Origin of the sequence: Pseudomonas rhizophila (genome assembly GCF_003033885.1) — a bacterium.
Classification (GTDB): Bacteria; Pseudomonadota; Gammaproteobacteria; order Pseudomonadales; family Pseudomonadaceae; genus Aquipseudomonas; species Aquipseudomonas rhizophila.
Window position 1 is genome coordinate 3,674,811 of record NZ_CP024081.1, and the last position, 55,914, is coordinate 3,730,724.

55 protein-coding genes (2 of these 55 running past the window's edge) are annotated in these 55,914 nt (G+C 62.1%); 35 read left to right on the plus strand and 20 right to left on the minus strand.

What is annotated here, in order from left to right; genetic code table 11:
- The 5 genes from CRX69_RS17100 to CRX69_RS17120 form a co-directional block, all read left to right on the plus strand.
- Nucleotides 1-310: the 3' portion of a cytochrome c oxidase subunit 3 family protein gene (locus CRX69_RS17100; RefSeq protein WP_107322422.1), read on the plus strand. The gene continues 278 nt to the left of window position 1, outside the view; only the last 310 of its 588 coding nucleotides appear in the window; its start codon lies off the left edge, out of view; it ends in the stop codon at nt 308-310.
- A gap of 12 nt (nt 311-322) precedes the next feature.
- Nucleotides 323-580, plus strand: coding sequence for a cytochrome C oxidase subunit IV family protein (locus CRX69_RS17105; protein ID WP_107322423.1), 258 nt, complete (start codon nt 323-325; stop codon nt 578-580).
- Nucleotides 581-819: 239 nt separating this feature from the next.
- Nucleotides 820-1,260: a c-type cytochrome gene (locus CRX69_RS17110; RefSeq protein WP_047225837.1), complete on the plus strand. Its 441-nt coding sequence runs from the start codon at nt 820-822 to the stop codon at nt 1,258-1,260.
- Between the two features lie 3 nt (nt 1,261-1,263).
- The gene (locus tag CRX69_RS17115) at nt 1,264-2,691 is read left to right on the plus strand and encodes a cbb3-type cytochrome c oxidase subunit I (RefSeq protein ID WP_047225838.1); all 1,428 of its coding nucleotides are present in this window, start codon (nt 1,264-1,266) and stop codon (nt 2,689-2,691) included.
- A gap of 161 nt (nt 2,692-2,852) precedes the next feature.
- Nucleotides 2,853-4,691: a nitric oxide reductase activation protein NorD gene (locus CRX69_RS17120; RefSeq protein ID WP_047225839.1), complete on the plus strand. Its 1,839-nt coding sequence runs from the start codon at nt 2,853-2,855 to the stop codon at nt 4,689-4,691.
- Between the two features lie 4 nt (nt 4,692-4,695).
- Here CRX69_RS17120 and CRX69_RS17125 read toward each other — a convergent pair whose 3' ends face one another.
- The 3 genes from CRX69_RS17125 to CRX69_RS27700 are packed head-to-tail and all read right to left on the minus strand — an operon-like array spanning nt 4,696 to nt 5,757.
- Complete coding sequence (locus tag CRX69_RS17125) at nt 4,696-4,896, minus strand: protein DnrP (protein ID WP_107322424.1); 201 nt, start codon at nt 4,894-4,896, stop codon at nt 4,696-4,698.
- Complete coding sequence (locus tag CRX69_RS17130) at nt 4,893-5,576, minus strand: Crp/Fnr family transcriptional regulator (protein ID WP_047225841.1); 684 nt, start codon at nt 5,574-5,576, stop codon at nt 4,893-4,895. Before CRX69_RS17130 ends, CRX69_RS17125 begins: the two co-directional genes overlap by 4 nt.
- 37 nt (nt 5,577-5,613) lie before the next feature.
- The gene (locus CRX69_RS27700; protein WP_177513912.1) at nt 5,614-5,757 is read right to left on the minus strand and encodes a hypothetical protein; all 144 of its coding nucleotides are present in this window, start codon (nt 5,755-5,757) and stop codon (nt 5,614-5,616) included.
- A gap of 397 nt (nt 5,758-6,154) precedes the next feature.
- On the opposite strand from CRX69_RS27700, the gene CRX69_RS17135 reads away from it, so the two are divergent.
- Together CRX69_RS17135 and CRX69_RS17140 are read left to right on the plus strand one after the other, a co-directional pair.
- Complete coding sequence (locus CRX69_RS17135; RefSeq protein WP_107322425.1) at nt 6,155-7,345, plus strand: NnrS family protein; 1,191 nt, start codon at nt 6,155-6,157, stop codon at nt 7,343-7,345.
- A gap of 13 nt (nt 7,346-7,358) precedes the next feature.
- Complete coding sequence (locus CRX69_RS17140; protein WP_107322426.1) at nt 7,359-7,799, plus strand: hypothetical protein; 441 nt, start codon at nt 7,359-7,361, stop codon at nt 7,797-7,799.
- Between the two features lie 139 nt (nt 7,800-7,938).
- On the opposite strand, the gene ytfE is transcribed toward CRX69_RS17140, so the two are convergent.
- A complete protein-coding gene (gene ytfE / locus CRX69_RS17145) occupies nt 7,939-8,613 on the minus strand; it encodes an iron-sulfur cluster repair protein YtfE (protein ID WP_047225844.1) in 675 nt (224 codons plus the stop codon).
- A gap of 159 nt (nt 8,614-8,772) precedes the next feature.
- On the opposite strand from ytfE, the gene norR reads away from it, so the two are divergent.
- The 8 genes from norR to CRX69_RS17185 all read left to right on the plus strand — a co-directional run bounded on the left by norR (nt 8,773) and on the right by CRX69_RS17185 (nt 15,870).
- Nucleotides 8,773-10,305: a nitric oxide reductase transcriptional regulator NorR gene (gene norR, locus CRX69_RS17150; protein ID WP_047225845.1), complete on the plus strand. Its 1,533-nt coding sequence runs from the start codon at nt 8,773-8,775 to the stop codon at nt 10,303-10,305.
- A gap of 198 nt (nt 10,306-10,503) precedes the next feature.
- On the plus strand, nt 10,504-11,151 hold the full coding sequence (gene pdxH, locus CRX69_RS17155) for a pyridoxamine 5'-phosphate oxidase (RefSeq protein ID WP_047225881.1): 648 nt from the start codon (nt 10,504-10,506) through the stop codon (nt 11,149-11,151).
- An 89-nt stretch (nt 11,152-11,240) separates the two neighbouring features.
- Nucleotides 11,241-11,795 (plus strand): molybdenum cofactor biosynthesis protein B, encoded by a 555-nt coding sequence (gene moaB / locus CRX69_RS17160; protein ID WP_107322427.1) that lies wholly within the window; start codon nt 11,241-11,243, stop codon nt 11,793-11,795.
- Nucleotides 11,792-13,039, plus strand: coding sequence for a molybdopterin molybdotransferase MoeA (locus tag CRX69_RS17165; RefSeq protein ID WP_047225847.1), 1,248 nt, complete (start codon nt 11,792-11,794; stop codon nt 13,037-13,039). Before moaB ends, CRX69_RS17165 begins: the two co-directional genes overlap by 4 nt.
- 81 nt (nt 13,040-13,120) lie before the next feature.
- Nucleotides 13,121-14,116, plus strand: coding sequence for a ubiquinone anaerobic biosynthesis protein UbiU (ubiU, locus tag CRX69_RS17170; protein ID WP_047225848.1), 996 nt, complete (start codon nt 13,121-13,123; stop codon nt 14,114-14,116).
- Nucleotides 14,117-14,126: 10 nt separating this feature from the next.
- The gene (locus CRX69_RS17175) at nt 14,127-15,017 is read left to right on the plus strand and encodes a U32 family peptidase (protein WP_047225849.1); all 891 of its coding nucleotides are present in this window, start codon (nt 14,127-14,129) and stop codon (nt 15,015-15,017) included.
- On the plus strand, nt 15,011-15,481 hold the full coding sequence (gene ubiT / locus CRX69_RS17180; protein ID WP_047225850.1) for a ubiquinone anaerobic biosynthesis accessory factor UbiT: 471 nt from the start codon (nt 15,011-15,013) through the stop codon (nt 15,479-15,481). Before CRX69_RS17175 ends, ubiT begins: the two co-directional genes overlap by 7 nt.
- Nucleotides 15,481-15,870: a putative zinc-binding protein gene (locus CRX69_RS17185; protein WP_076384509.1), complete on the plus strand. Its 390-nt coding sequence runs from the start codon at nt 15,481-15,483 to the stop codon at nt 15,868-15,870. Before ubiT ends, CRX69_RS17185 begins: the two co-directional genes overlap by 1 nt.
- Nucleotides 15,871-16,007: 137 nt before the next feature.
- On the opposite strand, the gene CRX69_RS17190 is transcribed toward CRX69_RS17185, so the two are convergent.
- The 3 genes from CRX69_RS17190 to CRX69_RS17205 form a co-directional block, all read right to left on the minus strand.
- Nucleotides 16,008-16,685, minus strand: coding sequence for a Crp/Fnr family transcriptional regulator (locus CRX69_RS17190; protein ID WP_047225852.1), 678 nt, complete (start codon nt 16,683-16,685; stop codon nt 16,008-16,010).
- A 353-nt stretch (nt 16,686-17,038) separates the two neighbouring features.
- On the minus strand, nt 17,039-17,686 hold the full coding sequence (gene narL, locus CRX69_RS17200; protein ID WP_047229176.1) for a two-component system response regulator NarL: 648 nt from the start codon (nt 17,684-17,686) through the stop codon (nt 17,039-17,041).
- Entirely contained in the window at nt 17,683-19,482 is a 1,800-nt protein-coding gene (locus CRX69_RS17205) for a HAMP domain-containing protein (RefSeq protein WP_076384511.1), read from the minus strand. Before CRX69_RS17205 ends, narL begins: the two co-directional genes overlap by 4 nt.
- A gap of 310 nt (nt 19,483-19,792) precedes the next feature.
- On the opposite strand from CRX69_RS17205, the gene CRX69_RS17210 reads away from it, so the two are divergent.
- From CRX69_RS17210 to CRX69_RS17265, 12 genes are all read left to right on the plus strand, one after another.
- Nucleotides 19,793-21,094: an MFS transporter gene (locus CRX69_RS17210; protein WP_047229174.1), complete on the plus strand. Its 1,302-nt coding sequence runs from the start codon at nt 19,793-19,795 to the stop codon at nt 21,092-21,094.
- Entirely contained in the window at nt 21,072-22,469 is a 1,398-nt protein-coding gene (locus CRX69_RS17215) for a NarK family nitrate/nitrite MFS transporter (RefSeq protein WP_047229173.1), read from the plus strand. The genes CRX69_RS17210 and CRX69_RS17215 overlap by 23 nt, the downstream gene beginning before the upstream one ends.
- Before the next feature lie 64 nt (nt 22,470-22,533).
- The gene (locus CRX69_RS17220; protein WP_047229172.1) at nt 22,534-26,307 is read left to right on the plus strand and encodes a nitrate reductase subunit alpha; all 3,774 of its coding nucleotides are present in this window, start codon (nt 22,534-22,536) and stop codon (nt 26,305-26,307) included.
- A 1-nt stretch (nt 26,308) separates the two neighbouring features.
- Nucleotides 26,309-27,847, plus strand: coding sequence for a nitrate reductase subunit beta (gene narH, locus CRX69_RS17225; protein WP_047229171.1), 1,539 nt, complete (start codon nt 26,309-26,311; stop codon nt 27,845-27,847).
- A 2-nt stretch (nt 27,848-27,849) separates the two neighbouring features.
- Nucleotides 27,850-28,605: a nitrate reductase molybdenum cofactor assembly chaperone gene (gene narJ, locus CRX69_RS17230; protein ID WP_047229170.1), complete on the plus strand. Its 756-nt coding sequence runs from the start codon at nt 27,850-27,852 to the stop codon at nt 28,603-28,605.
- On the plus strand, nt 28,598-29,278 hold the full coding sequence (narI, locus tag CRX69_RS17235; RefSeq protein ID WP_107322429.1) for a respiratory nitrate reductase subunit gamma: 681 nt from the start codon (nt 28,598-28,600) through the stop codon (nt 29,276-29,278). The genes narJ and narI overlap by 8 nt, the downstream gene beginning before the upstream one ends.
- A 10-nt stretch (nt 29,279-29,288) precedes the next feature.
- Nucleotides 29,289-30,260: a peptidylprolyl isomerase gene (locus CRX69_RS17240; protein WP_076384519.1), complete on the plus strand. Its 972-nt coding sequence runs from the start codon at nt 29,289-29,291 to the stop codon at nt 30,258-30,260.
- 25 nt (nt 30,261-30,285) lie between these two features.
- Complete coding sequence (gene moaA, locus CRX69_RS17245) at nt 30,286-31,278, plus strand: GTP 3',8-cyclase MoaA (protein ID WP_107322430.1); 993 nt, start codon at nt 30,286-30,288, stop codon at nt 31,276-31,278.
- Between the two features lie 270 nt (nt 31,279-31,548).
- Entirely contained in the window at nt 31,549-33,564 is a 2,016-nt protein-coding gene (locus CRX69_RS17250) for a ribonucleoside triphosphate reductase (protein ID WP_047229166.1), read from the plus strand.
- Between the two features lie 31 nt (nt 33,565-33,595).
- Complete coding sequence (nrdD, locus tag CRX69_RS17255; protein WP_003182303.1) at nt 33,596-33,757, plus strand: anaerobic ribonucleoside-triphosphate reductase; 162 nt, start codon at nt 33,596-33,598, stop codon at nt 33,755-33,757.
- On the plus strand, nt 33,754-34,449 hold the full coding sequence (locus tag CRX69_RS17260) for an anaerobic ribonucleoside-triphosphate reductase activating protein (protein ID WP_047229165.1): 696 nt from the start codon (nt 33,754-33,756) through the stop codon (nt 34,447-34,449). The genes nrdD and CRX69_RS17260 overlap by 4 nt, the downstream gene beginning before the upstream one ends.
- A gap of 123 nt (nt 34,450-34,572) precedes the next feature.
- Complete coding sequence (locus tag CRX69_RS17265; RefSeq protein ID WP_107322431.1) at nt 34,573-36,195, plus strand: methyl-accepting chemotaxis protein; 1,623 nt, start codon at nt 34,573-34,575, stop codon at nt 36,193-36,195.
- 201 nt (nt 36,196-36,396) lie between these two features.
- Here the strand turns inward: CRX69_RS17265 and CRX69_RS17270 are convergent, their stop codons facing one another.
- From CRX69_RS17270 to CRX69_RS17285, 4 genes are read right to left on the minus strand one after another with little or no spacing between them, the layout of a single operon-like run.
- Nucleotides 36,397-37,752: a 4Fe-4S binding protein gene (locus CRX69_RS17270; protein ID WP_107322432.1), complete on the minus strand. Its 1,356-nt coding sequence runs from the start codon at nt 37,750-37,752 to the stop codon at nt 36,397-36,399.
- Nucleotides 37,740-38,594 (minus strand): FTR1 family iron permease, encoded by an 855-nt coding sequence (locus tag CRX69_RS17275; protein ID WP_107322433.1) that lies wholly within the window; start codon nt 38,592-38,594, stop codon nt 37,740-37,742. Before CRX69_RS17275 ends, CRX69_RS17270 begins: the two co-directional genes overlap by 13 nt.
- A 22-nt stretch (nt 38,595-38,616) precedes the next feature.
- Complete coding sequence (locus tag CRX69_RS17280) at nt 38,617-38,967, minus strand: cupredoxin domain-containing protein (protein WP_107322434.1); 351 nt, start codon at nt 38,965-38,967, stop codon at nt 38,617-38,619.
- Nucleotides 38,968-38,969: 2 nt separating this feature from the next.
- On the minus strand, nt 38,970-39,500 hold the full coding sequence (locus CRX69_RS17285) for an iron transporter (protein ID WP_076384531.1): 531 nt from the start codon (nt 39,498-39,500) through the stop codon (nt 38,970-38,972).
- Nucleotides 39,501-39,701: 201 nt separating this feature from the next.
- On the opposite strand from CRX69_RS17285, the gene CRX69_RS17290 reads away from it, so the two are divergent.
- The gene (locus CRX69_RS17290; protein WP_076384533.1) at nt 39,702-39,929 is read left to right on the plus strand and encodes a DUF3079 domain-containing protein; all 228 of its coding nucleotides are present in this window, start codon (nt 39,702-39,704) and stop codon (nt 39,927-39,929) included.
- A 128-nt stretch (nt 39,930-40,057) separates the two neighbouring features.
- Here CRX69_RS17290 and CRX69_RS17300 read toward each other — a convergent pair whose 3' ends face one another.
- From CRX69_RS17300 to CRX69_RS17310, 3 genes are all read right to left on the minus strand, one after another.
- Entirely contained in the window at nt 40,058-41,797 is a 1,740-nt protein-coding gene (locus CRX69_RS17300; protein ID WP_107322435.1) for a dipeptidase, read from the minus strand.
- A gap of 228 nt (nt 41,798-42,025) precedes the next feature.
- Nucleotides 42,026-44,026 (minus strand): peptidase U32 family protein, encoded by a 2,001-nt coding sequence (locus tag CRX69_RS17305; protein WP_076384537.1) that lies wholly within the window; start codon nt 44,024-44,026, stop codon nt 42,026-42,028.
- Nucleotides 44,027-44,143: 117 nt separating this feature from the next.
- A complete protein-coding gene (locus tag CRX69_RS17310; protein WP_107322436.1) occupies nt 44,144-45,712 on the minus strand; it encodes a sensor domain-containing diguanylate cyclase in 1,569 nt (522 codons plus the stop codon).
- A 221-nt stretch (nt 45,713-45,933) separates the two neighbouring features.
- On the opposite strand from CRX69_RS17310, the gene CRX69_RS17315 reads away from it, so the two are divergent.
- From CRX69_RS17315 to CRX69_RS17325, 3 genes are read left to right on the plus strand one after another with little or no spacing between them, the layout of a single operon-like run.
- Nucleotides 45,934-46,500 carry a chalcone isomerase family protein gene (locus CRX69_RS17315; protein WP_047229156.1) on the plus strand — a complete coding sequence of 189 codons (567 nt, stop codon included), beginning with the start codon at nt 45,934-45,936 and terminating at the stop codon, nt 46,498-46,500.
- Nucleotides 46,497-47,036, plus strand: a complete 540-nt coding sequence (locus tag CRX69_RS17320; RefSeq protein WP_107322437.1) for a DUF3833 domain-containing protein — start codon at nt 46,497-46,499, stop codon at nt 47,034-47,036. Before CRX69_RS17315 ends, CRX69_RS17320 begins: the two co-directional genes overlap by 4 nt.
- Nucleotides 47,033-47,338, plus strand: a complete 306-nt coding sequence (locus CRX69_RS17325; RefSeq protein WP_047229154.1) for a DUF6482 family protein — start codon at nt 47,033-47,035, stop codon at nt 47,336-47,338. Before CRX69_RS17320 ends, CRX69_RS17325 begins: the two co-directional genes overlap by 4 nt.
- A gap of 28 nt (nt 47,339-47,366) precedes the next feature.
- Here CRX69_RS17325 and CRX69_RS17330 read toward each other — a convergent pair whose 3' ends face one another.
- From CRX69_RS17330 to CRX69_RS17355, 6 genes are read right to left on the minus strand one after another with little or no spacing between them, the layout of a single operon-like run.
- A complete protein-coding gene (locus tag CRX69_RS17330) occupies nt 47,367-47,855 on the minus strand; it encodes a DUF2878 domain-containing protein (protein ID WP_047229153.1) in 489 nt (162 codons plus the stop codon).
- On the minus strand, nt 47,855-49,123 hold the full coding sequence (locus CRX69_RS17335; RefSeq protein WP_047229152.1) for an SAM-dependent methyltransferase: 1,269 nt from the start codon (nt 49,121-49,123) through the stop codon (nt 47,855-47,857). The genes CRX69_RS17330 and CRX69_RS17335 overlap by 1 nt, the downstream gene beginning before the upstream one ends.
- Entirely contained in the window at nt 49,095-49,910 is an 816-nt protein-coding gene (locus CRX69_RS17340) for a DUF1365 domain-containing protein (protein ID WP_047229186.1), read from the minus strand. The genes CRX69_RS17335 and CRX69_RS17340 overlap by 29 nt, the downstream gene beginning before the upstream one ends.
- On the minus strand, nt 49,907-51,154 hold the full coding sequence (locus CRX69_RS17345) for an NAD(P)/FAD-dependent oxidoreductase (RefSeq protein ID WP_107322438.1): 1,248 nt from the start codon (nt 51,152-51,154) through the stop codon (nt 49,907-49,909). The genes CRX69_RS17340 and CRX69_RS17345 overlap by 4 nt, the downstream gene beginning before the upstream one ends.
- Before the next feature lie 3 nt (nt 51,155-51,157).
- Nucleotides 51,158-51,913, minus strand: a complete 756-nt coding sequence (locus tag CRX69_RS17350; RefSeq protein WP_047229150.1) for an SDR family NAD(P)-dependent oxidoreductase — start codon at nt 51,911-51,913, stop codon at nt 51,158-51,160.
- Nucleotides 51,910-52,332: a nuclear transport factor 2 family protein gene (locus CRX69_RS17355; protein WP_047229149.1), complete on the minus strand. Its 423-nt coding sequence runs from the start codon at nt 52,330-52,332 to the stop codon at nt 51,910-51,912. The genes CRX69_RS17350 and CRX69_RS17355 overlap by 4 nt, the downstream gene beginning before the upstream one ends.
- A gap of 429 nt (nt 52,333-52,761) precedes the next feature.
- Here CRX69_RS17355 and CRX69_RS17360 point away from each other — a divergent pair, with 429 nt between their 5' ends.
- The 4 genes in view from CRX69_RS17360 to argE are tightly spaced (at most 12 nt apart) and all read left to right on the plus strand, a layout consistent with a single transcriptional unit that may run on beyond the window.
- Entirely contained in the window at nt 52,762-54,102 is a 1,341-nt protein-coding gene (locus CRX69_RS17360) for a flavin-containing monooxygenase (protein WP_107322439.1), read from the plus strand.
- The gene (locus CRX69_RS17365; RefSeq protein ID WP_003201555.1) at nt 54,102-54,512 is read left to right on the plus strand and encodes a RidA family protein; all 411 of its coding nucleotides are present in this window, start codon (nt 54,102-54,104) and stop codon (nt 54,510-54,512) included. The genes CRX69_RS17360 and CRX69_RS17365 overlap by 1 nt, the downstream gene beginning before the upstream one ends.
- Before the next feature lie 12 nt (nt 54,513-54,524).
- Nucleotides 54,525-55,199: a DUF1028 domain-containing protein gene (locus CRX69_RS17370; RefSeq protein ID WP_107322440.1), complete on the plus strand. Its 675-nt coding sequence runs from the start codon at nt 54,525-54,527 to the stop codon at nt 55,197-55,199.
- Nucleotides 55,192-55,914, plus strand: partial view of an acetylornithine deacetylase gene (argE, locus tag CRX69_RS17375; protein ID WP_107322441.1) — the 5' portion only. It continues 447 nt past the right edge of the window; only the first 723 of its 1,170 coding nucleotides appear in the window; its start codon is at nt 55,192-55,194; its stop codon lies off the right edge, out of view. Before CRX69_RS17370 ends, argE begins: the two co-directional genes overlap by 8 nt.

A 55,914-nucleotide genomic window follows, 5' to 3' on the forward strand; every position in this document is an offset into this window, starting at 1 on the left:
GCTGTTGTGGCTGGCCTTGTTGGTTGCCGGCGGCTACGTGGCGCTCAAGCTCATCGAGTACGCCCACTTGTTGGCCAACGGTCTCGGCCTGGAGCACAACACCTTCTTCACCTTGTACTGGATCCTCACGGCGTTTCACTTTCTCCATGTGTTGCTGGGCATGGTGATCCTTGCCTGGCTGGCCGAGGGTTGCCGGCGGCGGCGTTACGGGGCGCAGCAGTGCAGCGGGCTGGAATCCGGCGTGCTGTATTGGCACATGGTGGACCTGGTCTGGGTGTTGCTGTTTCCGGTTGTCTACATTCTCGGTTGAGCGGAGGTGCTCATGTCGGTTTCCCGTGTCTTGATCGTCTGCTGGATGACACTGGCCGTGCTGAGCATCGGCACCGTTGCCCTGGGCCAGGTCGCTGCCACCGGACTGGTGTCCATCGCCATCCTCGCGGTGGCGGTGACCAAGGCTTGGTTGATCGCCGACGGCTTCATGGAGCTGCGCCATGCGCCGCGATTGTGGCGCTGGCTGGTGTTGAGCTGGGCGGCGCTGCTCGCGATTGTGATTGGGGTCGTGATTTCATTCGCGATCTGAGCCGGAATCACAAAACACCTGTGGCGAGGGGATAAATCCCCTCGCCACAGGACCGGGTTCACTGCGCGACAGCGCAGCGTCGCAGACGCGGCGGCCACTCCCTCGCCACAACAGCTCATCTGCCTTCCTGGCTGTGCTGGAACAACCCACTAAAACCATCGGAGATTCTTGATCGCCATCAAGCGGGTTCTGGACCCTCGCTTCCTAGAATGGACACGCCAAGCAATGAGGAAGTGACCATGTCAGATACCTTTACCAAAGGCATGGCCAGGAATATTTATTTCGGGGGAAGCGTGTTCTTTTTCCTGATATTCCTGGCCCTGACCTACCACTCGGAACAGACCTTTCCAGAACGCAGCAACCAGGCGCAATTGAGCGAATCGGTGATACGCGGCAAGGGCGTCTGGGAGCGCAACAACTGCATCGGCTGCCATACGCTGCTGGGCGAGGGCGCGTATTTCGCGCCGGAGCTGGGCAATGTGGTCAACCGGCGCGGTGGCGAGGAAGCCTTCACGCCGTTCCTGCAGGCCTGGATGAAAATGCAGCCGCTGAACGTTCCCGGCCGTCGCGCCATGCCGCAGTTCAACCTCAGCGAACAGGAAGTCGACGACATCGCCGAGTTCCTCAAGTGGAGTTCGAAAATCAATACCAATGGCTGGCCGCCAAACAAGGAGGGCTGAGAGATGAGCATGGCTAATCCGCATCTGAAATTCGCCTCGCAGGCCGTCGCCAAACCTTACTTCGTGTTTGCCCTGATGTTGTTCCTGGGGCAGGTACTGTTCGGTTTGATCATGGGGCTGCAATACGTGGTCGGCGACTTCCTGTTCCCGCTGATTCCCTTCAACGTGGCCCGCATGGTCCACACCAACCTGCTGATCGTCTGGCTGCTGTTTGGCTTCATGGGCGCGGCGTACTACCTGATACCCGAGGAAGCCGATCGGGAGCTGCACAGTCCGAAGCTGGCGATCGTGCTGTTCTGGGTGTTCGCCGCCGCCGGGGTACTGACGATCCTGGGCTACCTCTCGGTGCCCTATGCCACGCTGGCGAAAGTTACCGGCAACGATTTGCTGCCGACCATGGGCCGTGAGTTCCTGGAGCAACCGACGATCACCAAGATGGGCATCGTGGTGGTCTGCCTGGGCTTCCTCTACAACATCGGCATGACCATGCTCAAGGGCCGCAAGACCACGGTCAGCATGGTGATGATGACCGGCCTGATCGGCCTGGCGGTGTTCTTCCTGTTCTCCTTCTACAACCCGGAAAACCTCGTCCGCGACAAGTATTACTGGTGGTGGGTGGTGCATCTTTGGGTTGAAGGCGTCTGGGAACTGATCATGGGTTCGATGCTCGCCTTTGTGCTGATCAAGGTCACTGGCGTGGACCGCGAGGTGGTCGAGAAGTGGCTCTACGTGATCATCGCCATGGCCCTGATTACCGGGATCATCGGCACCGGTCACCACTTCTTCTGGATCGGCGCACCCGAAGTCTGGTTGTGGGTCGGATCGATCTTCTCCGCGCTGGAACCGCTGCCGTTCCTGGCGATGGTGATCTTCGCTTTCAGCATGGTGAAGAACCGTCGCCGGCAACACCCCAACCGCGCCGCCACCTTGTGGGCCAAAGGCACCACGGTCACCGCGTTCTTCGGCGCCGGCGTCTGGGGGTTCCTGCACACCTTGGCACCGGTGAACTTCTACACCCACGGTTCGCAACTGACTGCGGCCCATGGTCACCTGGCTTTCTACGGTGCCTACGCGATGATCGTCATGACGCTGATCAGCTACGCCATGCCGCGTCTGCGCGGGTTGGGTGAAGCGGCGGATGAGCGCTCGCAGCGCCTGGAGATCTGGGGCTTCTGGCTGATGACGCTGTCGATGGTGATGATCACCTTGTTCCTCACCGCCGCCGGTGTCGTCCAGGTGTGGCTGCAACGCTGGATGGCGGACGGCAGTGCCTTGCCGTTCATGGCGACGATGGACCATTTGAAGCCGCTGTTCTGGGCGCGTCTGGTCAGCGGCGTCGGGTTCCTGGCTGGTTTGCTCTGCTACCTGTTCAGCTTCCGCCAACGTGGCCGCGCCGCTTTGCGCGCACCGGCGGCGGTGGTGCCGTCTTGAAAGGCCACCACTGAGGCCGTGGCGAGGGAGCTTGCTCCCGCTGGGCTGCGCAGCAGACCCTTTTTGATGGGCGCTTCGCACCCAAGCGGGAGCAAGCTCCCTCGCCACAAAAGCGATGCGAGCCAGTCCCTCCACCGCAACGCGTCGATAGGAGAATAACCATGGCATTCACCCTTGAACTGGAAGAGTGGGTCGGCAGCGTCTGGCACCGTTTCATCACCCGCCGCGCCAGTGTGGATTTTCCCGAAGCGCGGGTGGAGTTGATCCCCCGGCAACGGGCTTTGCATGTGTTGTTACGCGCCACCGGTGGTGCTTCTCACCTGGGTGTGGAGGCGGTCAGCGACCGCGACCTGCTGCTGCGCCGCAACCTGTTGCAGCAGATCGCCGGCACCTGCAAGCAAGTGCCATTGGCCTGGTGCGATGGCGACAACCTGCGTTTGCCGGCGAGCCTGGCGGCGTTTCCCGATACCGGGTTGAACGAAGAACTGTACCGCTGGCTGGCGTTGCTGGCCGCGCAAGCGGGGCCGATGAAACATTGGGGACGTGACAACCAACGCTGGACCCAAGCACTGCTGGGGCGTTACCCGGCGCTGCGTGGCCGATATCGGCGGCTGGTGGATGCGCATCTGTCGTTGCGTCCCGACCCACAATCATTGCCCCCGGCCGAGGCGGCCCTGGAGCGCGCGCTGTGTCAGGCCTTGCGCGAACCGGGCAGCGTCGAGCATTTTCCGCGCAGTGAGCGGGCCGCCTGGCCGCTGCCGCTGTGGCTGTATCCGCCCCAGCATCTAGGCAATCCCCAGGCGGCCAACCTCGAGGAGTCCGAGCAATACCTGGCGACGCCGCCGGGTGAGCAGCAGGGCGGTCGCAAGCGCGCCGAGCGCATCGACGACACCACCCGGGACGGTGGGTTGCTGATCGTGCGCCTGGAGAACCTGTTCAGTTGGACCGAGCACGTGGACCTGGATCGCTGGGCGGACGACAGCGAAGACCCGGACGCGGCGCGCGTCGCCGAGGACCTGGACCAATTGACCCTGTCGCGCACCCGCTTGCGCAAGGGCGGCGGTTTGAAGTTGCACCTGGACTTGCCGCCGGCCGATGTGGATGACATTCCCCTGGGCGCGGGCATCCTGTTGCCGGAATGGGACTACCGCAAGCAACGCCTCCAGGATGATTTCGTCAGTGTGCAGACTTTCACTCCCCGGGACTGCGAACCTCAGCCGCTGCCGAACCGCCTGCGCGCCTCGGCCCAGCGTTTGCGACGCCAGTTCGAGCACCTGCGCAACGATCGACAATGGCTGCGCCAGCAAACCCAGGGTTCGGAGCTGGACCTGCAAGCCTGGCTGGACTTCCACGTCGAGCGTCAGCACGGCCAATGCAGCGAACGCGGCTTGTTCATGGAACAACGCCAGACCCGCCGCGACCTGGCTTGCCTGCTGTTGGCCGATCTGTCGATGTCCACCGATGCCCACCTCAACGACGAACACCGGGTGATCGACGTGATCCGCGACAGCCTGCTGCTGTTCGGTGAAACCCTGTCGGTGCTGGGGGATGATTTTGCCTTGTACGGGTTCTCTTCACTGCGCCGACAACAGGTGCGGATGCACGAGATTAAGGCGTTCAACCAAGGCTATGACGACCACACCCGCGGTCGGATCCAGGGCCTCAGGCCCGGTTACTACACGCGCATGGGCGCCGCCATTCGCCAGGCCACCCAACGGCTGGAAGGGTGCAAGCGGCGACGCAAGTTGCTGTTGCTGGTGAGCGATGGCAAACCTAACGACCTGGATCTCTATGAAGGGCGCTATGGCGTGGAGGACACCCGCCAGGCGGTGCTGGAGGCTCGGCGTCAGGGGCTGACGCCGTTTTGCATCACCATCGATCGTGAAGCCGGGGATTACCTGCCGTACATGTTCGGCGCCAATGGCTACACCTTGATCCGTCAGCCGGAGCAACTGCCGCTGCGTTTGCCGCAGTTGTACCGGCAGTTGACTCAGGATTGAGGGTTCAGGCGATGTCGCGGGGTAACCAGAAAAACATGACGACGCAGAATATCGTCAGGCCGACACAGAACCAGGTGAAGCGTCGCAGGCGGCGCTCGCCAGCCAGCCCTGCCTCGGCCGGTAGCGGCATGCCGCACTGGCGACATTCGCTTTGATTGGCGGGGTTGGCGTGTTGGCAATACAGGCAGGTGGGTTGCGCGCTCATTCGAAATGTTCCAGGCGCAGGCGGTCGAGAATGGCGATCTGGCGACCGTCCTGGGTGATGATTTTTTCATCGATCAGCCGGCGGATGATCCGCGAGAAGGTTTCTGGCTGGATCGACAGGTGTCCGGCGATCAGTTGCTTGGCCATGGGCAGCTCGAACTGGCTGTCCACGGTTTGCAAGCGTACCAGTTGTGTCAGCAGGTAGCGCACCACGCGGTGGGTGGCGTTTTTCAGCGACAGGGTTTCAATCTCGTTGACCCGTTGGTGCAGGCGCACACAGAGCTTGCCGAGCAGGGCGAAGGTCAACCGGCTGTTACTTTGCAAAAGACGCATGTACGTGGCATTGGACAGGCGATACAGCTGGGTTGGCCCAACGGCCTCTGCGCAAGCGACGTAGTTCGGCGTGTCCATCAGCATCATGGCTTCAGCGAAGGTCTGGCGCTCGCCGATCACCTCGAAGACTTTTTCCTGGCCGTCCGGCGTCAACCGGTAGATTTTCACCGCGCCGGAGATCACGAAGTAAAACGCCTGCGCCGGTTCGCCCTGGCGGAACAGCGGTTCGCCCCTGTCGACATTCAGCAATTGGCTGGTACTCATCAGTTCGTCGAGCTGTTCTTCGTTCAACGGTTCGAACAGGTGATGACTGCGCAGAATCTGGTGATGAACACGGTGAAGCACCATGGCATGAGTCCTTGTATGGCAGGGAAATGAATCGGATTCAGACGAGGCTCAGGGACAGGCCGCTGGCCAGCCCCACGACGCAAGAGAGCAGGACGAACCAGGCGAGCGGCAGCGCGACGTATTTCATGGGTAACCCCGGCAAAAAAAAGTCTGTGCCCTGCCAGAGCAAGAGACGGGCCATGCCCGCAACCGTTGATTTGCGGGGCCGTACGGTGAGATGGGTATAAATGACCCTGTACTGCTAGGGTGATAATCACCATGACAGGGTTATATTTACCCGGTTGATGGCCATTTGTGGGAGCGAGCCTGCTCACGATGGCGGCTTGACAGTCAGCGGAGATATCGAGCTGACCGGCCTCATCGCCAGCAGGCTCGCCCCTTCAGGGGATAAACAGACGGTTTATTGAGTGGGGCGGTGCACCCTCGAACAGTTTCGGCAAGCCCCTTGCAAGTACCTGGGTGAGGCAGGCTGGCTTGATCTGAGACAAGGCCCGCCGGTGCCGATAGCTGATCATTCGAACCCTGATTGTTGACCCCTCACCGCTGGCCCGTCCCGCGCTGAGGTAAAGGAGTGGTGTATGCAAGTGCTTGACCGTCGCAAGGCCATGGCCATCCTGCCGTTGTGGCGGCTGGCGTTTCGGCCGTTCTTCCTGGCCGGGTGTGTGCTTGCATTGTTGGCCATACCGTTGTGGCTGGCGGCGTTTACTGGAAGGCTGTCGGCCTGGCAACCGGCCGGCGGCTGGTTGGCCTGGCACCGTCATGAACTGCTGTTCGGCTTCGGCCTGGCAATCATCGCCGGGTTCTTGTTGACGGCGGTGCAGACCTGGACAGGTACTCCGGGGCTCAGTGGCAAACGTCTGACGGCGCTGGCGCTGTTATGGCTGGGCGCGCGACTGGCCTGGCTGGCAGATGCGCCCTGGCCATTGCTGACGGTGCTGGAGCTGGGTTTCGCCCTGGCGGTTGCGGCGTTGATGGGCATTACGTTGTGGCGCGTACGGCAGAAGCGCAATTACCCGATTGTGCTGGTCTTGCTGCTGTTGGCCGCCGCTGATGGGTTATCCGTGTACGGTCTGGTGCAACATGACGAGGGCTTGCAGCGCCAAAGCGTGCTCACGGGCCTGTGGCTGGTAGCGGCGATGATGGGCCTGATCGGCGGGCGGGTGATTCCTTTCTTTACCCAGCGCGGTCTGGGCCGGGTAGAGGGCGTTGCCCCCTGGCAGTGGCTCGATCGTCTGTTACTGGCGGGGTCGGCACTGGTGGCGCTGCTGTATGCCTTCGGCCCGGCGCTGTCGACCAGCCTCTGGGTCGGCCTGTTGTTCGCCGCGCTGGCGGTGGGGCACGGGGTGCGACTGGTGCGTTGGCATGATCGGGATTTGTGGCGAGTGCCGCTGCTGTGGTCGCTGCACCTGGCCTACGCCTGGCTGGCGCTGGCTTGCCTGGGCATGGCGCTGTGGCATTTCGGCGTCGCGCTGAACCCGAGCCTGGCGGTGCACAGCTTGTCCATCGGCGCCATGGCCGGGTTGATCCTGGCGATGATCGCCCGCGTCAGCCTGGGCCATACCGGGCGAGCCTTGGAACCGCCGGCCGGCATGACCCTGGCGTTCGTCCTGCTGAACCTGGCATGCCTGAGCCGAGTGCTGCTGGTGCTGCTGTTCCCGTTGGCCGCGCTGTGGCTGGCGGGGCTGTGCTGGACCCTGGCATTTGGACTCTACGCCTGGCGTTATGGGCCGATGCTGTTGCAGGCCCGCGTGGATGGGCATCCAGGATGAGCCGAGGGGATCGATGATGTATGGGGTTTTGCTAGTCATTCATCTATTGGCGGCTATCGCTTTTATCGGCACGTTGTTTTTCGAGGTTTTTATCTGGCATGCCGCCCGCAGGCCTTTGGCCCAAGGCGTCAAGGACGCCGCCGACCCGGCTATCGCCAAGCGTTCGCGGCAGGTGTTGCACGGGGTGGTGCTGGTGCTTTACAGCGCCGGCATCGCGCTGGCCTGGCAGCATCGCGGTGCATTGAGCCAACCTTTGAGCAACAGCTTCGGCCTGTTGCTGAGCCTGAAGATCCTCCTGGCCTTGAGCATCATCGGCCATTATTTGTGGCTGGCGTACTGGCTCAAGAGCGGGCGGCTGACCCCGGACCGCGCCTGCTGGCTGCGTCGCAGTATCCTGGGACACATGGTGCTGATTGTGGTGTTGGCCAAGGCGATGTTCTATTGGCAGTTTTGAGCAGGAATGAGAGCCACAAACGGCTGTGGGAGCAAAGCTTGCTCGTGATGGCGCAATGTCAGTCGGTATCAATGTTGACTGATCCAGCGCTATCGCGAGCAAGCTTTGCTCCCACAGGGGTAATGGCAATGTTTGAGAGTCAGCGAACGGGTTTCATCGCATTGACGAACAACACATTGTTTTCCAGATGGATGTGCTGCATCAGGTCATCACGAAACTCCACCAGCCCGCGATACAGGGCGCGCCAGGTGTTGCAGGCATCGGAGGGCGGGGTGATCTGGTCGGTCAGGGCAAGCATGGTTTCCAGCGCTTCACCGTGCTGGTCGTGTTCGTAGCGCAGTACCTGGATGGGGGCCGAGGCCCGATCACCCAGGCCCTGTTGCAGCATTGGGAACAGCACCTGCTCCTCCTTGAGCATGTGGCCTTCGAGTTCCTGATACATGTCCTGCAAGTGATCGGCCAGGCCGACGGGGCAACTGGCCCGGGCGCCATGGACCATCTCGACGCGGCGGGCCAGACGGATCAATTCCGGCAGCTGTTCGCGGTGACGGGCGTGGTAGCGTTCCAGGATGTGGGCGATCAACAGCGCCTGGGGTTCGTCGCGCCAGTCATGGCCCAGTTCCCCAGCGGCTTGCAGGGTGCGCAGGGCATCGGCGATCAGCAGTGGGTTCAGGCCCTTGCCCAGCGCTGCTTCGCGCAAGGATTTTTGCCCGCCACAACAGAAGTCGAGGTTGTAGTGATGGAAGGTACGGGTGGCACCGGGAATGTCGCAGGCCAATTGGCCGAGGCTTTGTTCCAGCAGATCGAGGCTCATCATGTTTCCTTGGGTTGAATCCCGGGAGGGACAGATGAGCGAACTTTGCAGCCGACGTGCCAGAATTAACTGTCTGAAAATTAACGGATAAATATTTACCAGGGTGATTCTCACCCTGGCTGCAAGGGGTCAAACGAACCCTGGAGGGTAATCACTACCATGCTGCGTGAAAGCCTGGCCGCCGACCTGATCGTCGAGTTGCCCAATGCCGTTCGATTGCAACGCCTGGTACAGACCCTGCGCGAATACTTCAACAGTGGCGCCGTAGGCTTGTTGCGCCTGGACGATGACAGCCTCAGGCCCGTCGCCACTGTAGGCCTGGTGCATGAAGCGCTCGGCCGTCGGTTCGTGATCGCCCAGCATCCGCGTCTGGCGGCGATCATGGCGTCGCGCGAACCTACCTGGTTCGAGCCCGACAGCCGCTTGCCCGACCCTTATGACGGCTTGCTCGATAACCACGTCGGCGAGCCGCTGCCGGTGCACGACTGCATGGGCGTGAGCCTGTACGTGGAAGGGCGGCTCTGGGGCGCGATCACCCTGGATGCCTTGCACGCCGGCACCTTCGACAGCCGCGCAAGGGAAGAACTCAAACGGTGCACCTTGCAGATCGAAGCGGCGGTGCGGGTGACCCGGCTCGAGCAGGAAAACCGCAGCCTGCGCGCCTCGCGCAGTGATCTGCCGGATGTCCGTCGGCCGGCCGAGGAGGGCGAGATCCTTGGGCGCAGCGAGGTGCTGGATCAACTGCTCAACGAGCTGGACGTATTGGCCGACTCCGAACTGCCGGTGCTGTTGCTGGGAGAAACCGGTGTCGGCAAGGAGTTGTTTGCGCGTCGTTTGCATCGCTTGTCCCGGCGCAGTCACAAGCCGCTGGTGCAGGTCAATTGCGCAGCCTTGCCCGAGTCCCTGGCCGAAAGCGAACTGTTCGGCCACGTCAAAGGGGCATTCTCCGGCGCTACGACTGACCGCGCGGGGCGTTTCGACGCGGCCAATGGCGGCACGCTGTTTCTCGACGAGGTGGGTGAATTGCCGTTGAGTGTGCAGGCCAAGTTGCTGCGCACCCTGCAAAACGGCGAGATCCAGCGCCTGGGTGCTGACAAGCCGCTGCACGTCGATGTGCGGATCATCGCCGCCACCAACCGCCACCTGCCGGACAGCATTCGCGATGGGCTATTTCGCGCCGACCTGTATCACCGGCTCTCGGTCTACCCGGTGCCGATCCCGCCGTTGCGCGAACGCGGTAGCGATGTGCTGATGCTAGCCGGGCATTTCCTCGAGTTGAACCGCACGCGCCTGGGCTTGCGCGGCTTGCGCCTGTCACCGGCCGCTGAACAGGCGCTGTTGGCGTACTCCTGGCCGGGCAATGTGCGGGAGCTGGAGCACGTGATCAGTCGCGCGGCGTTGAAGCAACTCAGCCGCGGGGCCAGTCGCAGCCTGATCATGACCCTGGAGCCGCAGGTGCTGGACCTGGACGTCAGTGCCAGCGGATCCACGACCCACGCGACACTTGAACAGTCTCCAGAGGTCGCCGATGTACCGTTCCAGCCGCTGAATGAAGCTGTCGACACTTGCCAGCGCCAGGCGATCCTCAAGGCCCTGGAGCATTGCGGGCAGAACTGGGCCGGTGCGGCGCGGCTGCTGGAGGTCGACCCGAGCAACCTGCATAAACTGGCGCGGCGGTTGGGGCTCAAGTAGCCGGCGACCTATTAGACCGAGTCGTCTTCATCGCGAGCAGGCTCGCTCCCACAGGGAACTCCATAGGCCCAATGTGGGAGCGAGCCTGCTCGCGATGGCATCGGCACGTTCAACACAAGATCCGCCATTGACAACGATCAAGGCCTGCCCTCGCGACAGAACCCACACTGGAGCAAATCCATCGTGGAGATCATCGTCATGCCCCTTTCCCTGGCCAAAATGCGTCGTCAGTACACCCTGGACGGGTTGGATGAAGCCCAGGCACCGGACGATCCGATGGTTCTGTTCGGGTTATGGATGCAACAAGCCCGCGACACCGAAAGCCCGCCGGTGGAAGCCAACAGCATGACCCTGGCGACCGTGGACGAGCAGGGCCGGCCGCACTGTCGGGTGCTGCTGCTCAAGGGGTTCAGCGATGAAGGTTTCACATTTTTCGGCAACTACGACAGTGGCAAGGGACGGGACCTGGCGATCAATCCGTGGGCGGCCATGACGTTTTTCTGGCCGGGGCTGGAACGGCAAGTGCGGGTTGAAGGGCAGGTCCACAAGCTCGATTCCGGGCTATCGGATGCCTATTTCATTTCCCGCCCCCTGGCCAGTCGTCTTGGTGCCTGGGCCTCGCCGCAAAGCCGTGAGCTGGAGGATCGGGCCGCCCTTGAGGCGTTGCTGACGCAGACCGAACGGCGGTTTATCAATCAGCCAGTGCCGCGTCCCGAACACTGGGGCGGCTACTGCCTGAGGCCTGAACGGCTGGAGTTCTGGCAAGGCCGCGCCGACCGTCTGCACGATCGCCTCGACTACCGCCTGCAAGAAGGCGCCTGGCAGCGTAGCCGACTGGCACCGTAAACGCCGAGGGAGGTACCTCTATCGGGGAATAGGCCCGGCCCCGATTGCGGTTCAGGCTGGGCCATCTTTTTTTTAAAGGACGGCTGACCATGGCCCATCTGACGCAACGCCACTTTCAACCGCTGAATATTGCGGTGCTGACCATCAGCGATACCCGTAGCTTCGAAACCGATACCTCCGGGCAAACCCTCGCCGATCTGCTGCAAACCGCCGGGCATGTGCTGATCGACCGTGGGCTGGTGAAGGACGATATCTACCAGATCCGCGCCCAGGTCTCGCAGTGGATCGCCGCCCCTGAAGTGCAAGTGGTGCTGATGACCGGCGGCACCGGTTTTACCCCCCGCGATAACACCCCCCAGGCGGTGCTGCCGCTGCTGGACAAGCAGGTGGACGGGTTCGGCGAACTGTTCCGGCAGGTGTCACTGGCAGAGATCGGCATGTCCAGCCTGCAATCAAGGGCATTGGCGGGTATGAGCAACGGCGTATTGGTGTGCTGCCTGCCGGGTTCGCCGGGCGCGTGTCGCACCGGTTGGGAACAGATCCTGGTCGGTCAACTGGACGGCCGCACCGGCCCGTGCAACTTCACTCCCCACCTCAAGCCGCAGCCCGGCGTTGTCGTTGAGCCTTGCGGGACGCGCTCATGAGCAGCGGCGCGTGTGGCAGCGTCTGTGAGAGCGGCGCGCTGATGCCGGTGGATGAAGCCATCCGCTACCTGCTGGATCAGGCACCGCTGCCGCCTCCGGTGCAACGGGTGGCGCTGGACCAGGCCCTGGGCCGGGTGCTGGCGACAGACATCCGCAGCCCCATGAACTTGCCTGCGTGGGACAACAGCGCCATGGACGGTTATGCCCTGCGGGCCGCTGACCTGCCAGCCGCCGGAGGTTATCTGACCCTGGCCGGGCGCATTGCCGCCGGACAGGCATCCAATAATCCGCTGCAGCCCGGGCAGGCCGTACGGATTTTCACGGGCGCGCCGCTGCCGCCGGGGGCAGACACCGTGGTGCCCCAGGAAAGCTGTCGGGTAGCAGGTGAGCGGGTCTGGTTGCCACCGGTCAATGACGGCGACCATGTGCGCAAGGAAGGCGAGGAAGTGCGCCGAGGAGACCTGTTGCTTCGTGCCGGCAAGCGCTTGCGGGCCCAGGAGCTGGGGTTGCTGGCCGGTGCCGGGATTGCGCGAATGGAGGTCTATCGGCCGTTGCAGGTCGGTCTGCTCAGCAGCGGCGATGAACTGCGCGAACCGGGCGAAGCATTGGCGCCGGGGCAGATCTACAACAGCAATCGCCATAGCCTCGCGGCACTGCTGCGCGGCTGGGGCATGGAGGTGCATGACTACGGCGCCATGCCCGACAAGCTGCTCGCCAGTCGCCAGGCCTTGAGCCTGGCGGCGGCCGAGTGTGATGTGCTGCTGACCTCCGGCGGCGTTTCGGTGGGCGAGGAGGATCACCTCAAACAAGCCATCGAAGCGCTGGGCAGCGTTGACCTGTGGCGCCTGGCAATCCAGCCGGGCAAACCGCTGGCCTTTGGCGAAGTCGCCGGCAAACCCTGGATCGGTTTGCCAGGTAACCCATCGGCGGCGCTGATTACCGCATTGATTGTCGTGCGCCCGTTCCTGTTCCGGGCCCAAGGCATGGACGAAGTATTGCCTATCTCATTGCAGTTGCCGGCCGGGTTTGACTGGCCAAAGCCCAACCGGCGGCGGCAGTACCTGCGGGCGAAACTGGTCCCCGGTGCCGATGGTTCGCTGTGTGTCGAGCTGCATCCCCAGCAAAGTTCGGCCATGTTGGCTGCCGCATGCTGGGCCGACGGTCTGGCCGTGGTCGAGTGCCAGGCGCACGTGCGCATGCTCGACAAGGTGATGTACTTGCCGTTCGCGAGCCTGATGCATTAACGGCAATTGATTGTCGTCAAGGTCGCCGCCGATGAGCTGACTAGACTGGCGGCGCTCCGAGTTTTCTCATGAGGATGCCCCATGCAACTGGTTTGCCCGGCAGGGAATCTGCCTGCCCTCAAAGCGGCGGTGCGCCAAGGCGCCGATGCCGTCTATGTCGGCTTTCGCGATGACACCAACGCCCGGCATTTCGCCGGGCTGAACATGGACGACAAACAGTTCGACGCGGCGGTCGCGCACATCCGCCAGCACCAACGCAAACTCTATGTGGCGGTCAACACCTACCCACAACCCAAGGGCTGGGAGCGTTGGCAGCGCGCGGTGGATCGCGCCGCCGATCTGGGCGTCGACGCCCTGATCGCCGCCGACCCCGGGGTGCTCGGCTACGCCAGCCAGCGCCACCCACAACTGGCCCTGCATCTTTCGGTACAAGGTTCGGCGACCCATGCCGCGGCGCTGGCTTTTTACGCCGAGCGCTACGGCATTCGGCGTGCGGTGCTGCCACGGGTGCTGTCCCTGGCCCAGGTGCGGCAGGTAGCAGCAGCGAGCCCAGTGCCGATCGAAGTCTTCGGTTTCGGCAGCCTGTGCATCATGGCCGAGGGCCGTTGTCACTTGTCCTCTTACATCACCGGTGAGTCGCCGAACCTGTGCGGCGTGTGCTCACCGGCCAAGGCAGTGCGCTGGAGCGAAGACGCCGACGGCCTGAGCGCACGCTTGAGCGAGGTGCTGATCGATCGCTACACCCCTGACGAGCCGGCCGGTTACCCGACCCTGTGCAAGGGCCGCTTCCTGGTCGGCGGCAAGCGCTTCCATGCCCTGGAAGAACCCACCAGCCTCGACACCCTGGACCTGCTGCCGGAGCTGGCGGCCATCGGCGTCGAGGCAGTGAAGATCGAGGGCCGCCAGCGCAGCCCGGCCTACGTTGAACAAGTGACCCGGGTCTGGCGCGCCGCACTGGATGCCCACCGGGCTGCGCCGCAACGATTCCGGGTGCGGGAAGAATGGCGCCAGGTGTTGGCCGGTTTGTCGGAAGGCAGCCAGACCACCCTGGGCGCTTACCATCGATCATGGCAATGAGGGAGGCCAGATGAAACTCAGCCTGGGACCGGTCCTGTTTTACTGGGACAAAGCGCAACTGGGGAATTTCTACGCCGAGATGTCGGCCTTGCCGCTGGATGTGATTTACCTGGGGGAAACCGTGTGCTCAAAGCGCCGGGCATTCTCCCTGGATCAATGGCTGGGCCTGGGGCGCGAACTGCAAGCGTGCAGCCAGGCACAGATTGTGTTGTCGAGCCTGACGCTGATCGAAGCGGCCTCGGAGCTGTCGTCCTTGCGTCGGCTGTGTGACAACGGCCAATTGTTGGTGGAAGCCAATGACATGGGCGCGGTGCAGTTTCTCGCTGAACGCAAGTTGCCTTTCGTGGGTGGCCCGGCGTTGAACCTGTACAACGGCCATGCCCTGGGGCAATTGCTCGACAGCGGCATGATTCGCTGGGTACCACCTGTGGAATGCTCGGCGGCGCTGATCGGCGATGTGCTGGAGCAGGTGCGGGAAATGGAACGCGAGGTCCCCGAGGTGGAGATTTTTGCCTACGGCCACTTGCCCCTGGCTTATTCGGCACGCTGCTTCACCGCCCGGGCCGAAAACCGGCCCAAGGACGACTGTCAGTTCTGTTGCATCAACTATCCCGACGGCCTGGCGTTGAGCAGTCAGGAGGGCCAGCAACTGTTCACCCTCAATGGCATTCAGACGATGTCCGGTGAGGTGACCAATCTGTTGGCCGATTACCCCGCGCTGATGGCCAGTGGCGCCGACGTGCTGCGTCTGAGCCCGCGCGCCCAGGGCATGGCCGAGGTGGTCAGGTCCTTCGACAACGTTCGCCAGGGCGAGGCACCACCGCTGTTTGTGGCCGGTTGCAACGGCTATTGGCACGGTCATGCCGGTATGTTGAAAGTTGAGGAGGCGGGCCTGTGCTGAGTCGAAAAAAATGGTTGCTCAAAGGCGCTGACCGGGTGCTGCCGCTGGTGGGCAAGGTGCCGTTTGTCGTACAGCGCCTGGCGTTGCAGCAGGCGCTCAACCGTTGCCTGGCCGAGCCGCTGCGCGATGGCGGGTTCGAGGTGTTGCGCGGGCGTTGGCTATGCCTGCGGGTGCCGGACCTGAAGTTGTGCTGGTACCTGACGCTGTCGCGGGATGGACTGCGCATTGCCGAACAAGCCGAAGCCCAGGTCAGCATCAGCGGCAACTGGCGTGAATTTCTCTTGCTCGCCAGTCGGCAGGAAGATCCCGACACGTTGTTCTTCCGGCGACGCCTGGTGATTGAGGGCGACACCGAATTGGGGCTGGCGCTGAAGAACCTGATCGACAGCCTCGACCCGGAGGTCTTGCCGCCCTGGTTATGGCGCAATCTGGAACGGGCGGGCAAGGGATTGGCGGCGGCCTGATGAAAGCTCCAGGCTCACTGCCCCTGGTGTACTCCTGTTCCGGTTGTTCCAACGTGGCGCAACTGGCCAACACCGTCGCCCTGCGCCTGGACCGCGCCGGCCTGGCCGAGATGTCCTGCATCGTCGGGGTCGGCGGGCATGTGCCGGCACTGGTCAACAAAGCGCGCTCGGGGCGGCGGATCATCGCGCTGGACGGTTGTCCGTTGCAGTGCGTCCAGGCGTGTTTGCAGCAGCATGATCTGGAAGCGGATGTGCATGTGATTTTGAGCCAGTTGGGCTGGCGCAAGCGTTTCGGCGTCGATTGCACGCAAGAGGAGGGGGACGCGTTGTTTGAGCGGTTGATACCGATGATCGTTGAAAATGACACAGCAGATAGTGAGTCTGGCTGAGCCTGTGGCGAGGGGATTTATCCCCGCTGGACTGCGAAGCAGTCCCAATGCGCTGTGTCAGACAGTTTGAATAGGGGCCGCTTCGCGCCCCAGCGGGGATAAATCCCCTCGCCACAAGGGAATTGGGGCTGCGCGGGTTATTGCTGGTAAGCGTCCAGCTCATCTTCGGCCAGGATGCGAATGTTGCGCCGCTCCATGGCAATCAGGCCACCGTCTACCAGGCGATGGAGAATGCGCGAAAAAGTCTCTGGCTGGATTCCCAGCTTGGAGGCCACCAGGCGTTTGGACACCTGTAGCACCACCTGGCCGTCGCGCGGGTCGCGTTCCTGAAGCAGAAAGTTGATGACCCGCCGGCTGGCGCTGGCCAGGGTCAGGTTGTCGATGTCCTTGAGGCGCTGGTGCAAATGGATACTCATGCTCGCCAGGATCGCCAGGCAGACCTTCGGCTGGTCTTCCAGGGCCTTGCGGTAATGAGTGCCTTCGATACTCACCAGTACGCTGTCCTTGAGCGCCGACGCACTGACCGGGTAGCACCGGGCCTGGCTGAACAGCAGAGCCTCGGCGAAGGTCTGTCCGGGCTGGATGATTTCCACCAGGTTTTCCTGGCCTTCACCGGTGACCCGGAACAGCTTGATCTGACCGCTGACCAGCAGGAAAAACCGCTTGGCCGGGTCGCCCTGGTGCATGAGCGTGCTGTTGCACTCCAGGCGTTTGAGCACGGCCAGGTTGCACACGTCTTCGAAGACCCGCTCCGGTAACTGGCTGAACAGGTGATGACGACGCAACAGTAAAACGATGGAAGGATGAGTCAGCATGGCGTACCTCCGCGTGCCGTCATGGTAGAACCCCACGCGCCCCCGGCCTATGCCTCCGCAGGCCTACCTCGGAAGAGGGAGGTGCGTCCCCGCTCAAACACAAACCCTGTGGGAGCGAGCCTGCTCGCGATAGCGGAGGGTCAGCTTGCAGGGATGTTGAATGTGCCGCCGTCATCGCGAGCAGGCTCGCTCCCACAGTTTTTTCGAGTCGTGCGCAGGCGCTGTATTCGCCTGAAACACCCTGTGGAAGCAAAGCTTGCTCGCGATAGCGGAGGGTCGGCTTGCAGGGATGTTGAATGTGCCGCCGTCATCGCGAGCAAGCTTTGCTCCCACAGGAGGTGTGGTTTGCCGGGCTAGCCCACTCCGCGCAGATGCTCCATGGCCCACACGGCGGCTTCGACCCGTGAGCGCAACCCCAGTTTGTGCAGCAGGTTCTTCACATGGACCTTGACCGTGCCTTCGGTGATGCCCAGCTTGTGGCCGATGACTTTGTTGCTGCAGCCGCCGGCGATGGTCTTGAGTACCTGGCGTTCGCGTTCGGTCAGTTCCACGTCGGCCTGGCGGGGAGGGGAGCGCAAGGCCTGGGCCATGACGCGGGTCAGGCCGGGGCTGATCACCAGCGCACCGTTGAGGGCATCGCGGATGTACTGCACCAGCAACTCCGGCTCCATGTCCTTGAGCAGGTAACCGTTGGCATCCAGGCGCAGGGCATCGCGAATGTCGTCCTCGGCGTCGGATACGGTGAACAGCAATACCTTGCCGGTGTAATGCATGGCCCGCAGCCGGCGCAGGGTTTCGATGCCGTTCATTTGCGGCATGTTGTTGTCCAGCAGGACCAGGTCAGGTTTGAGCGGTTCGATCAGTGTCAGGGCTTCTTCGCCGTGGCTGGCTTCGCCGACGATGTGCAAGTCGTCTTCGAGTTCGAGCATTTGGCGGATCCCTCGACGCATCATTGGATGGTCGTCGACCAGCAGGAGGGTGTGACGCAGGGGGGCGTTCATGTTGCGAGACCTTCGCTGTGTTGGCCCAGGAATTCCGGTTGGAAATGCACCTGGATACGGGTGCCCTGGGGCGTTCGGGAGATAATTTGCAGTTGGCCGCGCAAGCTGCGGGCCCGTTCGTTCATGATGTTCAGGCCGTGGTGTTCGCGCTGGTCCACTTCGCCACTGAAGCCCCGGCCATCGTCTTCGACCGACAGTCGCACGGTTTCGCCTTCCTGGCGCAGTTCGAGCCAGGCGTTCTCTGCGTGGGCGTGGCGCAGGCAGTTGGAGAGCGCCTCGCGGGTGATCTGCAGGATATGGATCTGCTCACTGGCCGACAGCTCGAAGGCCAGGGTGTCGACGAACAGATGCACCCGGAAATCGCCCCGGCGGGAGAATTCTTCAGCGGTGTCCTTGAGTTCCTGGACCAGCCCGTCGTCGTGGATCTGCAAGCGGAACGTGGTGAGCAGTTCGCGCAACTGCCGGTAGGCATTGTTCAGGCCTTCGCGCAGTTCGGCGGTGACGGTTTCCAGGGTTTGCACCGGTTCGCCGCGACGCATCAGGGTTTGCATGCGGCTGACTTGCAGCTTCATGTACGACAAGGCCTGGGCCAGGGAGTCATGCAGTTCGCGGGCGATGATCGTGCGCTCATCGAGCAACAGCAGGCGATGGTCCTGTTCGCGCTGGCGCTTGAGAGACAGCGAGGTGCCGATCAGGTTTGCCAGGGCCTGGATCAGTGCGGTTTCCCAGGGTTGCGCCGCGTGACCGTCGACAAAATGCGCCTTGAGTTCACCCAGTTCCGTGCCCTGGTTACTGATGCTGAACGTCTGCGGCCGGGCGCTGTGGTGTTTCTGGCAGGTGGCGCAATCGCTGCTGGCGCAGACCTCGCGGCTGTTGGCGCCATGCAGCGATAGCAGTTGCCGGGCGGGCGCCTGCAACTGGCCTTGCAGACACAGCGACAGGCGCAGGCCCGGCAGCCGCTGCTGGAACCGGCTGATCAGTTCATCCAGCCCTTCGGCATTGGCCTGCCGCGTGGCCAGGCTGCGGCTGCTCTGGTACAGCAGCTCCAGGGCGGCATTGGCCTGTTGCAGGTTCAGGGTCTTTTGCTGGACCTGATTCTCCAGGGTGCGATGGGATTGCTCGATGGTTTCGGCCATGGTGTTGAAGCTGGTCGCCAGTTGGCCCAGTTCATCCTCTGACTGATGGTTGACCCGCACCTGGAATTCGCCACGGCGAAAGCGCTGGGTGGCGTCCACCAGTTCCTGCAAGGGCGTGACCACGCCGTACTGCAATTCATACAGACCGATCAGCAGGATGATCATGGTGGTGAACAGCGCCATGCCCTGGATCGTCTGTTGCCAGGCTTGCTTGTGCTCGCTCTGGCGTTGCAACAGGGTGACGAACTGGTCCAGTTGCGCAACGAAGGAAGCGGCACTGGCCTGGAAGAACGCCGAATCGCCGCGTTCGATGGCCGGGCGCAAGGTCTGGTTCCAACGCTGCATGAGGCTCTGATAACTCTGATGCAGGGAGGTCGCCGGTCCGTCTTCCAGCACGGCGCGCAAGGACGGGCTTTCGAGACGTCGTTGCAGGCTGTCGATGATCGCCGGGACATCGTCGCTGGCCCCGGCTGCCAGTTTCCAGCTCAGGTGATAGGTCTCCATACGCACGGAACCGGCGGTGTTGATGGCGGCCGCGTCGCCCTGGCTGAACCAGGCAATCAGACCTGCGCTCAAGGAACTGGCCAGGGCGAGGATGGCGATCAGGATCACCGCCAGCCCGGCGCGAGCGGGCAGGGAACTGCGCAGCCACCGCATCATCGAGACTGGCCCTGGAGGAAATTCTGCAAACCGAACATGGGGACGCCCTGGCGTTGGGGGGGATAGCAGCCGATCCCGGGCGCACTACCTCTAAAGAGTTGTCGGCCGCTACGTTTCGGTAAAAGCCACGGCCGAAATGTTCAAAGCCTTGATAAATAAAGGTTCTTATCAACTTCAGGCTCTACCCCCTAAGAGGTAGACGGGCCCAGCATAGGCCAGTACCGCCGGGACGCACGTTGACCCAGGTCAAGTTTTTACTGGGTAGGCATCACTAGGCTGCGCTCATCGAACTGACGGGGAGTGCATCGAGATGCGAGCGCAAGTGCAACAAGGGCTGGTACTGGGGATGAGTACCCTGGCCTTCACCGTGTGCTTCATGGTCTGGATGATGTTTGCCGTGCTCGGTGTTCCGATCAAGGAAATGCTGGCGCTCAACGAAACCCAATTCGGTCTGCTGGCCGCCACGCCGGTGCTGACCGGTTCCCTGGTGCGCTTGCCCCTGGGCCTGCTGACCGACCGCTTCGGCGGGCGCATCGTGTTCTTCCTGCTGATGCTCTCCTGTGTGCTGCCGTTGTACCTGATCACCCTGGCCACGGCTTTCTGGCAGTTCCTGGTGCTGGGCCTGTTTGTCGGGCTGGCCGGTGGATCGTTCTCGGTGGGCATCGCTTATGTGGCCAAGTGGTTCGACAAGCAGAATCAAGGCTTCGCCATGGGTGTGTTCGGCGCGGGCAACGCCGGCGCCGCGCTGACCAAATTCCTCGCTCCGGCCTTGATCGCCTTCGGTTCCTGGCACCTGGTGCCGAAGGTGTTCAGCGCCATTCTGTTCATCACCGCGCTGCTGTTCTGGTTTCTCACAACCGAGAAGAAGGAGCACAGCGGCACCGGCGGCGCCACGTTGCGCGAGCAACTGAAAACCCTGAAAGAACCAGCGGTGTGGCGCTACTGCCAGTACTACTCGATCGTGTTCGGCGGCTATGTAGCCCTGGCCCTGTGGATGACCAAGTACTACGTGCAGGAATACGGCTTCAGCCTGCAAAGCGCGGCGCTGCTGGCGGCCTGCTTCTCCCTGCCCGGTGGCGTATTGCGGGCCGTCGGTGGCTGGATGTCCGACCGCTGGGGCGCCCAGAGCGTGACCTGGTGGGTGTTGTGGGTCAGCTGGATCTGCCTGTTCCTGCTCTCGTACCCACAGACCCAACTGCAAGTGCAGACCGTCAACGGCACGGTGGATTTTCACATCGGCCTCAACGCCACGCTGTTCACCGTGCTGCTGTTCGTGATGGGCATCGCCTTCGCGTTCGGCAAGGCCTCGGTCTTCAAGTACATCGCCAACGACTACCCGAAAAACATGGGCGCGGTGTCCGGCATCGTCGGCCTGGCCGGCGGCCTGGGCGGGTTCGTGTTGCCGATCATGTTCGGCGCCCTGGTGGACCTCACCGGCGTGCGCTCGTCCTGCTTCATGTTGATGTACGGCGTGGTCTGGGTCTCCCTGACCTGGATGTACTTCAGCGAAGTTCGCAAGCGCCCGCTGCTGGGTAAACAGCCGCCGGCCAGCCAATCCCCGTTTTCCAGCATTGCCCAAGGAGAAGAACATGTCCGTTCTGCAAACGCCTGAAAAGGGCCCGGTCATTCATGACTGGCGTCCGGAAGACCCCGCGTTCTGGGGCAAGAGTGGCAAACAGACTGCCCGGCGTAACCTGTGGATTTCCATCCCGGCGCTGCTGTTGGCCTTCGCGGTGTGGATGGTCTGGAGCACGGTGATCGTGCGCCTGAACGCCATCGGTTTCAGTTTCAGCACCGACCAGTTGTTCTGGCTCGCGGCGTTGCCGGGCCTGTCCGGCGCGACCTTGCGCATCTTCTATTCGTTCATGGTGCCGATCTTCGGCGGTCGTCGCTGGACGGCCCTGAGCACTGCGTCGCTGCTGTTGCCGGCGCTGTGGATGGGCTTTGCCGTGCAGGATCCGGCCACGCCTTACAGCGTGTTCGTGCTGATCGCGCTGCTCTGCGGCTTTGGCGGCGGTAACTTCGCCTCGAGCATGTCCAACATCAGCTTCTTTTACCCCAAGTCCCAGCAGGGCACGGCCCTGGGCCTGAACGCCGGGCTGGGCAACCTGGGCGTGTCGGTGATGCAGTTCAGCGTGCCGCTGGTGATTTCCTTCGGCGTGTTCGGCTTCATGGGCGGCCAGCCGCAGGTACTGGCTGACGGCAGCTCGCTGTGGCTGCAAAACGCCGGTTTTATCTGGGTGCCGTTCATCCTCGCCGTGACCGTGATTGCCTGGTTCGGCATGAACGACCTGTCCAGCGCCCGCGCTTCGTTCAGTGAGCAGGCAGTGATTTTCAAGCGCAAGCACAACTGGCTGATGTGCTGGTTGTACCTGGCGACCTTCGGCTCGTTCATCGGCTTCTCCGCCGCGTTTCCGCTGCTGATCAAAACCTCGTTCCCGGAAGTCATCGCCCTGAAGTTCGCCTTCCTCGGTCCGCTGGTTGGTGCTCTGGTGCGGCCACTGGGTGGCTGGCTGGCGGACAAGCTCGGCGGCGCGAAGGTTACGTTGTGGAACTTCGTGCTGATGATCGCGATGGTGTTCGGGGTCCTTCATTTCCTGCCCCAAGGCGGCCAGGGCGGCAGCTTCTACGGCTTCCTGGGGATGTTCATGTTGCTGTTCGTCACCACTGGCGTGGGCAACGGTTCGACCTTCCGCATGATCCCGGTGATCTTCCGCACCCTGCATGAAAAAGCCAGCCGCGGCCAAAAGCCCGAGCTACGCGAACAAGCGCTCAAGAACGCCGGCAAGGAATCGGCCGCAGTGCTGGGTTTCAGCTCGGCCATGGGCGCCTTCGGCGCGTTCTTCATCCCCAAATCATTCGGCACTTCGATGGCCCTGACCGGCGGCCCGGAGATGGCCTTCTACATGTTCGTCGGCTTTTACCTGAGCTGCATCGTGGTGACCTGGTGGTGGTATGCCCGCAAGGGCGCCGCAACACCGTGCTAAGCCGAACCTAAACCTGCGTGGGCGGGGCGCAGACCCCGCGGAGCAAGCCTGAGAGGAACACACTGTGAGTCATTTACTGGATCAACTGCGGTTTTTCAACCGCAAGCAAGGCGAGTTTTCCGAGGGGCACGGCGAGACCCGCAAGGAGTCCCGCGACTGGGAGAACGTCTACCGCTCCCGCTGGCAGTACGACAAGATCGTGCGCTCCACCCATGGGGTGAACTGCACCGGCTCGTGCTCGTGGAAAATCTACGTCAAGAACGGCCTGATCACCTGGGAAACCCAGCAGACCGACTACCCGCGCACCCGTAACGACCTGCCCAACCACGAGCCGCGTGGCTGCCCTCGTGGCGCCAGCTACAGCTGGTACATCTACAGCGCCAACCGGCTCAAGTATCCGAAGATCCGCAAGCCATTGCTCAAGCTGTGGCGCGAAGCCCGGTTGACCCTGGCGCCCGTGGAAGCGTGGGCCAGCATCGTCGAAAACAAGGCCAAGGCCGACTCGTATAAAAGCAAGCGCGGCATGGGTGGTTTCATCCGTTCCAACTGGGAAGAAGTCAACGAGATCATCGCCGCCGCCAACGTCTACACCGTCAAGCAATACGGCCCGGATCGGGTGGTTGGCTTCTCGCCGATCCCGGCGATGTCGATGGTCAGCTACGCCGCGGGTTCGCGTTACCTGTCGCTGATCGGTGGCGTGTGCCTGAGCTTCTACGACTGGTACTGCGACCTGCCGCCAGCCTCGCCGATGGTCTGGGGCGAGCAGACCGACGTGCCGGAATCGGCCGACTGGTACAACTCCAACTACATCATTGCCTGGGGCTCCAACGTCCCGCAGACCCGTACCCCCGACGCGCACTTTTTCACCGAGGTGCGTTACAAGGGCACCAAGACCGTGGCGATCACCCCGGACTATTCGGAAGTCGCCAAGCTCACCGACCTGTGGCTCAACCCCAAGCAGGGCACTGACGCGGCACTGGCCCAGGCTTTCAACCATGTGATCTTCAAAGAGTTTCACCTGGACAAGCCCAGCGCCTACTTCACCGAGTACGCCAAGCGCTACACCGACCTGCCGGTGCTGGTGATGCTCAAGCCGATGCTCGGCGTGGCGCCGGGCTCCGGCTACCAGCCTGATCGCTTCCTGCGCGCCAGCGACCTGACCAACAACCTCGGCCAGGACAATAACCCGGAGTGGAAAACCATCGCCCTGGATGCCAGCGGTGAACTGGTTTCTCCCCAAGGCTCCATCGGCTATCGCTGGGGCGAAGAGGGCAAATGGAACATCCTGGCCCGTGAAGGCGGCGAGGGCCGTGAGATCGACCTCAAGCTCAGCCTGATTGGCGATGACGTGGCTGAAGTGGCCTTCCCGTATTTTGCCGGTGAAGCCCAGGAGTACTTCCAGCATGTGGCCGGTGACGCGGTGCAGTACCGCCGGGTGCCGGTGCACAACGTGGTGCTGGCCGACGGCAGCGTGGTGAAAGTCGCCACGGTGTTTGACCTGTCGGCTGCCAACCTGGCCATCGACCGTGGCCTGGGCGGCGCCAACGTCGCCAAGGACTACGACGACGCCTCGGTGCCCGGCACCCCGGCCTGGCAGGAGCAGATCACCGGTGTGAGCCGCGAGAAAGCGATCCAGATCGCCCGCGAATTCGCCGACAACGCCGACAAGACCCGTGGCCGTTCGATGATCATCGTCGGCGCGGCGATGAACCACTGGTACCACATGGACATGAACTACCGTGGGCTGATCAACATGCTCATGCTGTGTGGTTGTGTCGGCCAGACCGGCGGCGGTTGGGCCCACTATGTCGGCCAGGAAAAACTCCGTCCGCAATGTGGCTGGCTGCCCCTGGCCTTCGGCCTGGACTGGAACCGTCCGCCACGGCAGATGAACGGCACCAGCTTCTTCTACGGCCACAGCTCGCAATGGCGCCACGAGAAGATGAGCATGCACGACGTGCTGTCGCCTCTGGCGGATAAATCGCAGTTCCCTGAGCATGCCCTGGACTACAACATCCGCGCCGAACGCGCCGGCTGGTTGCCCAGCGCGCCACAATTGAACACCAACCCGCTGAACATTTGCCGCGATGCTGCTGCCGCCGGCATGGACCCGAAAGACTACGTGGTCAAGTCCTGGCAGGACGGCAGCCTGCGGTTTGCCTGCGAACAACCCGACAGCCCGGAAAACTTCCCGCGCAACATGTTCATCTGGCGCTCCAACCTGCTGGGCTCCTCGGGCAAAGGCCACGAGTACATGCTCAAGTACCTGCTGGGCACCAAGAACGGCGTGATGAACGAAGACATCGGCTTTGGTGGCGAATCCAAGCCGACCGAGGCTGAATGGGTCGACAACGGTGCCATCGGCAAACTGGACCTGGTGACCACCCTGGACTTCCGCATGTCCTCGACCTGCGTGTATTCCGACATCGTCTTGCCGACCGCGACCTGGTACGAAAAAGACGACATGAACACCTCGGACATGCACCCGTTCATTCACCCGCTGTCAGCGGCTATCGACCCGGCCTGGGAGTCGCGTTCGGACTGGGAAATCTACAAGGGCATCGCCAAGGCGTTCTCCGCCATGTCGGTCGGGCACCTGGGTGTCGAGAAAGACCTGGTCACCGTGCCGTTGATGCATGACAGCGTCGGTGAACTGGCCCAGCCGTTTGGCGGCACTGACTGGAAAAGCGCCGGCGTGGCGCCGCAACCGGGCAAGAACGCACCGAACCTGCAAGTGGTGGAGCGCGATTACCCCAACATCTACAAGCAGTTCACCTCCCTGGGCCCGATGCTGGAGAAACTCGGCAATGGCGGCAAGGGCATCAACTGGAACACCGACGATGAAGTGAAATTCCTCGGTGAGCTCAATCACCATGAGGTCGACGCCGGTATCAGCCAGGGTCGGCCGAAGATCGACAGCGCCATTGACGCGGCCGAAGTGATTCTGTCCCTGGCCCCGGAAACCAACGGCCAGGTGGCCGTCAAGGCCTGGGCGGCCCTGTCGAAATTCACCGGCATCGATCACAGCCACCTGGCGCTGTCCAAGGCCCACGAGGCGATTCGCTTCCGCGACATCCAGGCGCAGCCGCGCAAGATCATTTCCAGCCCGACCTGGTCTGGCCTGGAAGACGATCACGTCAGCTACAACGCCGGTTACACCAACGTTCACGAAGCGATTCCATGGCGCACCATCACCGGCCGCCAGCAGTTCTACCAGGATCACCCGTGGATGCAGGCGTTCGGCGAGCAACTGATGAGTTATCGGCCGCCGGTCAACACCCGCACCATCGAAGGCGTCAAGGGCAAGCGCAGCAATGGCGAGACCGAAATCGTCCTGAACTGGATCACCCCGCACCAGAAGTGGGGCATCCACAGCACCTACAGCGACAACTTGCTGATGCTCACCTTGAGCCGCGGCGGGCCGATCGTCTGGCTCTCGGAAATCGACGCCAAGCGCGCCGGTATCGAGGACAACGACTGGATTGAATGCTTCAACGTCAACGGTGCGCTGACCGCCCGTGCGGTGGTCAGCCAGCGGGTCAAGGAAGGCATGGTGATGATGTACCACGCCCAGGAACGGATCGTGAACGTGCCCGGCTCGGAAACCACCAAGACCCGTGGCGGCCACCACAACTCGGTGACCCGCGTGGTGCTCAAGCCCACTCATATGATCGGTGGCTACGCGCAACAGGCCTACGGTTTCAACTATTACGGCACGGTCGGTTGCAACCGCGACGAGTTCGTCGTGGTGCGCAAGATGTCCAAGGTCGATTGGCTCGACGGTTCCAGTGGCGATGATCTGCCGCGTCCACTGCCAACCGATATCGAGGAGAACTGAGATGAAAATTCGCTCACAAATCGGCATGGTCCTGAACCTGGACAAATGCATCGGCTGTCACACCTGCTCGATTACCTGCAAGAACGTCTGGACCAGCCGCGAAGGCATGGAATACGCCTGGTTCAACAACGTCGAATCCAAGCCTGGCATCGGTTACCCCAAAGAATGGGAAAACCAGGACAAGTGGAAGGGCGGCTGGATCCGTAACGCCGACGGTTCGATCAACCCACGCATCGGCGGCAAGTTCCGCGTGCTGGCGAACATCTTCGCCAACCCGGACTTGCCGAGCCTGGACGATTACTACGAACCGTTCGACTTCGACTACCAGCACCTGCACACCGCGCCTTTGGGCGAGCATCAGCCCACCGCACGGCCGCGCTCGCTGGTGTCCGGCAAGCGCATGGAGAAAATCGAGTGGGGCCCGAACTGGGAGGAGATCCTGGGCACCGAGTTTGCCAAGCGGCGCAAGGACAAGAACTTCGACCAGATCCAGGCCGACATCTACGGCGAGTACGAAAACACCTTCATGATGTACCTGCCGCGCCTGTGCGAGCACTGCCTGAACCCGGCGTGCGCGGCGTCCTGCCCGAGCGGGGCGATCTACAAGCGCGAGGAGGACGGCATCGTCCTGATCGACCAGGAGAAATGCCGCGGCTGGCGCATGTGCATCAGCGGCTGCCCGTACAAGAAGATCTATTTCAACTGGAAGAGCGGCAAATCGGAGAAATGCATTTTCTGCTACCCGCGCATCGAAGCCGGGATGCCGACGGTTTGCGCTGAAACCTGCGTCGGCCGCATCCGCTACCTCGGGGTGTTGCTGTACGACGCCGACCGCATCAGCGAAGTGGCGAGCACCGCCAACGAGCACGATCTGTATGAGAAGCAACTGGAGATCTTCCTCGACCCGAACGACCCGGCGGTGATTCGCCAAGCCCTGGCCGACGGTGTGCCGCAGTCGGTGATCGACTCGGCGCAACGCTCGCCGGTCTACAAAATGGCCGTGGACTGGAAACTCGCGCTGCCGTTGCACCCGGAATACCGCACCTTGCCAATGGTCTGGTACGTGCCGCCACTGTCGCCGATCCAGAACGCTGCGGCGGCCGGCACCGTGGGCATGAACGGGGTGATCCCGGACGTCGACAGCCTGCGCATTCCGCTGCGCTACCTGGCCAACATGCTCACCGCCGGCGATGAAAAACCGGTCAAGCGCGCCCTCAAGCGCCTGCTGGCGATGCGTGCCTACAAGCGTTCCGAACAGGTGGACGGCGTGCAGGACCTGCAAGTGCTGGCCGATGTCGGCCTGAGCGTGAACCAGGTGGAAGAGATGTACCGCTATCTGGCCATCGCCAACTACGAAGACCGTTTTGTCGTACCAAGCGCCCACCGCGAAGACGCCATGAGCGATGCGTTCGCCGAACGCTCCGGTTGTGGTTTCAGTTTCGGCAGCGGTTGCAGCGGCAGTACCGACACCAACATGTTCGGCGCCAAGAAGGCCAACCGCCGCGACGTCATCAAAACCGTGCAGTTGTGGGAGGAATGAACATGCGCATTCTCAAGGTGATTTCGTTGCTGCTCGATTATCCGACCGAAACCCTGGTGGCCGGTCGCGACGAGCTGGAGCAGGCGATTGTGCAGGCACGGGAAATCAGCCCGAAGCAGCGCGCTGCGCTGTTCGAGTTGCTGGAACTGATCTGTGGCCAGGACCTGATGGACGGCCAGGAGCACTACGGCGCGCTGTTCGGCCGTGGGCGCTCGCTGTCGCTGCTGCTGTTCGAACACGTCCATGGCGAGTCCCGCGACCGGGGCCAGGCCATGGTGGACATGATGGCCCAGTACGAAGAGGCCGGTTTTGCCATCGGCGTGAAGGAACTGCCCGATTACATCCCGCTGTACCTGGAGTTTCTCTCCACCCGCGAAGACATCGAGGCCCGCGAAGGACTGGCCGATGTGGCGCATCTGCTGGCCTTGCTGGCGGCGCGCCTGGAAGAGCGCGAGAGCGCCTACGCCAGTTGTTTCCGGGCCTTGCTGCAAATCGCCGGGGCCGAGCCCCAGGTAGCGGTGGCCGAGTTGCGTGAGCAGGTCAAGGCCGAGCCACGCGACGACTCCCTCGAAGCCCTGGACAGGATCTGGGAAGAGGAAGCGGTGGATTTCATGAAGGCCGAGCAGCAGGACCGTTGCAGTTCGCTGCCGAGTGCGCCGGGCAAGGCCCGGGACGAAAGCGCGGTGCCGTTGCATTGGGTGGATTTTCAGCATGAAGGACGGGCCGCTGCGCCCGCCGGGGAGGTGGGCAATGTCTAAATGGGATCTGTTGATGTTCGGGGTCTACCCCTATGTCGCCTTGGCGATTTGCCTGATCGGCAGTTGGGCGCGGTTTGACCTGTCCCAGTACACCTGGAAGGCCGGCTCCAGCCAGATGCTGAGCAACCGTGGCATGCGCGTGGCGAGCAACCTGTTCCATGTCGGTGTGTTGTTCGTCCTGGCCGGCCACTTTGTCGGCCTGCTGACGCCGGCGGCGATCTATCACCATGTGTTGAGCACTGAGAACAAACAGTTGCTGGCGATGGTGTCCGGCGGGTTCTTTGGGGTGCTGGGTCTGATCGGTCTGGTGATGCTGCTCAACCGGCGGCTGAGCGACCCGCGAGTGCGCGCCACGTCCAGCATGTCGGACATCCTGGTGTTGGTGGTGCTGCTGGTGCAACTGGTGCTGGGCTTGATGACCATTGTGGCGTCCACCGCCCATATGGACGGTTCGGTGATGGTGATGCTGGCCGACTGGGCACAGAACACTGTGCTGTTGCGTCCGGTGGAGGCGGCCGCGGCCATTGCGCCGGTGGGCTTGGTCTACAAGCTTCATGTGGTACTGGGCCTGACCCTGTTCGTGCTGTTCCCGTTTACCCGTCTCGTCCATATCGTCAGTGCGCCGGTCTGGTACCTGGGGCGTCGTTATCAAATCGTGCGGCAGAAGTTCTAAGGAGACGATCATGGCTAGTGGATGCGGATGTGGCGGCGGTAACGGGGGCAGCGGCGGCTGCGGTTCTTCAGCGAAAGCAGCGCCAGTGACCCCGCCGCTCAGCGATATCGAGCCGGCGGGCGCGGTGCAGTTCGAACCGGCCCAGGCCGGGCCGGTGGCCGGTGAGGAAGCCCCGGCACAATTGATTGCCAGCAGTGAGCAGGAGTGGCCGATCATCAGCGTCAACGGGGTGTCGATCACACCCCAGGCGATGGCCCAGGAGCTGCAGTATCACCCGGCTGAGAGCCGCGAGGATGCGGTCTACCAGGCGGCCCGGGCGTTGGTGATCCGGGAGTTGCTTCAGCAACGCATCGCCGAGCTGGGGCTGGCGTTGCAGGTGGGCGCCGGTGAAAACGAAGAGGAGGCGGCCACGCGGCTGTTGCTCGAGCGTGAGGTGCAGGTGCCGCAATGTGATGAGGCGACCTGCCTGCGCTACTACGAAAGCAATCGGGCGCGCTTTCACAGCGCCCCCTTGCTGGCGGTGCGGCACATTCTGCTCGAATGCGCACCGGACGACGCCGAAGCGCGCGACCAGGCTCACGGCCAGGCCGAAACCCTGCTGCAACGCCTGGACGAGTTCCCCGGTAGCTTTGCCGAACTGGCGTTGAACCACTCAGCCTGCCCGTCCAAGGCTCAGGGCGGCTCGCTGGGGCAGATCAGTAAGGGCCAGACCGTGCCCGAACTGGAGCGCCAGTTGTTTGCCTTGCCGGCGGGCCTGGTGGGCAAACCGCTGGAAAGCCGCTACGGCTGGCATGTGATCAGCATCGATCAGCGTGTCGAAGGCCAACCGTTGCCTTATGAGGCGGTGGCGACGGCGATTCGCACCCAGCTGCAACAAGGCGTGTGGCAGAAGGCGCTGGTGCAGTACCTGCAAACCCTGATCGGTGCGGCGGACATTCGCGGCATTCATCTTCAGGGCGCCGACTCGCCGCTGGTGCAGTGAGCACCGGCTCAATCAGGGGACAGACATGAACGCCGTGTTGCAGGACGGATTTGGGCGCCAGATCGACTATCTGCGGATGTCGGTGACCGATCGTTGTGATTTTCGCTGCGTGTATTGCATGGCGAAAAACATGACCTTCCTGCCGCGCCAGCAGGTGTTGACCCTGGAGGAACTGCACCGATTGGCGCGGTTGTTCGTGGGGCTGGGGGTCAAGAAAATCCGCCTGACCGGTGGCGAACCGCTGATCCGTCCGGGCATCGTCGGGTTGTGTCGCGACATCGCGGCATTGCCCGGCCTGCGGGAACTGGTGATGACCAGCAACGGTTCGCAGCTGGGACGACTGGCCCGGCCGCTGGTCGATGCCGGGGTCAAGCGCATGAACATCAGCCTGGACAGCCTGGATGGCGAGCGTTTTCGGGCGATCACCCGCAACGGCGATCTGGATCAGGTGCTGGCGGGCATTGAAGCGGCGAAGGGCGCAGGGTTCGAGCGGATCAAGCTCAACTGCGTGGTGATGAAAGGGCGCAACTTCGATGAAGTCCCGGCGCTGGTGCAGTACGCCATCGAGCAACGCATCGACATCAGCTTCATCGAGGAAATGCCCTTGGGTGAGGTCGGGCGTGCCCGGGGCGAGTCGTTCTGTTCCAGCGATGAGGTGCGGGCGGTCATTGCCAATCATCACCGCTTGCTCGACAGCACCGAAAACAGCGGCGGCCCGGCGCGTTATGTGCGCCTGGAGCAGCACGCGCAGACCCGGATCGGTTTCATTTCCCCCAATACCCACAACTTTTGCGCCAGTTGCAACCGGGTGCGCATGACCGTTGAAGGGCGGTTGCTGCTGTGCCTGGGACAGGAAGATTCTCTGGACCTGCGCAGTTTGTTGCGGCGCTATCCGCTGGACGATCAACCGCTGATCCAGGCGGTACAACAGGCGCTGCGCGGCAAACCCCTGCGTCACGACTTCAACCCTGGCGGGGAAGTGCAGATTGTGCGGTTCATGAACATGAGTGGTGGGTGAGCCTCAGCGCAGATGTTGAATGGACCGCCGTTATCGCGAGCAGGCTCGCTCCCACAGGGATTTGTGGTGTACGCAGAAAGAGCAGACACCTGAAAACCCATGTGGGAGCGAGCCTGCTCGCGATGGGTTATACCGGTCAACATCTCAAGCGGCTGATCCACCCTCGATTCTTGATATCGATCAATTGCAACCCTCACTTTTGGTCGTACTCTCCACTGCATATTGTGTTTGAAGATTGTTAATTATCTATATGTAGTGTCTGGAGCCAAAATGCAGAGCACGTTGATCTCAGTAGGCTGTAACCGCTTGCACAAGCGCGATGGCAGTGTGGTTGCCTTCGACGCGGACAAGATCCGCCAGGCGCTGATCGCCGCCGGCAAGGCCACCGGCGAATACGCTGAGGGGGAGGCTGAAGGGTTGCTGGAAGCGGTGCTGACGCGATTGGAAGGACAGACGCGCTTGAGCGTCGAGCAGATCCAGGACCGTGTCGAGCGAGTACTGATGGACGCCGGTTTCTTTCTGGCCATGCGTGCCTATATCGTCTACCGCGAGCAACATGGACGCCTGCGCCGGGATCGTCGCACCCTGGTGGAAGTCGCCACCTCGATGAACGAATACCTGGACCGCGAAGACTGGCGCGTGCAGGCCAATGCCAACCAGGGTTACTCCCTCGGTGGGCTGATCCTCAACGTATCGGGCAAGGTCACCGCCAACTATTGGCTCGACGAGGTCTACAGCCAGGCCATCGGCCAAGCGCACCGCGAGGCCGACCTGCATATCCACGACCTGGACATGCTCGCCGGTTACTGCGCCGGCTGGTCGCTGCGCACGCTGCTGCACGAAGGCCTCAATGGGGTGCCGGGACGGGTTGAGGCCGGGCCGCCCAAACATTTGAGCAGCGCCTTGGGGCAGATGGTGAATTTCCTCGGCACGCTGCAAAACGAATGGGCCGGTGCCCAGGCGTTCAGCTCGTTCGACACCTACCTGGCGCCGTATGTGCGCAAGGACAGACTCAGCTATGACGAGGTCCGCCAGTCGTTGCAGGAGTTCATCTACAACCTCAACGTCCCGTCACGCTGGGGTACGCAAACACCTTTTACCAACCTTACGTTCGACTGGGTCTGCCCGGAGGATCTGCGCGAACAGATTCCGGTGATCGGTGGCGAGGAGATGCCGTTCGCCTACGGTGATCTGCAAGTGGAAATGGAATTGATCAATCGCGCCTACATCGAGGTGATGCAGGCCGGTGATGCAAAGGGCCGGGTGTTCACTTTCCCGATCCCGACCTACAACATCACCCATGACTTCCCATGGGACAGCGAGAACGCCGACCGCTTGTTCGAGATGACCGCCCGCTACGGTCTGCCGTATTTCCAGAACTTCCTCAACTCGGACATGCAACCCAACCAGGTGCGCTCGATGTGCTGCCGCCTGCAACTGGATGTGCGCGAGTTGCTCAAGCGCGGAGGAGGCCTGTTCGGCTCGGCGGAACAGACCGGCTCACTAGGTGTGGTGACGATCAACTGCGCACGCCTGGGCTACCTGTACAAAGGCGATACCAGCGCATTGCTGCAACGCATCGATACGCTGATGGAACTGGCGAAGGAGAGCCTGGAGGTCAAGCGCAAGGTCATCCAGCACCACATGGACGCCGGGCTGTACCCGTACACCAAGCGCTACCTGGGCACCCTGCGTAATCACTTCTCCACCATCGGCGTGAACGGCCTGCACGAAATGCTGCGCAATTTCACCGATGACCAGCAAGGCCTGCATACCGAGCAAGGCCGGGCATTCGCCCTGAAACTGCTGGATCACGTGCGCGCCACGCTGCTGCGCTTTCAGGAAGAAACCGGCCACCTCTACAACCTGGAAGCCACCCCTGCCGAGGGCACCACCTACCGTTTCGCCAAGGAAGACCTCAAGCGTTACCCCGATATCTTGCAGGCCGGCAGCCCGATCGCCCCGTATTACACCAACTCGTCGCAGTTGCCGGTGGGCTTCACCGACGATCCGTTCGAAGCCTTGGAGCTGCAAGACGAACTGCAATGCAAATACACCGGCGGCACCGTGCTGCACCTGTACATGGCCGAGCAGATTTCCTCCACACAGGCCTGCAAGCAGCTGGTGCGCAAGGCCCTGGGACGCTTCCGGCTGCCGTACCTGACCATCACGCCGACGTTTTCCATCTGCCCGGTCCACGGCTACCTGGCCGGCGAACATGAGTTTTGCCCCAAATGCGACGAGGCCTTGCTGTTGCAACAGCAGTTGGCAGGCAGCGTTCACTGATCCGATCCATCGACCGCAAGGAGCTTCATCCATGAACGCATCACAATCTCTTCCGCAGGCACAGCGTCAACGTTGCGAAGTCTGGACCCGCGTGATGGGTTATCACCGTCCGGTGGCGGCCTTCAACCCCGGCAAACAGTCCGAGCATCGCGAACGGGTTCACTTCACTGAAAGCGCGGCCGGGCGTCCATGAGTCGAGCGCTACGGGTTGGGGGCATGGTGCCCCTGACCACCCTCGATTATCCGGGCCAACTGGCTTGCGTACTGTTTTGCCAGGGCTGCGCCTGGCGTTGTCGTTATTGCCACAACCCGCAACTGATCCCGCCGCGCGGCAGCGAAGAGGTGGATTGGTGTCGGGTGTTGGCATTTTTGCAACGTCGCCAGGATCTGCTTGACGCCGTGGTGTTCAGTGGTGGTGAGCCGACCCTGCAGGACGGCCTGGCGCCAGCCATGGAGCAAGTGCGGCAGATGGGTTTTCGCATCGGCCTGCACAGCGCCGGCATCAAACCGGCGGCCTTCGCCAAAGTGGTCGGGCAAGCCGACTGGGTTGGCTTCGACATCAAGGCCTTGCCCGAAGACGCCCTGGACGTGACTCGGGTTCATGGCAGCGGTGCCGCCAACTGGCGCAGCCTCGACTATCTGCTGGCCAGCGGCGTGGATTATGAATGCCGGACCACCGTGCATTGGCATTTGTTCGATCCCGAACGGTTGTTGACCCTGGCTCGCCGCCTGAGCGAGCAGGGCGTCACGCGTTTCGCTGTGCAACTGGTGCGCACGGCCCGGATGCTCGACCCCCATCTTTCCAGTGTTTCGGCACAGGCCTTGCAGCCGGAGTTGTGGGCCGCCATGCGCGAGTTGTTTCCCTCGTTCGTTTTACGCAGTTGACCGTCCCCGGGGATGAACGACCGACAGCGGTTCGGGATCGCCGGGCCGCTCTTTTTTATGGCTTTTTTTATGGTTTTCAAATGCGCTGCCAATCGGCAGGTAGTTGAACAGGGAGCATTTGATATGACCAGACTCACCACTGCCCACCGTATCGTGATCGGTTTTGCCATCGCGCCACTGGCGTTGATCGCCCTGGCGTTATACGCCTTGAACGACCTGGCCACGCTGCGCGACCAGACGGTGCAAATCGTCAGACAGGATTGGCCGAAGATCGACCCGATCATGGTGATCGCCACGGGTGTGCGCGATAACGCCAGGAACACCCGGGACCTGTTGATCGACAAGAACAACGCGCAGGTCCAGCAATCGATCGACATGACCCGGCAACGTATTACCCAGGCCTTTACCACGCTGGAGCCGCTGTTCGACCAGCCGGAAGGCAAAGCGGCGTATGCGGCACTGAAGAAGCACCGTGAGGCGTACGTGGCCGCGTTCGTTCAGGTGCAGGCGTTGATTCGCCAGGGAGCCACGGACGACGCGATGACGCAACTCAAGCAGGGCGTGATGCCGGCCGAGCTTGAGGTCTACAAAAGCCTGGAAGGGCTGATGGCGATGCAGGGCCGGTTGTTTGTCGAGCGTGAACAGCTGGCCCAGGCGCGCTACAGCGACGCGCGGCGCAACATGCTGACACTGGTGCTGGCCTGCCTGGCCCTGGTCAGTACCGTTGCGGTCCTGGTGACCCGCAGCGTGACCCGTCCGCTGGGTGGCGAGCCCGATGATGCGGCGCGGGTGCTGAGCCAGATTGCCCAAGGCGACTTGACGATCCGCGTGCCGCTGGACGCCGGGAGTGCAAACGACAGCGTAATGAGCAACATGCATGACATGCAGCAGAGCCTCAACAGCATGGTCCGGCACATTGCGGCTTCGGTGGATCGGGTGGCCAGTTCCTCCGAAGAGCTGAGTGCGGTGAGCAGTCAGACCAACAGCACCCTGGAACTGCAAGGCCAGGAAATCGAACAGGCCGCGGCGGCCGTGAACCAGATGACGGCGGCGGTGGACGAAGTGGCGCGCAATGCGGTGAGTACCAGCGAAGCCTCGCGGATTTCCGAGCAAACCGCCCAGCGCGGTCGTGAGCAGGTTCAGGAGACCGTTGCTTCGATCAGCGCATTGGCGCTTGGGGTGACGGACTCTTCGGGACGCATCCAGCAGTTGGCAGGCAGGGTCGAGCACATCAGTTCGGTGTTGGACGTGATCCGCGGCATTGCCGATCAAACCAATCTGCTGGCCTTGAACGCCGCCATTGAAGCAGCCCGCGCTGGCGATGCCGGGCGTGGTTTTGCCGTGGTGGCCGACGAAGTCCGGGCACTGGCCCATCGCACCCAGGATTCGACTCGGGAAATCGAGGAGATGATCGGCAACATCCGCCAGGACAGCGAGCACGCCGTGACCGCCATGCAAAGCAACAGCGAACTGGTGCAGACCACTTTGCAAGTGGCCCGCCGCTCCGGCGATGCCCTGGATGAAATCGCCCGTTCGATCTCGCAGATCAACGAGCGCAATCTGATGATCGCCAGCGCCACCGAAGAACAGGCGCTGGTAGCCCGAGAAGTGGACCGTAACCTGGTGGGTATTCGCAACCTGTCCGAACAGGTATTGCTCGGGGCCCGGCATACTGATACCGCCGGTCAGGACCTGGCGCAGATGGCCGGCTCACTGCATGAGACCGTTGCGCGGTTCAAGGTCTAGGCCAGCCCCGCGTCAGCTGTTGTGAACCACACAAATCCACCGTGGGAGCAAAGCTTGCTCGCGAGGCGTCTGCACAGCCAACACCGCTCAAACTGACCCACCGCGATCGCGAGCAAGCTTTGCTCCCACAGGGTTTTGCGTCGTTCCAAGGTATCGTGAACGTTAGCGATCCGCTGTGGGAGCAACGCTTGCACTGCGTGTTCACCATCCCCAGAACTGCAACCACCAGCCATAACCCACCAGGCCATTGGCCAATACCAGGCAGGCCATTGCGAGGGGCCGGCGGGTTGCATGTTCCAGGCGCTTGTAGCCCAGCCACAGACTCCAGGCGATTGCCGCGACCAGCAGCGCGGCCCGAGCCGGTTGTACCCAGTCGAGCAACAACCCTTCATAGCGCAGCAGTTTGACGGTGGTGGCCGACAAGCCGAGGAACAACCCTGCACCGCCGAGGGGCGTCAGGGTGATGGCCAAGGGCCAATACTGTGCAGGATCGCCCGAGAGTCTTGCCGCCAGGCGCATCAACAGCAGCAGCGACGTGCCCAACAGCAAGGCACTCATGCCCAGATAAGCGACGATGCAAAAGCCATCTAGCCAACTGAAGCTGTCATTAAGCTGCGGATAGTGGGTCAGCAACCACCAAGGGGCGTTGTCTTGCAACGGCCAGAACAGCTCATGGGCGACCAGCCATTGGGCCAGGCTCTGCTTCATGGCAATGAACCAGGGGCTGACGGTCCACTGAAAAGCCCCCATGGCCAGGCCAATGACGCCGAACAACAACAAGCGCGCGTCCCAAGGCGAAAGGGTGGTTGCGCTCGAGTGAAGGATTTCCTCGTTACTGGAACGGGCTATCAGGCGTACCGCATCGCGCTGGCCGCTGCAGCGACCACAGGCGTGGCAATCGGCGGCACCGCGCATCCGGCGAATGTCCAGCAATGGCGCGCAGTTGGGAGGCGGTCGGCGCGGCGCGGGGTTTTCCAGCCAGCGTTGCTCGTCCACCTGGAAGTGCACCGGTGCCAGGCGAGCAAGCAGGGCGAAGACGCCACTGACTGGACACAGGTAGCGGCACCACACTCGCTTGCCTCGGGCGAACAGCAGGCCAACGATCACCGCTGCGACCGTCGAGCCCCCCAGGATCAACAGCGCCGCCTGGGCATAGTCATAGACGCTGATCAACTGCCCATAGATCGTGGTCAGGCAGAACGCCAGGGTCGGCCAGCCGGCCCAGCGCACCCCGCGTGGCACGCCCAGGCCTTTGCCATACTGGCTGGCCCATTCACTCAAGGCACCTTCAGGACACAGCACGCCACACCAGAGTCGACCGAACAGCACAATCGACAGCAACACGAAAGGCCACCAGATGCCCCAGAACAGAAACTGCGCCAGCAGCGTGAGGTTGTCCAACAGCCGAGCCTGACTGCTGGGCAATGGCAACAGCGCCGGCACCACCAGCAGCACCGCATAGAACAGCACCACCGCCCACTGCACGGCGCGAATGGTTGCGCCGTGGCGCCGCATGCCGTCGCCCAGGCGTTGCAGCCAGAGGTTCAAGTCGGACATGGCAGCGTTTGCGCTTTGCGTGGCCGCAGCCAGCCGGCAACCCCCAGCCAATAGCCGAGCCACACCAGCAAGGTCATGGCACTGGGACTGGCTCGATAGCCGGTGAAATCCGCCAGGAAACCACCCAGGCCGTGACCGTCATTCAATACCGCGCTGCTGTCCCAGAGCGCGTCGCCGATGCCTTGGTAGACCACTTCGGGCCAGTCCATCGCCAGCAACTGACCGCTGATCCGCTCAATGCCGCTGACCAGCAGCGCTGCCCCCAATAACAACAGAATGGTTTCGCTGATGGCAAAGAAACGCGGCCATGAGATGAACCGTCGACTGCCGTGCAGCAAGACGATGGTCAGCAGCGCCAGCAGCAGGCCGGCCACCGCGCCCACGGCGAACAAGCCCAGTGGCGCCCCTTGCAGACGCGCCCCGGCGCCATACAGGAAGACCACGGTTTCACTGCCTTCGCGGCTGACGGCCAGCAGCGCCAACACCATCAGCCCCCATCCACCTTGGCGGCTGAAACGATGGTCGGCGTGACGCACCAGATCCTGTTTCAACGTCCCGGCGTTTCGGTGCATCCAACCGACCATTTGCACGATCAGCAGACTGGCGACCAGCGCCAACGCCGCCTGGAACCATTCATTGGCCGCGCCGCTCATGGCTTCGCCGGCCAACAGAATCAGACCGGCCAAGATGCCCGACAACAGCAAACCCAGCGCCACGCCAGCCCACACGAACTGCAACAAGCGACCGGCCTGTTGCTGCCGGCTGACCCAGGCCTGGAGTATGCCGATTACCAACAGCGCCTCGACGCTTTCGCGCCAGACAATAAACATGGATTGAGTCATGCAAACACCTCCTGTTCGCCGACTACTGGGCGAGGATGCCGCCCTCGGGCAGTTGCGGGTTGAATTCATCGAAAAACGGATAGTGCCCGGGGCGCAGCGGGTGAATGACGACAAACGTGGTAACGCCGGGCGACAGGACCTTTTCCACCCGCAGGGGCGTGCTCTCGAATTCCGCCGGACCCTGGCCGACGTTTTTCAGCACGATCTTGAAGCGCTGCCCGGCCGGTACTTCCAGCAGCGGCGGGGTGAAATGGCCGTCGCGCATGCTCAACTCGTAAGTAAGCAGTTGGGCATGGGCGATTGAAGGCAACAGCAAGCCGGCCAGCACCCACCCGGCCAGCTGTCGCGCTGTTCGGCTCGTTGAACGACGCATCTTCAATACCCGCCTTTTTTGCCAATCCCGGCGTAGACGAATTCGTAATGCAGTTCACAGCGCTCGAACCACGGTGCCACGCCGGTTTCCTTGTCGGTATGACGGCCGAGGGAGCCATGGCCGCCGGGCGGCAGGACGGTGAAGGTCAATTGGTATTTGCCGGGGCCCAGCAGCTTGACGTTGTCGCCATAGTGCGGCCCGTCATTGGCCACCATGGCGTGGAAGTCGCCCTTGAGCGGGGTGTCGTTGCCTTGTTTTTTCAGTTGGAACGACACGTTGAGGTAGGGCACGAAGCTGCCCTCCTGGAAACCTTGCTGGTTGTCGGCCGTGGCCCTGATATCGGCCTCCAGGTGAACGTCAGACTCGGCGGTTGGGCGCATCATGCCGGCCGGGGCCATTTCGATCGGTTGCAGGTACACTGCGCCGACCTCCAGGCCCGGGCACATTTGCGGTTCGCCAATGGGGTATTCCTTGGCCTGGGACAGAGGGGCGAGAAACAGCAGGGCGAGAGGCAGCGGAGCGAGGGTACGCATGGGAAGACTTCCTGAGGACTAAGGGATGGCCGAGTCTAGGAAGCTTTGCTGCGAATAATAATGATTCTTGTCAATTTTCGGGGCATTTAACCCGCCAGGAACGCCGATACCGTCATGCCGGTGGTTCTTGATCGATATCAAGGGCACTTCGGCCCTGACACGCTAGGGTACAGGCACACCCATCGGCTATACGGGGGCGTCATGGCAAAGCCTTTTCCAATCAGTCCGAAACATCCCGAGCGCATTTGCTGGGGCTGCGACCGCTATTGCCCGGCCAGTGCCCTGGCGTGTGGCAACGGCGCGGATCGAACCATGCACCCGGCCGAAATGATCGGGGAGGATTGGTACCTGCATGGTGATTGGGGGGTGGAGTTGGTGGACATTAGCGCCAAGGTCATCGATCCAAGCGCCACTCACCCGAAGGAATGAAGTGAACCTGTGGCGAGGGGATTTATCCCCGCTGGGCTGCGTAGCGGCCCCAAGATTTGCGGTCGCTGCGCAACCGAGCGGGGATAAATCCCCTCGCCACATTAACGCCCATTTTCCCGGACAGGGGATCACAACTTCGGCAACTGTCCGATCCGCCCCATCATCTCGGTCACGATCTGCAGGTCCAGAAGAAACTGCTCGACCGTCTTGAACTCGTTGTCGTTATGCCCGGTGTACTTGACGTCGGGCATGGCCAGGCCGAACTGCACGCCGTTGGGCAAGTCATGAACCGAAGTGGCGCCAGCGGAGGTGCCGTACTTGTGCTCCATGCCGAGGTTTTCGCTGGCCACGGCCAACAGTGCCTTGACCCATTCACCGTCCGGGTTGCGATACATCGGCTCATCGATTGAATAATCGAACGCCACGGCGACCTCCGTCTTCTTGCTCCAGGCGGCCAGTTTGTCGGTGATTTCAGCCTTGATCGCTTCCGTCGGCTTGCCCACCGGCACGCGCAGATTGACGGCCAGCTTGAAGACTTTGTCATCCATGCCGACATACGTCAGGGAAGCGGTCAGCGGCCCCATGAAGGCGTCGGAAAAGCCAATCCCCAGTTTGCTTCCCAGGTAGTCCAGGCCCCAGTTGTCGGCGGCATAGCGGGCGGCATCGGTGATGTGGTTGTGCTTGAGCGCAACCTTGCCCTCGAGGCTGTTGATGAAGTCCAGCATCCTCGCCACCGGGTTGACCCCGGACTCTGGTTCTGAGGAATGGGCGGAGACGCCGGTGAAGGTCAGTTTGACGTCCTTACCGACGACCGCGGTGGTCACCTGGAAGTCGCCGCCATTGCCCTTGGCATATTCGGAAGCGGCTTTTTGCAGCGTCGCGGCCAGTTCAGCAGGCTGATCGCCCACGAAGGTAGCGACCGATGTGGACGGAATCTGATTGGTGGCCAGGCCACCGGTCATCGCCGTGATCTCAGCGCCTTTGCCCTGGGCCGCACGCCGGGCGAAGTTGGCCATGACGGTGCCATAGCCTTTTTCGGCAATCACCACCGGGTAGCCGCCATCCAGCGCCAGGTTGTAGTTGGGGGTTGGGTTGCGCTCGAAGTAATAGGGGATGGCGTCGCCGGTGGTTTCCTCGGTGGTGTCTACCAGCAGTTTGAAATTCCTCGCCAGCGGCAGGTTTTCTTCCTTGATGATCTTCATGGCGTACAGCGCCACGACAATGCCGTTCTTATCATCTTCGGTGCCCCGCCCGTACATGCGGTCGCCCACCAGGGTGACCTTGAACGGATCCAGACGAGTGCCGTCTTTCAATACCCAGTTTTCCGGGGTCACCGGCACGACGTCGGCATGGGCGTGAATGCCCACGACTTCGTCGCCACTGCCATGCAGTGAAATCTCGTAGACGCGGTTGTCGATGTTGCGAAAGTCCAGGTTGAAGGCTAGGGCAAGGCGCTTGATCTTGTCCGCGATCTTGAGGAACTCGGGGTTCTCGTGCTGGGCAACACCGTCCTTGCGAAAGGTCGGGATCGCCACCAGTTCGCGCAGGGTTTCGGTAGCGGCGTTGCCGTATTTCACCCGTGCATAGAGGCCGAGCAGACGATGAATTTCGTTCTGCTGCTCAGCCGTAAGGGGTTTGTTGTCGAGGAACGTGCTGATGGCCGGGCCGAGCTTGGCGGTTTCGGCCAACTCACTCCTGGCCACATTTCCCAGGAACTGCCTGAAGTCGGTGACGGAGGTGTCAGCGAGGGTTTTGACGAGGGACGAACTCTGTTGCGCAGTGATGTTGGCCAAGGCGGGTGGGGTGATCGACGCCAGGCTGGACAGCAGCAGGGTGCTCACGGCCAGGTGCTTGAGGGATAAGTTCATTGGTAGAGGCATTCCTTTGCAGACGGTGGGAAAGAAGTGACTGATTGATGGAACACTCACTTACAACCTAGCACCGAGAAGGACCTGCCGGGAGTTTTGTAATCAACATTAATGCATGCCGATCCATTGCTATCGCGAGCAGGCTCGCTCCCACAAGGGATTAGGGGTGGTCACACGATCTTGTGTCCACTTTGCAATCCCTGTGGGAGCGAGCCTGCTCGCGATAGCTTAATGCGGCGCGCGAGGGATCGTCTTGAGCAGGTCTTCCGGGCTGATGTGACCGACGATGGGCTCCGCGCTGCTGCCCGGCAGCGGCAGGTCGAGGATGTGCCCCTTGATCTTGCCGACCACATGCATCTCGCAGGGTTTGCAGTCGAACTTCAGCGTCAGCACCTCGTCACCATGGATCAACTGCATCGGCGCAACCTTGGTGCGCACGCCGGTGACGCCCTTGGCCTGCTTGGGACAGAGGTTGAACGAGAAACGCAGACAGTGCTTGGTGATCATCACCGGTACTTCACCGGTTTCTTCGTGGGCTTCGAACGCCGCATCGATCAGTTTCACACCGTGGCGATGATAAAAATCCCGGGCCTTCTGGTTGTAGACGTTGGCCAGGAACGACAGGTGCGACTCCGGGTACACCGGCGGTGGATTGGTCTCGGCCTTGCGCCCCCCTCGGGGATGGGCCTCGACACGGGCGGTGGTCAGGGCTTCGATGACTTCGCGGCGCACCGCCTTGAGCTGCGAGTTGGGAATGAAATACGCCTGGGGCGCATCCAGCTCGATGGCGGTGGCGTGGTACTCGGTGGTGCCCAGTTGGCCGAGCAGGTCGTGCAGTTGCTCCAGCGCCTGCTCCGGCTTGTTCGCCAGGCCGAATGGCCCGTCCAGGCTGACGCTGGCGCTGACGCCTTCCTCGCTGGTAGCAGTCAGCTCCAGGCGCTCTTCACGCAGGCGTGCGACCCAGGCAACGCCCACCCGGCGCTCGGCGGAGGTCTTGAGCAGCGCTTGCTGCCAGTTGTGGTCCAGGTTACGACTCAGCGGGTGGTTGGGGCGTAATGTGTGCAACCCTGCCGGCATTTCATTGGGCTCGACGCGGTAGCGGTAACGCTTCTGGCCGTCTTCCTCGAATTCGCCCTTGGGCTCGGCGATGTTGGCGCGAAAACCCACCACTTCACGCTTGACCAGCACGTTGAGGCCATCGCCGTTGGACAGCGGATCAAAGGTCACGACTTGCAGGTCGCGCTTGCCGACTTTCTCCACCACGCCCACCGGCACGCCGGTAAAGGTCGGGGAATCGAAGGCGCCGATGTCGATCTTGCGCTCGCTGACGAAGTAGTCGGTGCTGCCGCGGTGGAACGTCTTCTCCGGGTCGGGCAGGAAGAAGTGCGCGGTGCGACCGCTGGAGGCGCGGGCCAGGTCCGGACGGTCTTCGAGGACATCGTCCAGGCGCTGGCGGTAGTAGGCGGTGATGTTCTTCACATAGCCCATGTCCTTGTAGCGTCCTTCGATCTTGAACGAACGCACACCGGCTTCCACCAGGGCGCGGATGTTGGCGCTCTGGTTGTTGTCCTTCATCGACAGCAGGTGCTTCTCATAGGCAACCACCCGGCCCTGATCATCCTTGAGGGTGTAGGGCAGGCGACAGGCCTGGGAGCAATCACCACGGTTGGCGCTGCGGCCGTTCTGGGCGTGGGAGATATTGCATTGGCCGGAAAACGCCACGCACAGCGCGCCGTGGATAAAGAACTCGATGGCCGCGTCGGTTTCGTCGGCGATGGCGCGGATTTCCTGCAGGTTCAACTCCCGCGCCAGTACCAGTTGGGAGAAACCGGCCTGATCAAGGAACTTTGCCCGTGCCAGGGTACGGATGTCGGTCTGGGTGCTGGCGTGCAGTTCGATCGGCGGGATGTCCAGTTCCATCACCCCTAGATCCTGGACGATCAACGCATCGACACCCGCATCGTACAACTGGTGGATCAACTGGCGGGCCGGCTCCAGTTCGTTGTCATGCAGGATGGTGTTGATCGTGGTGAACACCCGGGCGTGGTAGCGATGGGCGAACTCCACCAACCGGGCGATATCACTCACCTCGTTACAGGCGTTGTGACGCGCGCCGAAACTCGGGCCACCGATGTACACGGCGTCAGCGCCATGCAGGATGGCCTCGCGGGCGATGGTCACGTCGCGGGCGGGGCTGAGCAATTCCAGATGATGTTTGGGCAAGGACATTTGTTTTTAGTCAGGCTGATCACGGTCGAAGCGCGCATTGTAGCCGCCAGGCGCCCGGCCGGCACCTGTGGACTTGGATTTGCGCGATATGACCGATATGCGGCTTCGCCCCGTGGGTCATCCCGGCGAAGCATCAGGGCTGCACCAGCGGTTTCTCCCGGTGTTTTTTGCCAGATACAAGAACGCATCAGCGGCCTTGATCAGCATGGCCGGGGTCACGTCCTCGATGCTTGGCCGGCAGGTGGTGATGCCCGCGCTGGCGGTGACCAGGCCCAAGGGATGGTCGCCGTGTTCGATGTTCAGCGCCCTGATGGACTCCAGAATCTCTTGTGCGATCGTGGCGGCCCCCGCGCTGTGGGTGTCGGGCAGCAAAATGGTGAATTCTTCACCCCCGTAGCGCACCGCCAGGTCGCCGGGCCGTTTGATCGCTTGCTGGATCGCCCCCGCGATCGCGCGCAGACAGTCGTCCCCGGCAGCATGGCCGTATTTGTCGTTGTAGCGTTTGAAGTAATCGACATCAAGCATGATCAAGGCCAAGGAGGCGTGCTGACGCCTGGCCCGGCGAATCTCATCGGCCAATGCAATGTCCAGCCGTCTGCGGTTGCCCAAACCGGTCAGGCTGTCGGTCAGTGCCATGTCCCGCATGGTTTGGTGGGCGCTGCGAATCTGTTTCTCCATGGTCATTCTGTAGCGCAACTGGCTCAACACGATCAGCCCAAAGCCGACGAGTATCACGATCAGGAATATCAGTACGAAGCCGGTCTTGAGCAGATCGTGACGCCAGGGGGTGATGATCGATTCGCGAGACAATCCGGCCTCGACCACCAGCGGATAAGTGGTCAAGGCTCGGTAGCCATAAATGCGTTCAGTGCCGTCGACGACGGCCCTGGCCTCGGCGACGCCCTGATTGGAGTTGGGCAAGTGGTCACGGAAGATCACGCTATTGACCAGGCTCTTGCCGACCACCGAGGCGACGAAGGGCCGCCGGACCAGAATCGTGCCATCTCGAAGGGCCAGGACCAGGGCTCCCTTGTCGTCGATCTTGAAGTCGCCGTAGTAGTCCACGAAATAGCTGACCTTGACCGTTCCCAGCAACACACCGGCGAACGAGCCGTCAGGATTGTTCAAGCGGCGGGAGATGGGGATGATCAGGTCATTGGTGGATCGGCTCCTGATCACTTCGCCGATCCGCACGCTTCGGTCCTCGTGGGTGCGGTGATACTGGAAGTAGTCGCGGTCGGCATTGTTTGCCGAGTCAGGCGTTGTTTGCTTGTCTGTCACTATCCACTGCCCGTCGGGGCCGTAGATAAACAAACCGTGCAACTGCGGCATGATGGCCGACTGTTGCACCAGCAGCTTATGGATGCGCGGGATGTCGATGTTCTGCAGGCCATCGCCTTCCACTCGCTCGCTGAGTGCTGCGGTCACCACGTCCACTTGCCGGATGGTGTCTTCGGCGTGCTGGGCCGTCGCTCGCGCCAGGTTTGTCACCGAATCGCGGGCCGAGGCAAAGGCAGAGCGATAGTCACGCCATGTTCTCCAGCCTTCAACGGCCAGGAACACCATCACCACCACCAGCATGAAAGTGATGGTGAGCCGCAGGGCAGCTCCGGCCCGCGCTACCTGAGGGGGAAAGGATTCGTCAGCACTTTCTTTCTTTAGCTGCGGCCGTTCACGTCCGAGCATTAACATTTCCTTCTACAGCAGCGCGACTGCGCATTATTAGGGCGCAGGCTACCTTATCCGATAACAGCACGTTAGCTGAAGGATTCGAGGCAGGCACAGATCGCCAAAGCACGGGTGGATATAAAAGGCCATAACTCGCGAATCCACTCAAAAAAGCTGTACAAATCATACTTCATGTACAACTATTGAGCGACCTTCGGCAATCCAGTGATGTTTTTTCAATGGCAAGGTCGTTTGCGTTCAAGAAAAGCCTGAGCCGGTTCATGGCCTGCGTTTTGGTGCTTTACGCCAGCCAAGCTCTGTGCGACTGGCGCACGGTACTGCCTGACGCCCGTCTGGTGGGGCAAGCCGATTATTCCTGGTACGGGTTCGATCTCTACCAGGCCAGGTTATGGAGTGCGACCTTGCAACCCAGCCTGGAAACGCCGCTGGCACTTGAGCTGAATTACCGCCGCACGATCAGCAAGCAAACCTTGGTGCAAGCGAGCATCGAGGAGATGCGCCGAATCGCGGGTAAATCCCTGGACCCAGTACAGCTCGACAGCTGGAGCGATGACATGCGGCGGTCCTTCGTCGACGTCAGGCCAGGCAGTCAAATCACCGGGCTTTACCTGCCCGGCAAGGGTTGCCGCTTTTATGTCGACGGGCGCTTGACCCATGAAGTCGCCGACTCATCGTTCGCTCGAAGTTTCTTCGCCATCTGGCTCGATCCCCGCACCCGGCATCCGGAGTTGCGGCAACAGCTGCTGGGGCTCAATAACGCGCGCGTAGGGGGGCAAACACCATGACTCGGCTAATGGTTGGACTGCTTTTAATGATGAGTTTGACCAGTTGCGGGAACGTGAATGTCGATCGTTATGCCGACCAGCAACCGCAGCTGGATCTGGTGCGCTTCTTCAGTCAGCCAATCAAGGCCTGGGGCATCTATCAAAAACGTTCCGGCGAGGTCATCAAGCGTTTCGAGGTTGAGATATTGAGTCACCGTGAAGGTGAACAGCTGATTCTCGATGAGCGCTTTCTCTACAGTGATGGCAGCCGACAACGGCGCGTATGGACGCTGACCCCCGATGGCCCGGGGCTCTGGCGCGGTCGCGCCGACGATGTGATCGGCGAGGCGCGGGGAGAGGTGGCCGGCAACGCGCTGCGCTGGTGCTATCGATTGAACCTGCCAGTAGACGGATCGACTTACGAAGTGACTTTTGACGACTGGATGTACTTGATGGACGAAGACACGATGATCAACCGCTCGAGCATGAGCAAGTTTGGCGTCGAGTTGGGCCAGGTCACGCTGTTTTTCCGTCGTCAGGGCGGGGGCGCGCCATGAACCTGCAAACCCTGATCGAGCTGGCCATCGAAGGCCGGGTACACGAGCTGGAGTTATGGTCGCTGGAGGGCGGTATCTACGTGTTGCGTGCGCGACTGGACCGCGGGTTTCGTACGTTGCTCGACGACTCCGGACGAACATTGCATTTGCGATCCACCACCCATTTGCGTGAGTTGCTGCGTGACGCGCCGCGGTTACCCTGCATGTTGGTACAGCATGTCGTTCACGACGAAATGTGTGGCCAGCGCGAGGGGCCGATAGAGCCTTTGCGTGTGCCACTTTTTCTGGATGAACCTTGGTAATAATGTTCGCCTGGCGCGGGTTCTGACCTCAATGGGGATCAGCCAGGCGCAACGCCAACGGCAGCCAGAGTGCCCACAAGGGCGCTAGCACCAGAGCGGTTCCCACGATGCCAAGCGGCAGCGCAACGCCGGCCAGTGGAGCGCCTGCGCAATAGGCTAGCGGACCGCCGACCATGCCCACCAACGCACCGCGCCAAACAGGCTGTACGGCCCAGGCCAGGCTGTGCCGCAAGCTTGTGGCAAACACCAGCCAGAGCAGCGCAAGCCAGAGGGGCAGGGCGGTCTGAGCGAATCCGAACAGACCCAGCACGCCCAGGCTCCAGTCCAGCACCATGCCGCACAGCCCCACGCGCATCACTGCACGCAACTCGGCCCGGGGCTGTGGACAGAAGCTCAGGTGAGCCAGCAATCCTGCCGCCACAGCCAGGAGCCACCAGGCATTCTGTGCGCCCAGTACACAACCCCACCAGCCCAACTGGACCCAGAGTGCGTTGACGATCAGGCCCGCGCGACTCATCAAGCCTCCCGCCGCTCCAGCAAAGAGAGCTGACGCGCCCCGGGAGCGGCAAAGAGCAGTTGCGCGACGCCGATGGCACGCTCCTGGAATCCGCCTTCGCAGTAACACAGGTAGAACTCCCACAGGCGTTGGAAGGTTTCGTCGTAACCCAGCTCCAGCAGCGCTTGGCGTGATTGCCGGAAGTTCTCGTGCCAGTGCTTCAGCGTGCGGGCGTAGTGCGCGCCGAAGTCTTCCAGGTGCAGCAGGTTGAGCGGTGTTTGACGGCTGGCGGTGTTTAGCAGAACGGACAACGATGGCAGCGCGCCGCCGGGAAAAATATGCCGCTGGATGAAGTCCACCGAGCGGCGTGCCTGCTCATAACGCTGGTCGCGAATGGTGATGGCTTGCAGCAACATCAGGCCGTCATCCTTGAGCAGAGCGCAGCAGCGTCGGAAGTATTCGGGTAAATAGCGATGACCGACAGCTTCGATCATTTCGATCGAGACCAGCTTGTCGTAGCGCCCCTCCAGATCGCGATAGTCCTTGCACAGCACCTCAATGCGCTGCTGCAGACCCAGTGCCTCGACGCGCCGGCAGGTATGGGCGTACTGCTCGTGCGACAACGTTGTGGTGGTCACCTTGCAGCCATATTGGCTGGCAGCATAAATCGCCAGGCTGCCCCAGCCGGTGCCGATTTCCAGTAGGTGGTCGCCGGGGCGCAGGTCGAGCTTGCGACAGATGCGTTCGAGCTTGTTGAGCTGGGCTTCTTCCAGGCTTTGTTCGGGGCTTTCGAACATGGCGGCCGAGTACATCATGGTGGGATCGAGCAAACGCTCGAACAAGTCATTGCCCAAGTCGTAATGGGCAATGATGTTGCGCCGAGAGCCGCGCCGGCTGTTACGGTTGAGCCAGTGCAGCCAACGCAGCACCGGGCGGCCGAGGCGAGCCAGACCACTGTCCATCGCATCGAGCACGTCCAGGTTGGCGACGAACACGCGGGTCACCGCCGTCAGGTCGTTGCTGCGCCAGTACCCCTGGATATAGGCCTCACCGGCGCCGATCGAACCGTTACTGGCGAGCATGCCCCAGACGGCGTCGTCAAGAATTTCGACTTCGGCCTGCAGAGCACTGGCCGGATCGCCGAAGTTTAGCGATTCCCCATCGAGCAGCAGGCGCAAGTGGCCTTGGCGCAGGTGTCGTAATTGGCCGAGGGCGACTTGCTTGAAGACGCCGCCGTTGAACAGGCGAAAGCTGCCGGCCTTAGTAACGCTCAGGGTGGGTTCGGGCATGGTCGGGGTCCTTGTGGGCGGTTTCGCCGACGCTCAGGCCGTTTTGGCTGGCCTGATGGTCGTGCAGGGGCGTGCGTTTGAAGAGCAGGCGCAGGGCCTGCCAGTAAATGGCGCTCAAGGTGCGCAGGCTCATCCACGGGAAGGCCAGGAAGTGACGACGCACAGCCGCGGCATCGAGAGGTTGGCGCTTGAGCGCAAGGTCGGCCTCGAACACCTTGCTGCCATCGCGCCAGTTCTCCATATGCACCCGGATATGTGAGTCCGCGATCAGAAAGCGCATGCGGTAGTCCATGTCCCGAGGCAGGAACGGTGATACATGGAACGCCTTGGCCACCCGGAACGCATGGGGTTCACCGGGGCTTACCGGCAACACATAGTGATAGCGCTCGCGCCATGGGGTGTTGCGGACCTCACAGAGAATGGCCGCCAGACGCCCATCGGTTTCGTGGCAGAAATAGAAACTCACCGGATTGAAGGACAGCCCCCAACTGCGCGGTTGGGTCAGCAGCTGGATTGCGCCTTGGGGCGCGGTGCCCAGGGCCTGGGCAAGCAATTCGCGCACCGCGTCGACCAAGGGGACGCCCAGACGTGTGCGAGCGGGCAGGTAATCGCGCTCGCGCCAGCACAGCGGTGCCAAGGGCCACCCCCGCAGCAGGCGGGACAGACCCAGCACCTGGCTTTGTTCGGCGAGGTCCAGATAAAGCATGCCGATGGGGTATCGGAATCCATGGGCGCGGGGTGAATAGCGGCGATGGTCGATCCAGCCGCGGCACAGGCTGCTATTCAAAGGTATTCTCCAAAATGCCCGGCCACAGCCAGCCCACTGACCACACCGTCTTCGTGGAAACCATTGGCCCAATAGGCGCCGCAGAAATAACTGTGCTGACGCCCTTGCAGATCACCCTGGCGAGCCTGGGCGGCGACGCCGGCGAGGCTGTATTGCGGATGCGCATACTCGAAGCGAGCCAGGACCTTGGCCGGATCCACCACGTCACTCTGATTGAGGCTCACGCAGAAGGTCACCGGGGCGTCCAGACCCTGGAGGATGTTCATGTTGTAGGTCAGCGCAGCAGGCGCTCGCACCGAACCACCCAGTCGGTAATTCCAACTCGCCCAGGCCTGGCGGCGCTGCGGCAAGACACCGGTGTCGGTATGCAGCAGTACTTCGTTGCTGGCGTAGGCCAGGGCACCGAGCACCTCACGCTCTGCTTTGCTTGGCGTTTCAAGCAGCGCCAGGGCCTGGTCGCTGTGGCAGGCAAACACCACTTTGTCGAAACGCTCAAGTCCCGCCGCGCTGAGTATGTTCACGCCTGTCGCGTCGCGGCTCACGCGCTGCACCGGGCAGTTGAGCCGGATATGCTGGCGAAAGTGCGCGCATAACGGGTCGATATAACCCCGCGAGCCGCCCTCGATCACTCGCCATTGTGGGCGTCGGTTGACCGATAGCAGGCCGTGGTTATGGCAGAAGCGCACGAAGAACTGCAGCGGAAACTCCAGCATTCCGGCAGGCGACATCGACCAGATCGCCGAGCCCATGGGCACGATGTAGTGGTCGATGAACCGTTGTCCATAATTGTGGACATGCAGGTAATCGCCCAGCCGGGTGGTGCTGTCGATGCGCTGCGCCTTCAAGTCGGCCGTGGCCTGCCGGTTGAATCTGAGGATGTCCTGCAACATGCCCCAGAAGCTCGGCGACAGCAGGTTGCGTCGTCGGGCGAAAAGGCTGCGCAGGGTATGCCCCTTGTACTCTTGGCCAGTGGCCGGGTCATGCACCGAAAAGCTCATTTCAGTGGCACGGGAAGTCACGCCCAACTGGTCCAGCAAGCGGATGAAGTTCGGATAGGTCCAGTCGTTGTAGACAATGAAACCGGTGTCCACCCCATAACGCTGGCCTTGCCATTCCACGTCCACGGTGTGGGTGTGGCCGCCGATCCGCTCGTCGGCTTCGAACAGGGTGATCTGGTGCTGGCGAGCCAGCAGGTACGCGCATGTCAGCCCCGATATGCCGCTGCCGATGATTGCGATGCGCATGTTTCAAGACTCCTGGGAAGAGCGTGCCAGACGCCGGCCAAGGGCCAGGCGCCAACGGGCGGGCAAGCGTCCGAGCGAACGCAGGACGAAGGTGAAAAACCATGGAAAAGCGATGTCCAGCGGTCGCGCGGGCAGGCGCTGGGTGATATGCCGCGCTGCGCGCTGGGCCGACCAGCGCATGGGCATCGGAAAGTCATTGCGGCGGGTCAGCGGGGTGTCGACGAAACCGGGGCTTACCAAGGTGACATCGATACCCTCGGCGGCCAGATCGATGCGCAACGACTCAAACAAATAACGCAGCGCCGCCTTGGACGCGCCATACGCGCCGGCACGCGGCAAAGCCAGCCAGGTCACTGCGCTGCACACCCCCACCAAATGCGGGCGTTGGCCTCTGCGCAGCAAGGGCAGGGCGGCTTCCAGGCAGTGGCTGGTGCCCAGCAGGTTGGTGGTCAATACCCGTTCGACCAGTCGCGTGTCGAAGTGCCCAGGCTCCAGGTATTCGCAGGTTCCGGCATTGAGAATCACCAGGTCCAGCGCCCCCCATCGAGCGTCGATGGTCCGGCAGATATCGGCCACTTGCGCTGGATCGGTCAGGTCTCCCGGCAGCACCAGGACCTGATCCTCATAGCGAGTCGCTAACGCTTGAAGGGGTGCGACCTGGCGCGCACTCAGCGCCAGACGGTGTCCTTGCTCAAGAAGCTGCGAGGCCAATGCTGCACCGATACCGCTACTGGCGCCGGTCAACCAGATGCGACTCATGCCAGCCTCCGCTTCAGCCAGCCGATCACCGAGCCAAACAGTGGAAGGTGCTCGTAGAGCAGGGCACCCGCGTCGAAGAAGTCCTGGTGCAGGTAGACCCGTTCGTTCCAGCGCAAATAACTGCAGCCTTGCAGGGAGATAAGTGCGCCGCCGGCCAGACGTGGGTGGCTGTAATGCAGCGTCCAGCGTAGATAGCCCTCGCCGGGGCCAACCTCATCAAAGCCATGAAAGTCGTAGCGCACCTGATCGACGTTGGCATACATCTGCGCGAAGTAGTTGCGCAGGGCAGGCAGGCCTTCGATCCGATGCAATGGGTCCTGGAACTTAATGTCAGCGCTGTAGAGGGTATCGAGCTCGGCCAGGTGACTGGCGTCCAGCTCGGCGAAGGCGCGGGCAAAACGCTGGAGGTAGGCAGACATGTCAGGCTCCGAATTATTGTACAGGTAGTTATTCCTGTACAAGTTTTCGAAGCCTACTGCACGAATTGTACGTTTTAAAGTGTTTTGTATAGGTATTTGTAAATTTGTATAACTTTGCTGCTGAACGAGCCCGGTCATGATCGGGCTCGGCTGGTTCAGTGCAACGGCTGAATGTCAGTCAAGTGCGTTGCAGAAACCACGAATCGCTTCGCAGGCCTGGCGCAAAGACGCATCGTCCAGGGCGTAGGCGATACAGCAGTTTTTTCCTTGCCTGCAACGATAAAAACCCTCGTTTCGCAAATTCCCGCCTGCCGACAGAATCGCTTCGACACCTCTTGTCGATCGTCGCAAACGCAGAACTACAAAAAATCCAAACCCGAGGCGGCGTCATGCCGGCCTGAACCATCCCACTGCCGGAAGTGCACAGACATGCCCGTTGAGACCCTACAGATAGATACGCTTGTTATAGGCGCCGGCCAGGCCGGCGTGGCCATGAGTGAACATTTGAGCCGCCAGGGAGTGCCTCATCTTGTGGTGGAGCGCAACCGCATTGCCGAGGCCTGGCGCACCGCGCGTTGGGATTCGCTGGTGGCTAACGGCCCGGCCTGGCATGACCGCTTTCCGGGGCTGCAATTCCAGGGGCTCGACCCTGATGCCTTCGCCACCAAGGATCAAGTGGCCGATTACTTCCAAACCTATGCCAATACAATCAACGCACCGATCCGCACCGGTGTGGAAGTCAGGGAGGTACAGCGTAATGTCGGCCGCCCAGGCTTCAGCATTGAAACCAGCGAGGGCCCGATCGAGGCCATCCACGTGGTGGTCGCCACCGGGCCCTTTCAACGGCCGGTGATTCCACCTATCGCCGCGGATATGGCGCAAGTCACCCAGATGCACTCCGCCCAATACCGCAATCCCCGGCAGCTGGCCGAGGGCGCTGTACTGGTGGTCGGGGCGGGCTCGTCGGGGGTACAGATCGCCGATGAGTTACAGCGCGCTGGCAAGCAGGTCTACCTCTCGGTGGGCGCCCATGATCGCCCGCCTCGGGCCTATCGCAACCGGGATTTCTGCTGGTGGCTGGGTGTGCTCGGCGAGTGGGATGCGGAGGCCGTCCAGCCGGGCAGGGAGCATGTGACCATCGCCGTGAGCGGTGCCCGCGGCGGCTATACAGTGGACTTTCGCAGGCTGGCCCATGAGGGCATCACCCTGGTGGGCCTGACGAAGTCGTTCAACGGTAGCGTCGTGACGTTTGAACCCAACCTTGCCGAAAACATTGCCCGTGGCGATGAAAACTACCTGGCGCTGCTGGATGCCGCCGATGCCTACATTGCCCGCAATGGCCTGGACCTGCCGCCGGAGCCAGAAGCCCGCCGGCTGTTGCCTGACCCGCACTGCCTGACCCATCCGATCCTGGAACTGGATCTGGTGAACGCTGGGGTGACCACCGTGATCTGGGCCACCGGCTACTCGGTGGATTACAGCTGGCTGAAGGTCGACGCGCTGGACGCAAACGGCAAGCCACGGCACCAGCGGGGTGTTTCCAGCGAACCGGGTGTGTATTTCGTGGGTCTGCCCTGGCTGTCACGGCGCGGGTCGGCGTTCATCTGGGGCGTGTGGCACGACGCCCGGCATATCGCTGACCACATCGTGAAACAGCATACCTATCTCAACTATCGAGACGCTTCGCAGCGCCAGAACGACGACGTTCAAGCCCCGGCGCTCGATAGCGATTCGAACAGTTCGAAAACCAGCCTCATGGGAGTCCGTTGATGCCTACCCACACTCGCATCCGCATGTTCAACACCAAAGACACCTATCCCAACCAGACGCTGGACAACGACTTGTGCCAGGCCGTGCGCGCCGGCAATACCGTCTACGTGCGCGGTCAGGTTGGCACTGATTTCAACGGCCAGTTGGTAGGTCTGGGCGATCCGCGTGCCCAGGCTGAACAGGCCATGCGCAACGTCAAGCAATTGCTGGAAGAGGCCGGCAGCGACCTGAGCCACATCGTCAAGACCACCACTTACCTGATCGACCCGCGCTATCGCGAGCCGGTGTACCAGGAGGTGGGCAAATGGCTCAAAGGGGTGTTCCCGATTTCCACCGGGCTGGTGGTCAGCGCCCTCGGCCAGCCGCAATGGCTGATGGAAATCGACGTGATAGCAGTGATCCCCGAATAAGGAGAGTGGAGCATGACTTTTTCCATTGTCGGGCGCTGCGCCGAGACGGGCCAGTTGGGCATCGCCATCAGTTCCTCGAGTATTGCCGTCGGCGCCCGTTGCCCCTGGTTGCGGGCCGGTGTCGGCGCGGTGTCGAGCCAGAACATCACGCTGCCGGCCCTGGGTCCGCAGATCCTCGACGAACTGGCCGGCGGCCTGGCCGCCCAAGAGGCTATCGACCGCGCCCTGGCGCGCAATGGCTACAGCCAGTACCGCCAGGTGGCGGTGGTGGATGCCCACGGGGGCACGGCGATTTTCAGCGGCAGCCACGCCTTGGGCACCCATCGCGCGCTGGCCGGTGAGCAATGCGTGGCGGCCGGCAATCTGCTGGCCAGTGTGGACGTGATCGACGCCATGGTTGCCGCATTCGAACACAGCGAAGGTTGCCTTGCCGCGCGCCTGCTGAGTGCGTTGCAGGCCGGGCAGAGCGCAGGTGGTGAAGCCGGAGCGGTGCATTCTGCGGCGCTGTCGGTGGTGGATGAACTCACCTGGCCGATCGTCGATTTGCGTGTCGACTGGGCCGAGGAAAACCCCATTGGTGAGCTGGAAAAACTGTGGCTGGCCTATCAACCGCAACTGCAGGACTACCTGACCCGCGCCCTCGATCCGACCCTGGCCCCCAGCTACGGAGTGCCGGGTGATGAGTGAGCTGCGCAGCCGCGCACTGCTCGCCAGCCTCGTGGGCTTTGCCACGGTCAGTCGCGAGTCGAACCTGGCGCTGATCGAGTTCGTGCGTGGCTACCTCCACGATCTGGGCGTGAGTTGCGAACTGATCTACAACCCCGAGCGGACCAAGGCCAACCTGCTGGCGAGCATCGGCCCAGCGGTGCCCGGTGGGGTCGTGCTGTCCGGTCATACCGATGTAGTGCCGGTGGACGGACAGCACTGGACGGTCGATCCGTTTTGCCTGAGCGAGGTCGGCGGCAAGCTGTACGGCCGGGGCACCGCCGACATGAAAGGCTATTTGGCTTCAGTGCTGGCGGCGGTGCCGATGTTCCTCGCCAGCCCGCTTCGCCGGCCCGTGCATCTGGCGTTCTCCTATGACGAAGAGGTCGGTTGCCTGGGCGTACGCAGTCTGCTGCAAGTGCTGGCGCAACGCATTCCCCAGCCTGCGTTGTGCCTGATCGGCGAGCCCACCCAACTCCAACCGGTGTTGGGCCACAAAGGCAAGTTGGCGATGCGTTGCCATGTCAAAGGGGCGGCCTGTCATTCGGCCTATGCGCCCTACGGGGTGAACGCCATCGAACAGGCAGCGCGCCTGATCAGTCGGTTGGGGGAGATCGGCGCGAATCTGGCCGAACCTTCACAGCACGATGCGCGCTTCGATCCGGCGTACTCCACGGTGCAGGTGGGCGTGATCCAG

Bases quoted from the DNA above. Each gene is read 5' to 3' on its own strand.
- CRX69_RS17105 (WP_107322423.1), top strand. From the start codon at position 323: ATGTCGGTTTCCCGTGTCTTGATCGTCTGCTGGATGACACTGGCCGTG.
- CRX69_RS17110 (WP_047225837.1), top strand. From the start codon at position 820: ATGTCAGATACCTTTACCAAAGGCATGGCCAGGAATATTTATTTCGGG.
- CRX69_RS17115 (WP_047225838.1), top strand. From the start codon at position 1,264: ATGAGCATGGCTAATCCGCATCTGAAATTCGCCTCGCAGGCCGTCGCC.
- CRX69_RS17120 (WP_047225839.1), top strand. From the start codon at position 2,853: ATGGCATTCACCCTTGAACTGGAAGAGTGGGTCGGCAGCGTCTGGCAC.
- CRX69_RS17125 (WP_107322424.1), bottom strand. From the start codon at position 4,896: ATGAGCGCGCAACCCACCTGCCTGTATTGCCAACACGCCAACCCCGCC.
- CRX69_RS17130 (WP_047225841.1), bottom strand. From the start codon at position 5,576: ATGGTGCTTCACCGTGTTCATCACCAGATTCTGCGCAGTCATCACCTG.
- CRX69_RS27700 (WP_177513912.1), bottom strand. From the start codon at position 5,757: ATGGCCCGTCTCTTGCTCTGGCAGGGCACAGACTTTTTTTTGCCGGGG.
- CRX69_RS17135 (WP_107322425.1), top strand. From the start codon at position 6,155: ATGCAAGTGCTTGACCGTCGCAAGGCCATGGCCATCCTGCCGTTGTGG.
- CRX69_RS17140 (WP_107322426.1), top strand. From the start codon at position 7,359: ATGATGTATGGGGTTTTGCTAGTCATTCATCTATTGGCGGCTATCGCT.
- ytfE (WP_047225844.1), bottom strand. From the start codon at position 8,613: ATGAGCCTCGATCTGCTGGAACAAAGCCTCGGCCAATTGGCCTGCGAC.
- norR (WP_047225845.1), top strand. From the start codon at position 8,773: ATGCTGCGTGAAAGCCTGGCCGCCGACCTGATCGTCGAGTTGCCCAAT.
- pdxH (WP_047225881.1), top strand. From the start codon at position 10,504: ATGCCCCTTTCCCTGGCCAAAATGCGTCGTCAGTACACCCTGGACGGG.
- moaB (WP_107322427.1), top strand. From the start codon at position 11,241: ATGGCCCATCTGACGCAACGCCACTTTCAACCGCTGAATATTGCGGTG.
- CRX69_RS17165 (WP_047225847.1), top strand. From the start codon at position 11,792: ATGAGCAGCGGCGCGTGTGGCAGCGTCTGTGAGAGCGGCGCGCTGATG.
- ubiU (WP_047225848.1), top strand. From the start codon at position 13,121: ATGCAACTGGTTTGCCCGGCAGGGAATCTGCCTGCCCTCAAAGCGGCG.
- CRX69_RS17175 (WP_047225849.1), top strand. From the start codon at position 14,127: ATGAAACTCAGCCTGGGACCGGTCCTGTTTTACTGGGACAAAGCGCAA.
- CRX69_RS17185 (WP_076384509.1), top strand. From the start codon at position 15,481: ATGAAAGCTCCAGGCTCACTGCCCCTGGTGTACTCCTGTTCCGGTTGT.
- CRX69_RS17190 (WP_047225852.1), bottom strand. From the start codon at position 16,685: ATGCTGACTCATCCTTCCATCGTTTTACTGTTGCGTCGTCATCACCTG.
- narL (WP_047229176.1), bottom strand. From the start codon at position 17,686: ATGAACGCCCCCCTGCGTCACACCCTCCTGCTGGTCGACGACCATCCA.
- CRX69_RS17205 (WP_076384511.1), bottom strand. From the start codon at position 19,482: ATGATGCGGTGGCTGCGCAGTTCCCTGCCCGCTCGCGCCGGGCTGGCG.
- CRX69_RS17210 (WP_047229174.1), top strand. From the start codon at position 19,793: ATGCGAGCGCAAGTGCAACAAGGGCTGGTACTGGGGATGAGTACCCTG.
- CRX69_RS17215 (WP_047229173.1), top strand. From the start codon at position 21,072: ATGTCCGTTCTGCAAACGCCTGAAAAGGGCCCGGTCATTCATGACTGG.
- narH (WP_047229171.1), top strand. From the start codon at position 26,309: ATGAAAATTCGCTCACAAATCGGCATGGTCCTGAACCTGGACAAATGC.
- narJ (WP_047229170.1), top strand. From the start codon at position 27,850: ATGCGCATTCTCAAGGTGATTTCGTTGCTGCTCGATTATCCGACCGAA.
- narI (WP_107322429.1), top strand. From the start codon at position 28,598: ATGTCTAAATGGGATCTGTTGATGTTCGGGGTCTACCCCTATGTCGCC.
- CRX69_RS17240 (WP_076384519.1), top strand. From the start codon at position 29,289: ATGGCTAGTGGATGCGGATGTGGCGGCGGTAACGGGGGCAGCGGCGGC.
- moaA (WP_107322430.1), top strand. From the start codon at position 30,286: ATGAACGCCGTGTTGCAGGACGGATTTGGGCGCCAGATCGACTATCTG.
- CRX69_RS17250 (WP_047229166.1), top strand. From the start codon at position 31,549: ATGCAGAGCACGTTGATCTCAGTAGGCTGTAACCGCTTGCACAAGCGC.
- nrdD (WP_003182303.1), top strand. From the start codon at position 33,596: ATGAACGCATCACAATCTCTTCCGCAGGCACAGCGTCAACGTTGCGAA.
- CRX69_RS17260 (WP_047229165.1), top strand. From the start codon at position 33,754: ATGAGTCGAGCGCTACGGGTTGGGGGCATGGTGCCCCTGACCACCCTC.
- CRX69_RS17265 (WP_107322431.1), top strand. From the start codon at position 34,573: ATGACCAGACTCACCACTGCCCACCGTATCGTGATCGGTTTTGCCATC.
- CRX69_RS17270 (WP_107322432.1), bottom strand. From the start codon at position 37,752: ATGTCCGACTTGAACCTCTGGCTGCAACGCCTGGGCGACGGCATGCGG.
- CRX69_RS17275 (WP_107322433.1), bottom strand. From the start codon at position 38,594: ATGACTCAATCCATGTTTATTGTCTGGCGCGAAAGCGTCGAGGCGCTG.
- CRX69_RS17280 (WP_107322434.1), bottom strand. From the start codon at position 38,967: ATGCGTCGTTCAACGAGCCGAACAGCGCGACAGCTGGCCGGGTGGGTG.
- CRX69_RS17285 (WP_076384531.1), bottom strand. From the start codon at position 39,500: ATGCGTACCCTCGCTCCGCTGCCTCTCGCCCTGCTGTTTCTCGCCCCT.
- CRX69_RS17290 (WP_076384533.1), top strand. From the start codon at position 39,702: ATGGCAAAGCCTTTTCCAATCAGTCCGAAACATCCCGAGCGCATTTGC.
- CRX69_RS17300 (WP_107322435.1), bottom strand. From the start codon at position 41,797: ATGAACTTATCCCTCAAGCACCTGGCCGTGAGCACCCTGCTGCTGTCC.
- CRX69_RS17305 (WP_076384537.1), bottom strand. From the start codon at position 44,026: ATGTCCTTGCCCAAACATCATCTGGAATTGCTCAGCCCCGCCCGCGAC.
- CRX69_RS17310 (WP_107322436.1), bottom strand. From the start codon at position 45,712: ATGCTCGGACGTGAACGGCCGCAGCTAAAGAAAGAAAGTGCTGACGAA.
- CRX69_RS17315 (WP_047229156.1), top strand. From the start codon at position 45,934: ATGGCAAGGTCGTTTGCGTTCAAGAAAAGCCTGAGCCGGTTCATGGCC.
- CRX69_RS17320 (WP_107322437.1), top strand. From the start codon at position 46,497: ATGACTCGGCTAATGGTTGGACTGCTTTTAATGATGAGTTTGACCAGT.
- CRX69_RS17325 (WP_047229154.1), top strand. From the start codon at position 47,033: ATGAACCTGCAAACCCTGATCGAGCTGGCCATCGAAGGCCGGGTACAC.
- CRX69_RS17330 (WP_047229153.1), bottom strand. From the start codon at position 47,855: ATGAGTCGCGCGGGCCTGATCGTCAACGCACTCTGGGTCCAGTTGGGC.
- CRX69_RS17335 (WP_047229152.1), bottom strand. From the start codon at position 49,123: ATGCCCGAACCCACCCTGAGCGTTACTAAGGCCGGCAGCTTTCGCCTG.
- CRX69_RS17345 (WP_107322438.1), bottom strand. From the start codon at position 51,154: ATGCGCATCGCAATCATCGGCAGCGGCATATCGGGGCTGACATGCGCG.
- CRX69_RS17350 (WP_047229150.1), bottom strand. From the start codon at position 51,913: ATGAGTCGCATCTGGTTGACCGGCGCCAGTAGCGGTATCGGTGCAGCA.
- CRX69_RS17355 (WP_047229149.1), bottom strand. From the start codon at position 52,332: ATGTCTGCCTACCTCCAGCGTTTTGCCCGCGCCTTCGCCGAGCTGGAC.
- CRX69_RS17360 (WP_107322439.1), top strand. From the start codon at position 52,762: ATGCCCGTTGAGACCCTACAGATAGATACGCTTGTTATAGGCGCCGGC.
- CRX69_RS17365 (WP_003201555.1), top strand. From the start codon at position 54,102: ATGCCTACCCACACTCGCATCCGCATGTTCAACACCAAAGACACCTAT.
- CRX69_RS17370 (WP_107322440.1), top strand. From the start codon at position 54,525: ATGACTTTTTCCATTGTCGGGCGCTGCGCCGAGACGGGCCAGTTGGGC.